Here is a 56,482-nt window from a genome sequence, read left to right as displayed (position 1 = left end):
ACAACATGATGTCGCGCCCATCCGCCGCCGTCAGCGTCAGCGTGCCGCCACTGGCGCTGGCGCTGACGCCACTGCTGCCCGTGGTCGCACTGATGGCGGCCGCCGCACTAGCCGCGCGCGCCGCCGCCGTGGCACCGCCAATCGGCCCCACAGTCACACCGTTGACAGAGAACGCCGCATTCGGCAGCGCGCCCGTCGCCCCCACATCGCCGCTGATGGAGGTGGTGGCCGTGGCGGAGATGCCGGCAATATTGGCGGCATTGACCGCTGCCGCCACCGCATAGGCACTGGCGGCATTCTGGCCCGCCTGCGCGCCCGCCGTGGTGGCGCCCACTGCCGTGTTGTTGACCGCGAGATCGCCATAATTCAGCGCCCCCAGCACCGCCGTGCCGACTGCAGTGGACTGCTGCGGCGCCATGTCCACCAGGCTGTCGGAATAATGCGCCTGGATCACCGCCTGCGGTATCGTCACCTGCAGCACCTGCCCCGCATCCGCGCCCACCTGCAACTGCTGCGAGAAACCGCCGTCCAGCAGCTTCTGGCGGTTGAAGCGCGCGCCATCGACGATGTCCGCGTTGGCCGCCACCAGCGCGTCCACTTCCTGCTGGATGGACTTGCGGTCGATCTTGCTGTTGGTGTCATTGGCCGCCTGCACCGCCAGTTCGCGCATGCGCTGGTAATTGGCGTTGAGCTCTCCCGCCGCGCCATCCGCCACCTGGATAAGCGAAATGCCATCATTGATATTTTGATTCGCACGCCGCAGGCCATTGATCTCCGCCGTCATGCGCGAACTTACCGCCTGCCCCGCCGCGTCATCGCGCGCCGAATTGATGCGCGTGCCGCTCGATATGCGCTGCAGATGGACGGCCAAATCCTCGCTCGAGCGCGTCAGACTGCGCTGAGCATTCAAAGACAGGATATTGGTGGTGATTTGCATGGGCAGCCGTCATCCCAAGCGCGGAATTACGCTTGTCGACCTTATAACGGCTATTCCAGACGGAAACTTGAACTAGCCCGGCAGCATTTCCATACGCTCGCGCACCTGCGCCAGCTGGGCCGGGTCCATGCGGCCGGCGGCATTTTTCAGATAGCGCGCTGCAGCCGCATAGCCCGCACGTTCCGACATCGCCAGCCACAGCCAGGCCTGGCTGGCGTCGGCCGGCACACCCTGGCCGCTCAGGTACATCAGGCCCAGGTTGAACTGCGCGCGCACATGCCCCTGGCTGGCCGCCTGCAGATACCACTGGTGCGCCTGCACATAATCACGCGGCACGCCCAGGCCATTATCGTAGCGCAGCCCCAGCGCGAACTGCGCCTGCGTGTGGCCCTGGTCGGCCGCCTTGCGGTACCAGTGGTTGGCCTGGTTGCAGTCCGGCTGCGGACCGTCATCGTTATCAAACAGCAGGCCAAGCGCATACTGGGCCGCCACATAATCCTGCTCGGCCGCGCGGCGATACCAGCCCATGGCCTTGCGATAATCCTGCGGCACACCGCGTCCCGTTTCATAGCGCAGGCCCAGGTCGAACTGCGCGCGCAGATGGCCCTGGTCAGCCGCCTTGCGGTACCAGAAGATGGCTTCCTGATGATCGACCACCACGCCGTGGCCGGCGTCATACAGCAGGCCCAGATGGTATTGCGCCCCCGGGAAGCCCTGCTCCGCCGCCTTGCGGTACCAGAACTGCGCCTGCTCATAATCCTGCTCGACGCCCTGGCCATGGTCATAGCGCAGGCCCAGATTGTTCTGCGCTGCTGCGTGTCCCTGCTCGGCCGCCTTGCGGTACCAGTCCAGCGCCTTCTGCTCATCGCGCGGCACGCCCTGGCCGTTATCGTAGATCAGGCCCAGGTTGAACTGCGAGCTCGCGTGATCCTGCTCCGCCGCGCGGCGATACCACAGGATGGCCTTCTGCGCATCCTGCGCAATGCCGTCGCCCTTGTCGAAGCGCAGCGCCAGGTTGAACTGCGCCGGCGCATAGCCCTGGTCTGCCGCCTTGCGGTACCACGACATGGCCTGGCCGACATCCTGCGGCACGCCCTGGCCATTGTCGTAGCGCAGGCCGAGGTTGAACTGGGCGCGCGCATAACCCTGCTCCGCTGCCTTGCGGTACCAGAAGATGGCTTGCTTGAAGTCCTGCGGCACACCCTTGCCGGTGTCGTACATCATACCGAGGTTGTTTTGCGCGCCAGCGTCGCCCTGTTCGGCGGCCTTGCTGAACCAGTGCATGGCCTGCTGCGTGTCGTTGGCAACGCCCTGGCCTTTGGCGTACAGCCAGCCCAGGTTGTACTGCGCGGCCGCATAGCCCTGCTCCGCAGCGAGGCGATACCAGGCGGCGGCCTCTTCGAAATTCTGCTCTACGCCCTGGCCCTTCTGGTACATCACGCCCAGGTTGTACTGCGCGTGTTCCAGGCCCGACTGCGCGGCCTGGCGATACCAGACCACGGCCAGCTCATAGCTCTGCGCCACACCCTGCCCGTTGAAATACATAAAGCCCAGACTATGCTGGGCATTGGCCACGCCACGTTCTGCCAGTCCCTTGACGCGCAGGAATTCAGCGGTATAAGTGCTGCCGTTGTTGGCGTCGGCTTCGTTGGGACTGTATTTCGTCATGCTTTCTCATCAGGCTTGAATCGCAATCATCGCCGGTGGGTGTTCAGCGGCACTTGGCACCGCATGCAGCACTGCGACCGATGGCGACGACCGGCGGTTCTGCTCTTGAAGCACATCGATGAAGCTGGCCAGCGAAATCGGGCGATGGTAAAAATAGCCCTGCATCGTGGTGCAGCCGTTGGCTTCCAGGTAGCGCTCCTGTATCTCCGTCTCCACGCCTTCCGCCACCAGGTGCAGGCCCAGGCCGCGCGCGATGGAGATGATCGCCAGGATCACTGGATAGTGGCCGTTCTCGTCGTGGATCTCCTTGACGAAGGACTGGTCGATCTTGATGGTGTGGATCGGGAAGCGGTGCAGATAGGCCAGCGAGGAATAGCCGGTACCGAAATCGTCTATCGCCACCGACACGCCCAGCTGGCACAACTTGTTGAGCTGTTCGATTGCATACTGCGGATTGCGGATGCAGATGTTCTCGGTGATCTCCACTTCAATCTGCGCCGGCGAAATGCCGTAGCGCGTCAGCGCGCCGCGCATCTTCTCGAAGAAGTCGCCGCGGTCCAGATATTGCGGCGACAGGTTCAGCGACAGGCGGATCGCTTCGCCGCCCGCCGCATTCCACTGCAGCAGGTCGCGGCACAGCGCGCCCAGCATCCAGTCGGAGATCGGCAGCATCAGACCATTCTCTTCGGCGAACGGCAGGAACTCGCCGGCCGACAGCAGGCCGCGCTGCGGATGATTCCAGCGCATCAGGCCTTCGGCGCCGATGATGCGGCCCGTGGCCACATCGAGTTGCGGCTGGTAGTACATTTCCAGCTCGTTGAGTTCCAGCGCCTTGCGCAGCGCCTGCTCCAGCGCGATCTTCTGGTGCGACACGTCCAGCATCGAGTTGTGATAGAAGCTGTGGCCATTCTTGCCCAGCGCCTTCACCTGGTACATGGCGATGTCCGCGTGGCGCAGCAGTTCGTCGATGGTCTCGCCGTCACCCGGATAAATCGCAATGCCGATCGAGGCCGAGATATGCACCTCATGGCCATCCAGATCGAACGGACGTTGCAGGCTCTCGAGGAATTTGTCGGCGATGGCTTTCGCGTCCTGGCGGTCGCGCAGCTCCGGCAGCACGATGGTGAATTCATCGCCGCCCTGCCGCGCCAGCGTATCGCCGCGACGCAGGCAGTCCTTGAGGCGCTGCGCGGCCTGCTGCAGCAGTTCGTCGCCCTTGACGTGGCCCAGCGTATCGTTGACCAGTTTGAAGCGGTCCAGGTCCACAAACATCACCGCCAATTCGGTCAGCTTGCGCTTGGCCTGAATCACGGCCAGGCCCAGACGGTCCTTGAACAGCATGCGGTTCGGCAGATCGGTCAGGATATCGTGGTAAGCCTGGTAGGAGATCACCTCTTCCGCGCGCTTGCGGTCGGTGATGTCGCGCGCCACACCGTAGGTGCCGAAGAACTCGCGCGTCTTCACTTCGTGATCCGGGATGTGCATGCCGATCGCGTTGAGCGAAATCGTCATCAGCGTGTTGTTGAAGGTGCGCTCGATGCCGCCGCCGGTATTGCACTTGAGGCGCAGTTCGACGTTGCGCGAGGCGCGTTCATCGACGCGGCGCTCGTTGAACGCGTAGCGCGCGCGCTCCTGGTCTTCGTCATGCACCAGCAGCGAGTAGTGCCGGCCGATCAGCTCTTCACGGGTAAAGCCCAGCAGCTGCTGCACGCGGTCGTTCACGAACGTGAATTTGCCTTCGTGGTTCAGCGTGTAGATGATGTCCGGCGACGAATCCACCAGATAGCGGTACATCTTTTCCGAGTTTTCCAGCTTGGACGCGATGCGCTCATTGTCGATCGCCAGGCGGCGCTTTTGCAGCGCATTCTCGACGGTCTTGAGCAGCTCCTCGCGGCTGTACGGCTTGCGCAGGTAATCGTAGGCGCCGCGCTTGAGCGCACCGATTGCCGCTTCGATACCGACGTCGCCGCTCATCACGATCACATCGCCATCGATCTCGCGGGCGTTGATGTAATCCATGATTTCGTGGCCGCTCATGTCCGGCAGCCGCAGGTCCAGCAGGATCAGATCGAATTTCAGTTTGGTCAGCTGGGCCAGCGCTTCGCTGCCGCAGGTGGCGGTCACCAGATGGTAGTCGCGGTCGCGCAGCAGTTCGTACAACGATGACAGCAGTCGCGGTTCATCGTCTACCAGCAGCAGGCGGGGGCGGTTATCAGAGCTTAAAGGTTCGACGGGGGCGAGGTCGACAGGGTTCAGGTTCATCATGGCCTTAAACGGAATCCATCACCCGGGTTTGCACGCCGGTGATTTGGCTGTTACTGCCCTTGGCGGGCAGCAGGATTTCAAACGTAGTACCCGTTTTGCCGGAACGGCAGGTAATCAGGCCTTGCATTTTCTTGACCAGGCTGTGGACGATGGACAGTCCCAGCCCGTGATTGGCGCCTTCCTTACTGCTGCGGACAGGAGAGAACAGGTTGGCCAGTACGTCGGCCGACAGACCCGGACCGGTGTCGCTGACCACCAGTTCCAGATACAGCTTGCGCTCGCGGTTGACGTGGCCGCGATTCGAAATCTCGATCTTGCCGCCATCGGTCAATGCCTCGATGGCGTTCTTGATCAGGTTGACCAGGATTTGCTTGAGCATGTCGGCATCGCCATCGATTTCGGCCGGCTCCTCCTGCATGCGCACCACGATCTGCACCGAGGCCGGCACGAAGTCGGTGGCGCGGAACAGGCGCAGCACATCGTCGACCACTTTGCCGACGTCGGTGGTGCGCGCGCTTTCGGTCGGTTGCAGGTCGGCCAGGCCGTTAATCAACTGGCCGACGCGGTCGATCTCTTCATTCAGGATCGACATTTCACCGACCACCGGCTCACGCCGCGCCAGCTTGCTGTCGAGGACCGACAGATAATTCTTGATGATGGACAGCGGGTTGTTCACCTCATGCACTACGCGGCGCGAGGCTTCGCGGTATTCCTCCGCCACATGCGCGATCTGGCGCTTGGCGTGGCCGCGTTCACTGATCGCGGTTTCCAGCGACGCTGCGGCCTGGGTGCCAAACGACAGCAGGAAGCGTTCGCGCTTTTGCAGATGCGGCATCTGCCAGGCCGGCGCACCGCCGATCAGCACACCGAGGCAGCGCTGGTTGGCCACCAGCGGCAGGCACACCATGCTGTCGCTGCCGAGGATGCGGAACAGCTGCTCTTCCGAGACGTTGTGCGCGTTGCCTTCGCGGCTCACATAGGCCAGCTTGCGTTCCAGCGTCGACTGCGCCACCGGGCCGCCCTTGTTGAGCGGAATGACGAACTCCGACAGGCGCTGCTGATTGTCGCCCGTGGCCATGCCGTGCAGCGCGTGGCCGGTGGGATTCTCCAGCAGCAGCACGGCGTTTTCAAAATCAAACAGGATGCGCGCCGAACGCGTGATGGCTTCCAGCAGTCCCGCTTCGCCATGCTGGCGCGCGAAGGTCTGGCCCATCTCCGACACCAGCATGATGTTGCGCACTTCTTCCGACAGGCGCTGCTGCACCGGATCGACCACCGGCGGCGCATACGCTGCAGGCGGGACGATGTCGTCGGCGCCGGCGAGGTCGATGCCCAGGTAATTGGCCGACTTCTCCACTTGGCGCGCGGCGTTCTTGATGATGAGTTCCAGCTTGTCGCTATCCAGGTTGCACAGGCGCGCGGATTCGGCGATGGCCTGCTCCTGGTCTTCGTGGCAGCACAGCAGGTGCGCCAGGCGCACCATGCGGATCAGCGGATGGGCCGCTTCCAGACGCGTGATCGGCTCATGGTGATACAGCACGCTGTCGGCCAGGAAGGAATCCAGGTTCCAGCGTTCGATGAGCCAGGCGCCCGCTTCCGAGTGGGTGATTTGCAGCGTGCGCTGCTCGACCGCGCACAGGTCTTCATCATCGCGCGCGGTGAAGTTGAAGGCATATTCTTTGGGCGCCGTCGCCAGCAGGGCCAGGCGGCCGACGTTGTGCAGCAGGCCAGCCAGGTAGGCTTCCTCGACGTGCGGATACTCCATCTGCTTGGCGATGTCGCGCGCGATGACGGCCGTGGTCAGCGAACCTTTCCAGAAGCCGCGCAGGTCGGTGCTGCCGGAATGCGGGAAGCTGTTAAACGTTTGAAAAACTGATTCGCTGATGACCAGCGTCTTGATCATGTCGGTGCCCAGCGACACCAGCGACTGCTCCAGGCCCACGGTGCGCGGATTGCGGTGGTAGGCCGAGCTATTGGCAACGGTGAGGATCTTGCTGGTCATCGCCGCATCCTTGGCGATGAGGGCGGCCAGCTCCGGCATGCCGGCGTCGTCGGCTTGCAGGTGCTCAATCAACTTGATGAGTATCTGCGGCATGGCCGGCAGACGGGCAATCAGCAGCCGATTGCGAATATCATGGTCAGATTGTTGATGCATCGTATCAAGCATTGCCGCCAGTAGACATCGATCAGGGGGCGGAATTCAACGACAAGATTCCACCAACGTTAGATTTTATGCGGTCTCCAAGCCGATTCGAGGCCAGGAAACATTGCCTTAAAAAATTATATTATCATAAAGTCTGATACAAACTTAACAGCGGGAAAAATTTCTTTCTAAACTAAGTGCATTTCCTGCCGTTAATGTTTATCGACCTAATTAGCGCGATAATATGCGCCGGTAATGGCGCGACGTCAACCATAAAGCGAGAGCAGAGGCACTAAAGGCCATCTGTGCTGCGGCTAACCACAGCGCCGAATGTGATAGAACCGGCGCAATCACCCCGGCCACAATCGCCCCCAGCAGCGTCACTGCGAACGACTGGCAGGACGCCACCGTGCCGCGGATGTGCGGGAACAAATCCAGTGCCAGCAAGGTCGCCCCGGGTGCGACCACCGACATGCCGAAGGTGTAAATCAACATCGGCGCCACCGTCCAGGGCAGCGCCGGCGGCAGGAACAGGTGGTAAATCACATTGATGGCGGACGCCGTCAGCAGGAAGCAGAAGCCAATACCGATCTGTCGCGAAAATGTCATTTTCCCGGCAATGCGGTTGGCCGCCAGCGCGCCGAGGAAGATTCCGCCCACCGATGGAATGAACAGCCAGCCGAATTGCGACGCCCCCAGATGCAGCTCCTGCGGCAGGAACACGGGTGCCGCCGAGATGTAGATGAACAGGCCAGCGAAGTTCAGCGCCACCACGCCCGTCTTGAAGTGGAACAGCGGCGAGCGCAGGATCTCGCCATAGTTACGCGCCAGGAAGCGCGGGTTGAACGGATGGCGTTTTTCCGGCGGCAGCGTCTCCGGCAGGCGCCGGTAGCAGAAGATGAACAGCAGCGTGCTGTAGGCCAGCAGCGACAGGAAAATCGCGCGCCAGTCGAACAGCGTGACGATCCAGCCGCCCAGTATCGGCGCCACGGCGGGCGCGATGGAGAAGATCATGGTCACCAGCGACAGCAGGCGCGCGGCTTCGGCGTCGGCATACAGGTCGCGGATGATGGCGCGGCCCACCACCACGCCGGCGCCGGCCGACACGCCCTGCATGATGCGGAACACCCACAGATAGTGGACCGTGTGCGCGGCAGCACAGCCCAGCGTGCCGATGGCGAACATGGCCAGCGAGACCAGGATTACATTGCGGCGGCCGAAGGCGTCCGATATCGCACCGTGCCACAGCACCATGCCAGCAAAGGCCAGCATGTAAAAGGTCAGGCTTTGCTGCACTTCCAGCGGCGTGGCGTGGAGCGTCGCCTGGATATTCGGGAAGGCCGGCAGATAGGCGTCGATCGAGAATGGACCGATCATCGACAGGCCGGCCAGCATGACTGCCAGCGCGGCGGCGGTCAGGGGTTTGCGGTGTGGCGGTTCCGGAGGCGGAACGTCTTCGATGGTGTCCTGGTCGGGCAGATTGGCGGGAGGTGTTGGCAGCATAAATCGTTTTCCTTTCGGCGCATGCTTTCACCCCACACCGCGATGCAAGCACCGGGGCTGACCCCGTACGGTGTCAGACCCTTTTGTGGCCCTGCGGGGTTAAGCGTCTTTTGGCTTGGCGGCTTCACGGCGGTTGAAGCCGGCCACCATATCGAAGCGGAACAAACGGCATTCCAGCGCACCGTTGAAGAACGGGGTCTTGCGCGACTCTTTCAGGCGCAGCAGCTTGGGCACGCCCAGGTCCGCCGTGAACAGATACACCGTCCAGCCGGCAAAGCGCTGCTTCAGCGTCGAGCTCAATTCGGCATAGAAGCTGTTGGCCAGTTCATCCTGCGGCATGGTGCTGTCGCCACGCACGCCGATACGCTCGCCGTACGGTGGATTGGTCAGCAGAATGCCCGGCTGCTCGGTCGGCGCCTGGATCTGCTGCGCCTCGATCTGCTTCAACGGCACATCGAACAGAATGCCCGCGCTGCGCAGATTATGGCGCGCCATCGCCACCATGTCGCCCGAAATATCGGAACCGAAAATGGTCGGCTCGGACGGCAGCGGATTTGGCTTGATGGCTGCCTTCATGTCCTGCCATGGCTGCGGGTCAAAGTCATGGAACTTCTCGAACGCGAAACTGCGGCGCGCACCCGGCGGCACGCCCTGCACCATCTGCGCGGCTTCGCACAGGATGGTGCCGGAGCCGCACATCGGGTCGAACAGCGGCATGCCCGGCTTCCAGCCCGCTACGCGCAGTAGGCCCGCAGCCAGATTCTCGCGCAGCGGCGCATCGCCGATCTCGGTACGCCAGCCGCGCTTGAACAGCGCCTCGCCCGAGGTATCCAGATACACGATGAACTGGTGCGCGTCGACGAAGCCGAAGATACGCATGTCCGGTTCCTTGGTATCCACCGAAGGACGCTTTTTATATTGATCGAGGAAGCGGTCGCAGATCGCGTCCTTGATCTTCAGCGTGGTGAACTCCAGGCTTTTCAGCGGCGACTTCACCGCCGTCAGATCGACGCGGATGGTGTGGTCATAGCCGAACCACTCTTCCCATGGCTGCGCCAGGGTCAGGTCGTAGATATCGTTCTCGTTCTTGTAGCCGCCAGCGGCCATACGCATCAGCACGCGCGACGCAATGCGCGAGTGCAGGTTGATGCGGTAGGAATCCGTGAGGTCGCCGGAAGCGTGCACGCCGCCCGGCACCTCGTTGTGCACCTTCATGGTGGTGCTTTGTTGTGCGATTTCGCGCAGTTCTTCGGCCAGCGCCGATTCCATGCCGCGTGGGCATGGGCAAAAGAAGGATGCCATAGGTGTACCTTTTGTCCGTTAAAAAAATAGCGCGCCGCCCCCGCGAGCGCGGCGCTGCTTACCTGCTTATTGCATTGCTCATTGCCCGCTCCAGGAAGTCCAGACGATCCTGGCCCCAGAAGCTTTCTCCATCCAGCACATACCACGGCGAACCGAATACGCTGAGCGCATTCGCATCCTCCGTGTTGCTGTCGTACTCTGCCTGCACGCCGGCGGTTTCCGCCGCCTGCAGCAGCGCACGGCCATCCAGGTCGCAGCTGCCGGCGATCTGCAGCAGCGTTTCCTCGTCAGCGATATTCTTATCCTCGGCCCACAAGCCGCGCATGATCGCGCCGGCCAGCGCCATGGCCACGTCCGTGCCATGCGCAAAGCGCGCCGCCACAATCAGCTTGTTGGCCAGTTCCGGGGACACCGGGAAAAACTGCGGCTGCGGTTTCAGCGGAATGCCCAGATACTCGGACCAGCGCGCCAACTCCACCAGCCGGTACGCCTGGCGCTGCGGCGCGCGTTTGGCGAGCGGCACGCCGCCCGACACGCCAAACACCTTGCCCAGATCGCAGGGCTTGATGTCAAGCTGCACGCCATGCTTGCCTGCCATGGCCAGCAAACGTTGATGCCCCAGGTAAGCCCAGGGCGAATGGGCGGCGAAAAAATACTGGCAAACTTTGCTCATGCCAATCCGATCAGAAAGGTTTGACTACCACCAGCAGCACAATCGCCAGCATCGCAAACACCGGCAGCTCGTTAAACACGCGGAACCATTTGTGGCTACGCTTGTTTTCACCACGTTCAAATTTTTTCAGGATACCGCCGCAGGCGTGGTGATAACCGATCACCAGCACCACCAATGTCAGCTTGGCGTGCAGCCAGCCCGGCATGTGCGCGCCGTATGCCAGATACACCAGGATCGCGCCAAACACCACGGCAAACACCGACAGCCACATCGAAAACCGGTACAGCTTGCGCGCCATGAGCAGCAGGCGCGCGGTGGTGTTTTTATCGGTCTCCATCGCCAGGTTGACGAAGATGCGCGGCAGGTAGAACACGCCGGCCATCCAGGCGATGACGAAGAAGATGTGCAGTGCTTTGACCCAGAGATACAGCATAACGCTCCTTAGTTTCGTACTTCCCCGTGGCCGAATACCACGTATTTCAACGACGTCAGGCCTTCCAGTCCGACCGGGCCGCGTGCGTGCAGCTTGTCGTTGGAAATGCCGATTTCCGCGCCCAGGCCATATTCAAAACCGTCCGCAAAACGCGTCGAGGCGTTGACCATCACCGATGCCGAATCCACCTCGCGCAAAAAGCGCATCGCGGCCGAGTGGTCCTCGGTGATGATGGACTCCGTGTGCTTGGACGAGTAGGTGTTGATGTGCTCCATCGCCTCGTCCATGTCCGCGACCACCTTGACCGACAGGATCGCCGCCAGGTATTCCGTCGACCAGTCTTCTTCCGTCGCATCGGCCAGATGCGGGTAGCCGGCGGCGGCGAGAATGGCTTTTGCTTCCGCGTCGGCGCGCAGTTCGACCTGCTTGCTTGCGTACAGCGTGGCCAGTTGCGGCAGCACGGCCGGCGCAATCGCGCGCGCTACCAGCAGCGTCTCCATCGTGTTGCAGGTGCCATAGCGGTGGCACTTGGCGTTGAACGCAATGTCCAGCGCCTTTTTCATATCGGCCTTGCTGTCGATGTAGACGTGGCAGATGCCGTCCAGATGCTTAATCATCGGGACTGTCGCCTCTTCCATCAGGCGCGCGATCAGGCCCTTGCCGCCGCGCGGCACGATCACGTCCACATAGTGCGGCATCGTAATCAGTGCGCCAACGGCAGCCCGGTCGGTAGTCTCGACGACCTGCACGCCCTCTTCCGGCAGGCCAGCGCCAGCCAGGCCTTCCTTGACCAGCTTGGCCAGCGCGCGGTTGCAGTGGATCGCTTCCGAGCCGCCGCGCAGGATGGTGGCGTTGCCGCTCTTGATGCACAGCCCCGCCGCGTCCACCGTCACGTTGGGGCGCGACTCGTAAATAATGCCGATCACGCCCAGCGGCACGCGCATCTGGCCAACCTGGATGCCGGTCGGGCGGAATTTCAGGCCGGAGATTTCTCCGATCGGGTCCGGCAATGCGACGATCTGGCGCAGGCCTTCCACCATGGTGGCGATGGCCTTGTCCGACAGCGCCAGCCGGTCCAGCATGGCCGGCGCCAGGCCGTTGGCGGCAGCAGCGTCCATGTCTTGCTGGTTGGCGGCGCGCAGGATGTCGGCGTCGCGTTCGATTGCGTCGGCGATCAGCGTCAGCGCGCGGTTGCGCTGTGCGCTATCGGCACGGGCCATGGCGCGCGAAGCCTTGCGCGCCTGCCGGCCCAGTTGTTCCATATACTGATTGATGTCCATCGTTGTCCCGTTCGAGCGGGTCAGCCGCGGGCGACTTTCAACGCCAATTGCAGCATGGCGTCCCATGCGTCGCCTGCATGCGCTTTCGCGCGCAGACCCTTGATCATCTTGTCCACTTGCGCGGCGTCCTTCATTGCCGCTTCCAGCGTTGGCAGCGAAATGCGGCGCAGCGCCGGGTCCATCATGCGTTCCTTGGGTCCCCAGATGCGGTGCTCCTTGAGCAGCGCACCCAGAGGCCGGCCTTGCGCCATGCCCGACTTGAGCTTGAGCAGCGTGCGGATTTCGTCCGACACCGCCCACAGCACCAGCGGCAGCGCTTCGCCCTCGCCTTTCAGGCCTTCCAGCATGCGTACCAGACGCGCCGGATCACCTGCCAGCATCGCTTCACTGAGCTTGAACACATCGTAGCGCGCTACATTCAGCACCGCGTCGTGCACCTGCTCGTAGGTCAGCTTGCCCGGCTCGTGCAGCAAAGCCAGTTTTTGAATCTCCTGATGGGCCGCAAGCAGATTGCCTTCCACGCGGTCCGCGATGAAATCAATGCTCTGCCGGTCTGCGCTCTGCCCTTGTGCGGCAAGGCGCTGGCCTATCCAATTGGGCAAATGCGCCCGTTCCACCTGCGGGATGTCGATATACACCGCCGCTTGTTGCAGACTGGCGACCCAGGCCGCCTTCTGCGTCTGCCAATCCAGCTTGGGCAGCGTGATCAAAGTCAGGTTGTCCGGACTCAGATCCTTTACATAATTCTGCAGCGCCGCGCCGCCATCCTTGCCCGGCTTGCCGGTCGGGATGCGCAGCTCGATAAGCTTCTTGTCACCAAACAGCGACAGCGCCTGATTGGCCGCCAGCAGTTCGCCCCATTTGAAGCTGCGCTCCACGGTCAGCACATCGCGCTCGGAATAGCCTTGCGCGCGCGCGGTCTTGCGGATTTTGTCCGCGGCTTCCAGCGCCAGCAAATGCTCGTCGCTGGTGATGACATACAGCTGCGACAGCGATTTCGTTAAATGGCCATCCAGCGCTTCCAACCGTAATTGCATCGCGCGCCTTTACTGAATCGGCACGGCCGGCGGAATGGTCGACGGCTGGCCCGAAGGCTGCTTGTCGGCCGGCAGCGGCGCTGGCGGCAGCGACACGCCCGGCGTTTTCACGGCGGCGATACGGCGCATCATCTGCTGCACCAGGTCGGTCTGCATGTCTTTGTACAGCAGCGCTTCTTCCTGTTCCTTGGCCAGCAGCTGGGTTTCGTTAAAGTCGATAGGACGCGTCAGCATCAGCTGCGTCGGTCCCAGCAGCTCAGCGCCCTGCTTGTCCAGCACGCGGAACACAATGTTGTAGGTCAGCAGATACTGACGCACACGGCCATTGCTGTTCAGCGACAGAATGGTCTTGCTCTTGGTCTTCTCCGGATTGGACAAGACCTCGATCACGCCATCCGCATCCTTGGCGGAGCTGACCACGGTGGTGCCGCCGTTGGCGCGGATGTTGCGCTTCAAATCAATCGCCAGCGGCGACGACTCCGGCAGCCCCACATACATGGTCGGGAATGGCAGCGTGTAGTGGCCGCCCTCGCCGCGCAGGTGGAAGCCGCACGCCGACACCGTCAGCGACGCGGCCAGAACTGCCGCGTACAGTGCGCCGCGGCGCAAAAACTTCGAAGTAGTCGCCATGAGGATTCCGATTAAACGACGATGTTGACCAGTTTACCCGGCACCACGATCACCTTCTTCGGCGTGCCCTCGATGAACTTCTGCACGGCTTCATTTGCCAGTGCAGCCGCTTCGATGGCCGCCTTGTCGGCGCTCTTCGGCACCACCACGCTGCCGCGCAGCTTGCCGTTCACCTGAATCATCATCTCGATTTCGGACTGTTCCAGCGCAGCCGGATCAACCTGCGGCCAGGCGGCGTCCAGGATGTCGCCGGCATAGCCCAGCTCTTTCCACAGCACGTGGGTGATGTGCGGTGCGACGGGGTTCAGCAGGCGCAGGAAGATGGCGTAGCCTTCCGAGACCACGGCCGCTTCCACATCCTTGGCCGACTCCAGCGTGTTCAGCATCTTCATGCAGGCCGAGACCACGGTGTTGTACTGGATGCGTTTGACGTCGTAGTCGGCCTGCTGCAGCACCTTGTGCACTTCGCGGCGCAGGGTCTTGCCAGCGTCGGTGGTGGCAGCTGCCGTCAGCGGTGCGCCGGCGGCGGCAATCGTTTCGCGCTGTGCGTAGCCGAACGCCCACACGCGGCGCAGGAAGCGGTTCGCGCCTTCCACGCCGCTGCCCGACCATTCAAGCGTTTGCTCTGGCGGCGAGGCGAACATGGTGAACAGACGCGCGGTGTCGGCGCCGTACTGTTCGATCTGCGCTTGCGGGTCGATCCCGTTGTTCTTCGACTTCGACATCTTCTCGGTGCCGCCGATGTTGACGGCCTGGCCGTCATCCTTCAGCACCGCGCCTTGCGGACGGCCCTTGTCGTCCACCGTCAGATCGACGTCGGCCGGATTGAACCAGGTCTTCTTGCCGGCGGCGTCTTCGCGGTAGTAGGTTTCGTTCAGCACCATGCCCTGGGTCAGCAGGTTGGTGAATGGCTCGTCAAACTTGACCAGGCCGAAGTCGCGCATCACCTTGGTCCAGAAGCGCGCGTACAGCAGGTGCAGCACGGCGTGTTCGATACCGCCGATGTACTGGTCCATCGGCATCCAGTAGTCGTTGCGGCTGTCGACCATCGCATCGTTCGAGTTCGGCGAGGTATAGCGCATGTAGTACCACGACGAATCCACGAAAGTATCCATGGTGTCGGTTTCGCGGCGGGCCGGTTTGCCGCACTGCGGGCAATCGCACTTCAGGAACGCTTCGTACTTGTTCAGCGGGTTGCCGCTGCCATCCGGTACGCAGTCTTCCGGCAGCACCACCGGCAGATCTTTTTCAGGCACCGGCACCGAGCCGCAATCGGCGCAGTTGATCATCGGGATCGGCGTGCCCCAGTAGCGCTGGCGCGAGATGCCCCAGTCGCGCAGGCGGAAGGTGATCTTCTTCTCGCCCAGGCCCTTGGCGGCCATGTCGGCGGCGACAGCATCCACCGCTTCGGCGTAGCGCAGGCCGTCGTATTTGCCGGAGTTGGTGACGATCGAGACTTCCTTGTCGCCATACCATTCCTGCCAGGCGTCGGTCGAATATTCCGGCGCATCCGCCGTGGTGATGACTTGCTTGATTGGCAGATTGTATTTTTTGGCGAAGGCGAAATCGCGCTCGTCGTGCGCCGGCACGCCCATCACGGCGCCGTCGCCGTAGGTCATCAGCACGTAGTTGCCGACCCAGACTTCGACTTGCGCGCCGGTCAGCGGATGGGTGACGAACAGGCCGGTCGGCATGCCCTTCTTTTCCATGGTCGCCATGTCGGCTTCAATCACCGAGCCCAGTTTGCACTCGGCGTTGAAGGCGGCCAGTGCCGGATTGGTTTGCGCGGCCAGCACGGCCAGCGGGTGTTCTGCCGCCACGGCGCAGAAGGTCACGCCCATCACGGTGTCCGGACGGGTGGTGAATACATACATCTTGCCGTCGCCGATCAGCGCGCCGTCGGCGTCCTTGATCTCGTGCGGGAACGCGAAACGCACGCCGGTCGATTTGCCGATCCAGTTCGATTGCATGATGCGCACGCGCTCAGGCCAGCCTGGCAGCTTGCTGTCAACGTGCTCCAGCAGTTCTTCCGCATAGTCGGTGATGCGCGCGTAGTACATCGGAATTTCACGCTTCTCGATGACCGCGCCGGAACGCCAGCCCTTGCCGTCGATGACCTGCTCGTTGGCCAGCACGGTCTGGTCGATCGGGTCCCAGTTCACGGTACCGGTCTTTTTGTAGATGATGCCTTTTTCCAGCATCTTCAGGAACATCCACTGGTTCCACTTGTAGTATTCCGGCTTGCACGCGGTCATTTCGCGCGACCAGTCGATGGCCAGGCCCATCAGCTCCATCTGCGAGCGCATGTGGGCGATGTTGGAATAGGTCCACTGTGCGGGCGGCACGTTGTTGGCCATTGCCGCATTTTCCGCCGGCATGCCAAACGCGTCCCAGCCCATCGGCATCAGCACGTTGTAGCCGTTCATGCGCAGATAGCGGTACATCACGTCGTTGATCGTATAGTTGCGCACGTGGCCCATGTGCAGCTTGCCCGATGGGTAAGGCAGCATGGAGCAGGCGTAGTACTTGCCTTTCGGGAAGCGCGGGTCGTTCTCGACGGCTTTGTAGGCGTCGATCGCCTTCCAGTGGGATTGAGCGGCTTTTTCTACGTCGGCGGGACTATATTTATCTTGCATGATCGGTGACGGCCAATTAGTGAATATGAACCGGACATTATACCGTTTCATTACCCTGCTGAGCGCGCAAGCCCCGAAGATGACCATTCCAGCCGTTTCTATGCGGCGGACGCCATGGCATACTGGTCAGATGCACTATCGCGAATATCCTCCCCACCCGGCGCTGGCCGCCCATGTTGACTGCGTCTGGGCCGCACAGGCGCCCGCGTGGGCGCATACGCACCGCGTGCTGCCCGATAATTGCTTGGATATCCTGTGGCAGGACAGCGGCCAGCCCGGGTTTGCGGTGGGTATGATGCGTTCCGCCATCCTGGTGACCAGCGAGCGGCCGGTACGGACAATGGCGGTGCGCTTCAAGCCGGGCATGGCAGGCCCGTTCCTGGCGATGCCGCTGCACGCGTTGACCGATCAGCGCGCGGAGATCGACTTGCTGTGGGGCCGCAGCGATGCCGGGCGCCTGGGCGACGCGCTCTGGAACAGCGCCGCACCCGAGCGTGCGCGGCTGGCGCTGATTGAACGGGAGTTGCTGCGCCGCCTGCGGCTGGACAGCGCCGCCGGAAACGGCAGCGCTGCGCTGGTCCAGCAGGCGCTGCGGGCGCTGGAAGCCAGCGCTGGTGCGCTACGCGTCGAGCAGCTGGCCGTACAGCTGCAGGTGTCGCGCCAGCATCTGGCGGCACAGTTCCGCACCCATGTCGGGCTGTCGCCCAAGCTATACGCGCGCATCTGCCGCTTCCGGCGCGCGACAGCGGCGCTGGGCGCCAGCGCGGGAACGGACTGGGCCCGGTTGGCACAGGAGTGCGGCTATTTCGACCAGTCGCACCTGATCCACGATTTCCAGGAGTTCGCCGGCAGCGCGCCGGAGCGATTCCATTTTTCCAATTAAGCGTCCGCCTGATGTGCCAAGATGGGGTTTTTACCCCCTCACAGGAGACATCGCATGATCAAAGGCTTACGCACCGCCGCCTATCCAGTCACCGACCTGGCTGCCGCCAAGGCGTGGTACACCCAGGTATTCAATACCCAGCCCTATTTCGACCAGCCCTTTTACGTCGGCTTCAACATCGGCGGCTTTGAGCTGGGCCTGATCCCTGACGGCCAGCCAGCGACAGCGGGTAGCATGGTCTACTGGGGCGTCGATGATATTGAGGCCGAAGTCGCACGCATCACCGCCCTGGGCGCAACGCTGCATCACCCGATCCAGGACGTCGGCGACAGCATTAAAACCGTGGAGCTGGCCGACCCGTTTGGCAACCTGCTGTGCCTGATCGTGAACCCGCATTTCGACCGCAATCAAGTAATTTAGTGTCACCTGCGCACTGTTACTTTTCGTGAGTTTCCACAAAGATTTTGTCTGTAGACTAATTATGGTTTTTTGCTAATCGTGCTTTTTTATTACCTCACGAGCAAAAAACGCTGGTTCCACTTCGACACTACAGAGGAAATCAATGAAAAAGCTTTTCGTATTAGGCGCAGTGCTGGCCGGCTTTGCAGCCAGCCAGGTAGCATCAGCACAAGCCGTGGTCACCCTGGGCCCGAACGTCATGCGCGCTGGCGTACGACTGAATTCGGGCCAGAATATCCAGTCGATCAACAAGAACTACATGCTGGCGATGCAAACGGATGGCAACCTGGTGCTGTACGCACAGCAACCAGGCGGCACCCAGCCGACCGGTTTCTCGACCGGCAAGGGCGGCAATTATGCCGTGCAACAAGACGATGGTAATTTCGTGGTGTATACGGCCAGCAATACCTGGCGCTGGACCTCGGAAACCGGCGGCCGCGCCACTGGTAACTACGTCATGGTGCTGGGTGATGATGGCCGTCTGACCATCCGTGAACCGGTCAACTATAACGTGATCCGTGAATTGCATCTCGACCGCGGCACCGGTGACCGTCAGCCTATGCGTTATGCGGCCCACCGCATCACCGGCGGTTTCGGCTGCGAAGAGTTCTACGTGGTGCAAAGGAACGGCGTGCTGGCGGCAGGTGTTGCAGCCCAGCAAGGCGGCGTGATCGGCAGCTGCGACTCCTACAACAAGCGCTACCTGATGTAATTGCCACCAACTGATGACCGCCGGGAGCGACTAGATGAAATCCACCACAATTGCACTCTCCACCGTAGCGTTGGTCATTGCGGGAGTGCTCGTTTCCCGGCAGGCCATCAGTGACACGCCGGCTGCGCCTAACGAGCCCGGCAAAGACGAGGTCCGTGCCGTGCACCAGTCCGAGCCCGCATCCACGGGCCGCAGCTGGAACGCGGCACTGGGCCTCAACCCCTTCGCCGTCGGCGAACCGGTGAAGGTTGACCAGCAAATCTTGATCCGCGAACGGCTCGAGCGTATGCGCAAAGGCAAATACAATACGCCCGAACCGTACTACCACATGAGCCTGAAGCAGTTGCAGCAGCTGGCCCACAACGGCGACGCTGCGGCAATGGTGCAATTAGGCGAGCAATATAGCAATGAAGCGGCGCAGTTGGTCAACGACGCCAGTTTCGACAGCCGAAAACCACCTGCCGAGGTCTCCAGGCAGTACTTTTACGCCGCGATGCAGGCAGGTTATCTGCATGCCGCCGCCGTCATCGCCGCCAAGGAAATCGACAACAACAATCTGGTGGAGGCCTGGGCATGGGACAAGTTTTCGCAGTTCACCAATGACCCCGACCGTGCGGCGCTCTACCACGCTGACCTGCAGTTCGCCGGCATGTCAGCGGAAGACAAAAAGGCCGCAGAGGCGCGTTACCAGGAAATCGCCAAGGATTTCGGCCTGATCGGACCTGACACCGAATCGCCGGCCGCAACGGCCAATCCCGCCCCATAGCAGCGGCCCGGCCATGGTCTATGGCAAAATGTCGACCTTTATCCAGTAAAAAAGGTCATCCATGTCACGCCGTTCCGCCAATCTGATCAAGTCGCCTGAGCAAATCGCCCAGGCCCGCGTCGCTGCCCAGCTGGCGGCCGACGTCCTGACGATGATCGGCCCGCACATCAAGGCGGGCGTGACCACCGCTTATCTCGACCAACTGTGCAACGACTACATCGTCAACGTGCAGCAGGCGATTCCCGCCAACGTCGGCTACGGCGGCTTTCCGGCCACCGTGTGCAGCTCGGTCAACCATGTAGTCTGCCACGGCATTCCGTCCGCCACCGAGGTACTGAAGAATGGCGACATCATCAACATCGACGTCGCCGTCATCAAGGATGGCTGGCACGGCGACACCAGCCGCATGTACTACGTGGGCGAACCCAGCAAGCCAACCCGCAAGCTGGTGGAAACCACCTATGCGGCCATGTGGGCCGGCATCCGCGCCGTGAAACCGAAGGCCACCCTGGGCGATGTCGGCTTTGCGATCCAGACCGTGGCCGAAAAGGCCGGCTACAGCGTGGTGCTGGATTACTGCGGCCATGGCATCGGCCAGGTGTATCACGAAGATCCGCAGGTGACGCACTACGGCCGTCCAGGCCAGGGCATGGTGCTCAAGCCGGGCATGCTGTTCACCATCGAACCGATGATCAATGCAGGCAAGGCCGCCACCAGGGAATTGAGCGACGGCTGGACCGTCGAGACGCGCGACAAATCGCTGTCGGCGCAGTGGGAACACATGGTCTGCGTGACCGAGACCGGCTTCGAGGTGCTGACGCTGGCGCCGGGCGAGACCGGCGCCAAGGCGCATATTCCGAACGCGCTGCCGGCCGGCGCCGAACCGCCCGCCGCGCCTAGCGCAGCGTCAGTTTGAGGGCGGGCTTTTCGCCGTAGTCCTCGTAGCGTTCGTTGAGGCCAGCCACGCAGTAGGTGATTTCTTCCACAATGTCCGGCACGGCGGCCTGCATGGCCGGCGCGTCCAGGATGACGATTTCCAGCACTTCGTTGGGCTTGAGCCTGAACTTGCTCATGCTGTCGTCGTCGCGCAGATAGCTCAGGCAGTCCACCCAGGCATCCATGGTGTTGCCATAGGTGTCGGGGAAGCCCATGGCGGTCTTGCATGCAGCGTGGAAGCTGTCGAAATCCTTAATCGCCGCGCCGTTCAGTTCTGCGGTTGCCATTTATTTCTTCTCCTTGGGATCGGTGACGAAGCCCAATTTCGTTAGTCCATTGCTCTGCGCCGCCGCCATCACCTGGGCCACCACTTCATAGCGGGTGTCCTTGTCGGCGCGCAGTTGCAGTTCCGGTTGCGGGTCCAGCCTGGACGCCTCCACCAGACGCGCGGTCAGCGCATCCGGCGCCACCAGGTCGTTATTCCAGAATATCTTGCCCTTGCCGTCGATCGACAGCGTGACAGTCGCGGCGGGCGCCGTCGGCGTTGCCGGCGCTTGCGCCTTCGGCAGTTCCAGCTGCACCGAGCCGGTGAACATCGGCGCCGCCAGAATGAAAATCACCAGCAGCACCAGCATCACATCCACCATGGGCGTGACATTGATGTCGGCCATCGGGCCGGGATTGCGGTGATGGTTGAAAGCGCCGAAGGCCATGATCTTACTTCGTCAGATACGCATGCAGGTCGTGGGCAAATGCATCCAGCTCGGCCAGCGTCAGCCGGTTGACGCGGTTGAAACCATTGTAGGCCAGCACCGCAGGAATCGCCACGGTCAGGCCGATGGCGGTCATGACCAGCGCCTCACCCACCGGGCCAGCCACCTTGTCGATCTGCACCGTGCCATGCGAAGACACATTGGCCAGCGCGTGATAAATGCCCCAGACCGTGCCCAGCAGGCCGACAAACGGCGCAGTGGCGCCAATCGACGCCAGCAGCGTCAGGCCCGCCTCCAGGCGGTTGGTGGAGCGCTGGATCGCCGCGCGCAGCACGCGCGTGGCTTGCGCCGAGCGGTCCATCTCGCCCCCCAGAGATGGCCGTGCCGACGCCGTCAGCTGCGCCGCGCCCTGCTGCGCCAGCGGCAGGAAAATCTGTTCGGGATCGGCCAGCGTCAGCGCGGCCACGCCATCCTGCATGCTGGGCGCGTCCCAGAACGCCTGCACCGCAGGCGCGCTGCGGCGGATGCGCCACGAGGAAACCGCCTTGGCCAGGATGAAGAACCAGCTCACCAGCGACATCGCCAGCAGCACCAACGCCACCGCGTGGCTGATGGCGTCCCCCTGCTCCCAGAAGCGGCTCAGGGTGAACTGGCTGGCTGCCGGGTTCATTGGTCTTTCAGGCCCAGCACGTCGTACATATCGTACAGGCCGGCCGGTTTGTCTGCCAGGAAGCGGCAGGCGCGGAGGGCGCCGTGCGCGTAGGTCACGCGGCTGCTGGACTTGTGGCTGATCTCGATGCGCTCGCCGATGCCGGCAAACAGCACGGTGTGGTCGCCAACGATGTCGCCGCCACGGATGGTGGCAAAGCCGATCGACGACGGATCACGTTCGCCGGTCACGCCTTCGCGCGCGAACACGCCATGTTCCTTGAGGTCGCGGCCCAGCGCATCGGCAATCACCTCGCCCATTTTCAGTGCGGTGCCCGATGGCGCATCGACCTTGAAGCGGTGGTGCGCCTCGATGATTTCGATGTCGTAGCCGGTGGACAGCGCCTTGGCGGCCTGCTCCAGCAGCTTCATGGTGACATTGACGCCGACCGAAAAGTTGGGCGAGAACACGATGGCGGTTTTTTGGGCGGCGGCCAGAATGGCGGCCTTGCCCGCCTCGTCAAAACCGGTGGTGCCGATCACCAGCTTGATGCCGTGTTCAGCGCAATACTTCAAATGCTCGAGGGTGGCTTCCGGACGCGTGAAGTCGATCAGGAACTGCGCACCGGCCAGGCCCTGGTCCAATGCCGACGCCACCGGCACGCCGGCCGGCTTGCCCAGGAAAGCCGCCGCATCGGCCTGCTCCGCACCGGCGCGGTCCAGCGCGCCCGACAGACGCGCATCATCGGCGTTCTGCACGGCTTCGATCAGGATACGGCCCATACGGCCGCCGGCGCCTGCGATGGCGATGTTCATTGGGGTCATGCTTGCATCCTTGCTTTTATTTTTTGTCGTTCGTGATCGTCACGCCCACTGGCGAGGCCGCAGCGGGATTGTCGCTGCCGGCCGGCAGCGGCGCGCTAGGCGCCGGCTTGGCCAGGGCCGCTTCGGTCGCGGCTTCCTTCTTGGCGTTCGGCGCCGGGCCGGCGATACGGGCGATGTATTCTTTCTCGGTCGGCAGGTTGCCGCCTTCCCAGCGCTCCACCTTGCCATCCTTGAAGAACACGATCACGCGGCTGGTGGTAATTTCGCCGTTGCCCTTGGCCAGGCGGAACGCGTAATCCCAGCGGTTGCCGTGGAACGGGTCGGTCAGCAGCGCGGTGCCGAAGATGAAACGCACCTGGTCCTGGGTCATGCCCACTTTCAGCTGTGCCAACATTTCTTCCGAAACAAAGTTGCCCTGCTGGATATCCGGACGGTACGGCGAGAAGAACCACATGAAGCGTTGCAGCTTGGTGATGGTGGTGGTCTGGGCGCCTTTGCTGGCGTCCAGCGTTGGCTCACTGTCTTTCACTTCCGTCGATTTCTCGCCCAGCGTGGTTTTGGTCGCGCAGCCGCCCAGCGCCAGCGCGATGCACGCGGTGGCGGCAATAGGAGTGAAACGGTGCAACAAAGACTGCGAAAAAGCCTGGGTGACGCGCATAAATGTCCTCAATCTGGTCGAGCGGAAGTGCTGCAAAACGCTATATCATAAAGCACCCTGTCCGCGACGGGGTAATTCTTTGTAACTGTAAAATTCCTACAAGAAACTTATGCCGGTCCGTAAGCAGGTGCGGCCAGCGTCGGAGTGCGTTAAACTAGCGCCTAGCTAACCGCCAACCACACTATAGAGTTTCCAACATGGGTAATAATCCTACCGATCTGAAGGCCAGCGGCCTCAAAGCCACGCTGCCACGCATTAAAATCCTGGATATTTTCCAGAACAGCGAAGTGCGCCACCTGACCGCCGAGGATGTCTACAAAATCCTGCTGGCGGACAATATGGATGTGGGCCTGGCCACCGTCTACCGCGTGCTGACCCAGTTCGAGCAGGCCGGCCTGCTGAACCGCAACCACTTCGAAACCGGCAAAGCCATCTTTGAGCTGAACGCGGGCTCGCACCATGACCACCTGGTGTGCGTCGATTGCGGCCGCGTGGAAGAGTTTTACGATGAAGCGATTGAAGAGCGCCAGCATGCGATTGCCCAGGAGCGCGGCTTCAAGATCGCCGAACACGCGCTGGCGATTTACGGCAACTGCACCAAGACCGCCTGCCCGCACCGTCCTTGATTCCTGCCCCGCCCGGCAAGGCGGGGCACATTTAATTGTGACTCAGCGCGTTGGACAGCAGCTTGGCCGTAATATCCACAATCGGGATCACGCGCTCGTAGGCCATCCGCGTCGGGCCGATCACGCCCAGCGTGCCGACAATCTTGCCATTGGCCGTGTACGGCGCCGTCACCACACTCATCTCATCCATCGGCACCAGGCTGGATTCGCCGCCGATGTAGATTTGCACGCCGCTGGCCTTGCTCGACACATCGAGCAGCTGCATCAGCCCGGTCTTCTGCTCGAACATATCGAACATCTGGCGCAGTGAACTCATATTCGACGACAAATCGCTGACCGACAGCAGGTTGCGCTCACCCGCGATGACCATATTGTCGCTGTCATCCGTCATCGCCTCGCTGCCCGCTTCCACTGCCACCTGCATCAGGCGGCCCATGTCATCGCGCAGCTGGCGCAGTTCCGTCTGCAGGCGCGCATGCACCTCATCAAAGGCCAGGCCGCCGTAATTCTGGTTGATGTAATTGGCCGACTGCACCAGCTGCGCCGGGCTGTAATCCACATCCGTCAACAGCAGGCGGTTCTGCACATCGCCATTCGGCGCCACGATCACCAGCAGGATGCGCTTCTCGCCCAGGCGCAGGAACTCGATCTGCTGGAACACCGACTCGCGGCGCGGACTCAGCACCACGCCGGCAAACTGCGACAGCGAGGACAGCATCTGCGCCGCATTGGTAATCATCTTCTGCGGCTGCGGCGACTGCAGGCGCAGCTGCGCGCCCACGGCCTGCTCGTCGAGGTGCTGCACGGTCAGCAGGGTATCGACAAAGATACGGTAGCCGCGCGGCGTCGGCACCCGGCCGGCCGAGGTATGCGGGCTGGCTACATAGCCCAGCTCTTCCAGGTCCGCCATGATGTTGCGGATGGTGGCCGGCGACAGCTCCAGCCCCGAGATTTTGGAGAGCGCACGCGAGCCCACCGGCTGGCCGTCCGCGATATAGCGTTCGACCAGGGCCTTGAGCAGGGTTTGTGCGCGGGTATCGAGTTGCATACTAAATATCAGTGATTGCCGGTGAAGATGTTCTGCCTATTATGCACGTCAATGCTGCATCTGCCCACGTATCCAGGCCAGCAGCTCGTCAAACGTGGCGCAAATCGCATCCGGCGTCACGCCCGCGTCCAGATGGGCCGTGCTGCCGTGGCGGTTCATCCAGACCGCGCGCAGGCCGGCGCCCTGGGCGCCCTGCACGTCCAGCCGCAGGTCGTCGCCGACGTAGACGGCATCCTGCGGCGCCACGCCCATGGCCTCGCACGCGGTGCGGAAGATGTCCGGGTCCGGCTTGGCGCGGCCAAACGTGGACGAGGACAGCTGGTATTCAAAATGGTGGTCCATGCCGATCACTTCAAGGTCGGCGTTGCCATTGGTGATCACGCCCAGGCGCAGCATGCCCTGCAGCAGCGGCAATACCGGCAACACATCGTCAAACGGCGTCACGCGGTTGCGCTGCACGGCAAAATGCTGCATCGAGCCTTCGATGTGAACCGGGTCCTCGCCGGCCTCGGCAAAGATCTCGGCCAGCGCTTCGCGGCGCAGCTGGTATAAATCGGCGACCAGCTCGGGCCGGCGCTCCAGCAGCGCCATGCGGCGCACGCGCAGCTCGGCAATGCTGAATGCCTGCGCCACCCTGGGCGCATGCGCGGCCAGCCAGGCGTGCCAGCTGACTTCGGCGGCGGCAATCACCGGGCTGATCGGCCACAGGGTATCGTCCAGATCGAACAGCAAGGCTAAGGGGCGGCGTGAAGTCATGATCGGTCTACAAGGTGGGGAACAAGCATATTGTAAGGGCATGGTAGATTATGCGGATTATTCCGCTGGAGATCCCGTGCTGTTATCTACCTTGAAACGTGGGGCCATCGCCCTGCTGCTGACCGGCTGCGCCGCCACCAATCCGTCGCCACCACCAGATTTCACTTCCTACGTGGTACTGGGCGAATACGGCGCCGCCGTGGCCCGCGTGCTGATCGACGCGCCCGCCTGCCCCGCGATTGTCATCAACCAGCACAGCCAGCCCATGCAGCTGCGCGCGCCGGCCCAGACCATCGCGCTGCGCGCCACGCCCTCGGCGCCGGCCGACTCCAAACCGGCCGAATTTCCGCTGCTGACCTGCGAGACGCCCCTGCCGGCCGGCACCACCAGCGCCAGCGTGCTGGGCCGCGCACTGCCGCTGCCGAAGGCGGAGCCGCAGCGCATCGTGGTTATCGGCGACACCGGCTGCCGCCTGCAAAAAAGCAGCAACAGCTGGCAAGCCTGCAACGACAGCCAGCAATACCCATTTGCCACCACTGCCGCCCAGGCGGCCGCCTGGAAGCCCGACCTGGTGATCCACGTGGGCGACTACCACTACCGCGAAAACGCCTGCCCCGACGGCAACGCTGGCTGCGCCGGCAGCCCGTGGGGCTACGGCTGGGACGCGTGGGACGCCGATTTCTTCGCGCCCGGCGCCAGGCTGCTGGACGCGGCGCCGTGGATCATGGCGCGCGGCAATCACGAAAACTGCCTGCGCGGCGGCCAAGGCTACTGGCGCTTCCTTGATCCGCGCCCGCTGCTCAAGGGCCGCGACTGCAACGCCGCCGCCGACGACGACGTCGGCAACTACAGCGATCCGTATGCGGTGCGGATCGGCCAGGCCACCCAGTTGCTGGTGCTGGACACCGCCAACACCACCTGGAAAGGCCTGAAACCGGGCGACGTCGGCTATGCCAGATACCAGGACCTGTACCGCAAAATGGCCGCGCTGTCGCAGCAGGCGCCAAACAACCTCGCCATCGCCCACCATCCGCTGCTGGGCATGGGCGCCGACCGCAAGGCCGACGGCAGCATCGTGCTGCTGCCGGGCGACGCCGGCCTGCAGGCGGCCATGGGCTCGGTCAATCCGCAATACTTCCCGCCCGCCGTGCAGGCGCTGCTGTCGGGCCACGTCCACCTGTGGCAGCAGGCCAGCTTCTCGAGCGGCCATCCGAGCCAGTTCATTGCCGGGTTTGCCGGCACCTCGGAAGACATCGTGCCGCTGCCGGAACGCTTGCCGCCAGGCGTGACGCCGGCGCCGGGCGCGGTGGTCGAGCACTTCAGTTCCTGGGTGGACGGCTTCGGCTTCATGACCATGGAACGCCGCGGCGCGCAGCAATGGCATGTGGAAGTGCATGATTTGCAAGGCACCATCCGCAACCGCTGCGAGCTCGACGGGCGCCGCTCCCGCTGCGAGGTGGCGCAGGTCAAATAAACCGGGGCGACACACGCTGTTACATCCATTGAGCGTTTCAAGTTACCAAATGCACTAAAATACGGCCCACACGTGTAATATGCTGCCTCCCGTGCGTGCTGCCGGGCCTATTCGTTTTGGAGAGAGTTTTTATGAAAAGTTCGTATCTGCGTGCGGGTCTTGCCCTGCTGTGTGCTGTCATCCTGAGCGCCTGCGGCGGCAACAACGGTAGCCTCGCGCTGTCCGGCTCGGTTAACGGTCTGACCAAGACCGGCCTGGTGCTGATCAATAAAGGCAATGGCGAAAAGCTGCCTATCGAACCCAATACCAGCACGTTCGTGTTCACCAAGCTGCTGGCGACCGACGAGCAGTTCGACGTTGAAATCGATACCCCGCCTGCCGGCGCCAAGTGCACGCTGGCCAACAACGTCAACAAGGCCAACGGCTATAACGTGTATGTGACGGTCACCTGCGTTACCAATCCCTACACCCTTGGCGGCTCGGTCAAAGGCCTGAAAGGCGCGGGCCTGGTGGTGGCCAACGGTTCGGATCTGGTGCGGATCGACCCACCAGCCACCGCTGGCGCGGATGTCAGCTTCGTATTCCCGACCAAAGTGGCGGATGGCTCGCTGTTCGGCGCCTCGGTGCTGACCCAGCCGACCGGCCAGACCTGCGCGGTGGATCCGAGTAACAACCCAGGCACGATGCCAAGCGGCGATGCGCTGGGCCTGATCGTCAGGTGCAATTAAGCTGCGGCACCGTTCAAACACTCTGGAGAATTAGATGAAATTTTCGTATGTATGCACCGCTGCTGCGCTGGCGCTGACTGCTGTTCTGGCCGCTTGCGGCGGCAAAGCGCAATTTACGGTGCAAGGCTCGGCGGTCAACGTCAATAGCACCGGCCTGGTCCTGGCCAACGGCGGTGATACCGTCTCGGTGCCGGTGGCCGCCACCACGTTTGCGTTTCCCAAGCAAATCGACTACGGCACCGACTACAACATCGTGGTACAGAAAAATCCTGACAATATGCAGTGCAGCGTGGCAGGCGGCCAGGGTTCGGCCGGCCACACCGTCACCATCCAGGCGCTGGTGACCTGCGTCCAGAACAGCTACATCCTGAGCGGCCAGATCACCGGCCTGACGCCTGACCCGGTGACCAAGGCGGCACGTACCGTGACGCTGCTGAACGGCTCGACCGGCGGCGCCATCGCCATCAGCAGCGATGCGACCACCAATGGCACCGGCGACTTTGCGTTCGGCATTGCCGTCTACACCGGCCAGGCTTACGGCGTGACCGTGCAGGATCCGAAAAACAATCTGATCTGCACCGTCACCAATGGCACCGGCGTGATGCCAAACAGCCCGGTCAGCAACGTCCTGGTCAACTGCACCCAGGCACCGGCAACCTCCGGCTAAGAGGGATGAGATATATGTTTTCCAAATAATTGATATTTGGAAAATAAAGTAGCAATATATGCTGTAACGCAGCATACTGCACTTGTCTCCTCCACTTCTTGCAAAGGAAATGGATTCAGCCCGCTAGCTTTAGCGGGCTTTTTTTTGTCTTGAGGAAAAGTTACAGCAGGTTGGCCAGCGCCACGTACTGGGCCAGGCCCACGGCTTCCGGACGGTCGGTGGGCGTGATGCCGGCAGCGATGATCTGTTCTTCGGTGAACATGCCGCTCAGGCAGTTACGGATGACTTTACGGCGCTGCGAGAAGGCTTTCTGCACCACGGCTTCCAGCTTGGCCTGGTCGCACGGCAGCGGATTGGCAATCGGGATCATGCGGACGATGGCCGAATCCACCTTGGGCGGCGGATCGAACGCTTCCGGCGGCACCACGAACAGCAGCGACATGTCATAGCGCCATTGCAGCATCACCGACAGGCGGCCATAGACCTTGCTGCCCGGCTCTGCCACCATGCGCTCCACCACCTCTTTTTGCAGCATGAAGTGCTGGTCCTGCACGCGCGTGGCAAACGTCGCCAGGTGGAACAGCAGCGGGCTGGAAATGTTGTATGGCAGGTTGCCGACGATGCGCAGCTTGTCGCCCTCCGGCACCGGGATGGCGCCAAAGTCAAACTTCAGCGCGTCGCCGGAATGCACGGTCAGCCTGTCGCGCGGATAGGCTTTTTCCAGCCGCGCCACCAGGTCGCGGTCCAGCTCCACCACGTGCATGTGCTTCAGCGAGCGCAGCAGCTGGTCGGTCATGGCCGCCAGGCCGGGGCCGATTTCGACCATGGTGTCGCCAGGCTGCGGGTTGATGGATTCGGTAATGCTGCCCAGCACATGCTGGTCATGCAGGAAGTTTTGGCCGAAGCGTTTGCGGGCTACGTGTTGTTTCATTTTTTATTGTCCAAAGAATTATTTGCCATGGCCAGCGCGGCGCTGATGGCCTGCTCCATGCTGCCGCAGTCGGCCTGGCCCAGGCCTTGCGCGGCCAGGTCCAGCGCCGTGCCGTGATCGACCGAGGTGCGGATCAGCGGCAGGCCCAGCGTAATGTTGACGCCATGGCCAAAGGTGGCGTACTTCAACACCGGCAAGCCCTGGTCGTGGTACATGGCCAGCACGCAGTCGGCGCCTTGCAGGTACTTGGGCTGGAACAGCGTGTCGGCCGGATATGGCCCCGCCGCGTCGATGCCGCGCGCCTGCGCCGCCGCGATGGCCGGCGTGATGGTGTCGATCTCTTCGCGCCCCAGATAGCCGCCCTCGCCCGCATGCGGGTTCAGGCCGCACACCAGGATGCGCGGGCGGGCGATGCCGAACTTGTGGCGCAGGTCGGCATCGATGATGTCCAGCACGCGCGCCAGCCCGTCCAGGGTCAGCGCCGCCGATACCTGTTTCAACGGCAGGTGCGTGGTCGCCAACGCCACGCGCAGCGCGTCGCCGGAACCGGCTTGTGGGCCGGCCAGCATCATCACCACCTGCCCGGCGCCGGTCTTTTCCGCGAAGTATTCGGTATGGCCGGAGAACTTGACGCCGGCGTCGTTGATGGTGCTCTTTTGCAGCGGCGCCGTGACCACGGCCTCGAACCAGCCGGCCTGCACGCCTTCAATCGCGGCGTCCAGCGTGGCCAGCACGGCGCGGCCGTTTTCCTTGTCCAGCCGGCCCGGCACCACGTGGGCGTCCAGCGGCACGTCGATCACGCTGATGCGGTCGGCGCCAAAGTGCGGCAGGCCGCCATTGCGCACCGCCATCAGCGACAGCGAGGACAGGCGGATCGCGGGGTCGATCTCGGCGGCCGTCATGGCCAGGAAGGCGGCATCGCCCAGCAGCACGCAATTGACTTCGTGCCGCCGCGCCCAGGCCGCGCGGATCGAGATTTCCGGGCCGATGCCGGCCGGTTCGCCGATGGTGACGGCAATAGCAGGGCGCACTCCCGGGCGCCGTTGAGGTGAAGTGGCGCTCAAGTGTGCTCCCCTTTCTTGTTACTTGTTGGCGGCGTTGGCGGCCTTGTCGTCTTCGTTGCGGTACTCAACGTAGGCGCGGTCGCGGACTTCACGCTGCCAGCTTTCGGTGGCTTCTTCCAGTTTGCGGTCCCGCAGCGCCTGGCGCGCGTTGTTGCGCTCGCGCTCTTTCGAGACGTCGTCGCTCTTACGTTCCAGCACCTGGATCAGGTGCAGGCCGAAGCTGGTTTCCACCGGCTGGCTGATTTCGCCGATTTTCAGGTTGTTCATGGCCGTTTCGAATTCCGGCACGATGTCGCCGGGATAGAGCCAGCCCAGATCGCCGCCCTTGGCCGCCGAACCATCGTTCGAGACCAGGCGCGCCAGGTCTTCAAACTTGGCGGCGTTGTTGTCCAGACGCTCCTTCAGGTCCAGCAGCTTGCGCTTGGCGTCCGCCGCACTCATGGCCGGCGTGACCTTGATCAGGATGTGGCGCGCGTGGGTCTGCTGCACTGCGGCCACGGCTTGCGCCTCGGCCAGGCTGCGGCGGTCCACCGCCTTCAGGATGTGGAACGCGCCGGTGCTCTTGATGATCGGCGTCACCTGGCCCGCTTTCAGCTTGGACAGCGCTTCGGCAAACACCGGCGGCAGACGCTCGGGCTGACGCCAGCCCACCACGCCGCCCTGCAGCGCATCGCTGGCGTCCGAGTAGGTCGCCGCCATCTTGGCGAAGTCGGCGCCGGTGCGCAGCTGGCGCATCACTTCTTCGGCGCGGGCGCGGCGCTGGGCGATCACTTCCGCCGTGGCGTTGTCCGGAATGCGTATCATGATCTGCGAGATATTGACTTCAAACTGCTCGGCGGCAGCGGCTTTTTCAGCCGCCACGAAGCTGTCCACCTCGGCGTCGGAAATCTGGATCTTGGCATCCACCTCATGCTCGCGCAGACGCTGCATGATGATCTCTTCGCGGATCTCTTCGCGGAAGGCCGCATACGGCGTGCCATCCTTTTCCATCTGGTTGCGCAGGTCCTGCACGGTCAGCTTCTGCGCTTCGGCGATACGCTGAATGGCGCGGTCCAGTTGCAGGTCGTCCACGCGCACGCCAAATTCCTTGGCCATCTGCAGCTGCGAACGTTCGACAATCATGCGCTCCAGCAGTTGGCGGCGCAGGTCGGCGGCCGACGGCATCTGCACGTTCTGCGCCTTCATGCGGGCGGTCACGGTCTTGATGCGGTTATCCAGTTCGCGCTGGGTGATGACGTCGTCATTGACCACCACCACGATCGAGTCCACCGAGACATTGCCCGTTTCGCCAGGCGGAATAAAGCCGGCGGTGGCCTCTTTTTTGGCAGCAGGTTTGGCGTCAGCAGCCGGTGCGGCCGCCGTAGCGGCAGGCGCGGTGGGCGCTTCGGCTTTTTTCTTCGACGAGAACAGGCTGCAACCGCTGAGCGCGGCCGTGCACAACAGGACTGCGAGGACTTTCATCTGGTACTTACTGGCATTACGCATGGTAGAACGCTCAAGAGGTGTAAAAAAGTCAAAAAGCGCCGCGACATGTTTTGCGCGGCGGACGCCAAGTGTACATCAGGAGTTAGCGGCCATAGCCCTCATTCAGGCGCTGGTAGCCAGGAATACTGCTCTTCATCGCTTCCAGCGGGCTGCCGACGCCCAGGTGCGACAGGCCGTTCAGCTCCAGCTGGAAGAAGATCTGGGTCGAGGCCTTGGTCGACGTGGTCACGAAGCGCTGCGCGCCGGTACGGAACACCCAGCAGTCGGCGTTGTATTCCAGACCGACCAGGCTTTCCAGGATCTTCTTGTCCTGCATCGAGTAGCTGACCCGGCCCACGCCGTACCAGCGCTGGAAGATCGGCCACTGACTGGAAATTTCGATGTTCTTGAAGCTGCCGCGCAGATAGCGATAGCCCAGGTTGAGCACCTTCTTCTGCCCCGGGATCCATTGCGCGGTATAGCTTTCCGAGACGATGCGGCTGCTGCCCGGGTTGTACTGCACGGCGCTGTCGAAGGCCCAGGTTTCCGAGATACGGCCGGTTGCGGCCAGCAGCATGTCCGAGCGCGAATCGCCGACCGGGGTGGACGAATCGAGCTGCACGCGCTGGTCGCGGAAATAGAAGCGCTGGCCGAACGCCAGGCGCAGCGCCTCGGCGCCATTGGCATCGAGGAAGCGCGAGGTCAGCGCGGCGGTCAGCTGGTTGGCGTCGCCAATCCGGTCCGAACCGACGAAGCGGTTTTCGCTGAAGATCTGCGCGAAGTTGAAGGTGGCGGCGTCGGTGTCGAAGGTCGGGAAGCGGCTCTGGTCGCGGTACGGCGTATTCACATAGAACAGGCGCGGTTCCAGCGTCTGCGTCATGTTCTTGCCGCCAAATTTGACATCGCGCTCAAACACCAGGCCCGAATCCAGCGAGAAGGTCGGCACCGAGCGCGACAGATTGTCGGCCTTCTGGGTGTTGTACGCGTCCAGCTGGTAGCTGGCCATGTTGACCATCACTTTCGGCGTGATGAAGTAGCTCGAGCCGATGATCGGATAGCTCACCTGCGGAATCGCCACCAGGCGCGTGCCATTGATCAGCGTCGGATGATAGAAGCGCGTCAGCTCGGCGTTGAAGGCCCAGTCGAAGCCACCGGCGACGTCGTACTGCGCCGCGTTGAAGTTAATCGCTGGCAGACGGTCATACGGGCGCGTCACGGTCAGCGACCGGTCGATCACCGATTCCGGATCCTGCAGCACCTGGTACTTCTGTACGCGCGCGGTCAGGGTCCAGAAATCGCCAATGTAATCGGTGCGCAATTCGCGCAGCAGCTGACGCTCGGTGGAACCGGAGACGGTCTTCGAAAAGTCATTGGGATAGTTGTTATCCGAAGCGGCGCGGAAGTTCCAGCTATAGGCCCACTGCTTGGTGATGTCCTGGTTGTGGGTCGAGCGCACCATCCAGCGGTCGCTCTTTTCATTCGGATTGGCGGTGGCATACTCGCGGTCATGCGGCATGTACTCGAGGTAGGTCTCGCCCTGGTACAAGCCGCCATTGGTCTCGCCCAGATAGCGGCCCAGGGCGCCGATTTGAATGCCACGGCTGGAAATGATTTTCGGGTACAGCGTCAAATCGCGGTTCGGCGCGATATTGAAGTAGTACGGCACCACCAGTTCGGCGCCGTTCTTGGAACCGAAGCCCGGCGTCGGCGACAGCCAGCCGGAACGGCGCGCGCCCGACAGCGAGAACGACAGCGCCGGCGTGCCCAGAATCGGCACGTCCTTGAAGTAGATCAGCGTCTTGCCGGCCGTGCCGACGTCGCGGCCCGAGTCCAGGTTCAGCGTATCGGAGCGCAGATACCAGTCCGGGTCCGCGCTCTGGCAGGTGCTGTAGGTGCCGTTGATGACCACCGCTTCATCTTCGTTGATGAAGTTGAGGCGCTCGGCCTTGCCCTGCGCGTGGTTGGACTCCAGCTTGTAGGTCGGCTTGAGCATATAGCCCTTGCCGGTATCCATATTCAGCTTGAGCTCATCGCCCGTGAAATAGTCGCCGAAGCGCCAGATTTTCACATTGCCCTGGGCTTCCACCTCGTCCTCGACCTGGCGATAGCAGGCCGTATCGGCCTTGACCCGGGTCTTGTCCTTGATGATTTCCGCATCGCGCTCCAGATTCAGCTCGCGTTCCGGGCGGCCGCTGATGTCTTCGGCCATGACAGTCGTGACAGCGTTCTTGTCTTCCACGCGCGGCGCACGCTGCTTGGGCGGCATCTGGGCGTAGGCAGGCAACGCTGATACAGTGAAGATAGCGGACAGGGCATACGCCAGGCGCTGCGGTTTGGGCATGCGTGTCATGAAAAGAGGGAGCGAAGCACCATGAAAGGCGATTTTTTAATTGGAGGGTAGGAAGACTCCATTACTGGAATCCTCCCCCCTAGGAACCGTGCGTGCGACTTTCACCGCACACGGCTCGAGCTAAATAAAAGTTCCTAAACAGGAACCGGCTTCGTTACTTTCAACCCACGTTGGTGCACCTGCGAGTGGCAATTAGGGTGCAATAATACTCGATTTCCCAAGGCATCGGACCCGCCCACCATACGATATTCTATATGGTGATCGTGCCATCCGGTGTCAAAGTCCATCTCATTACCGCATAACGCGCACTTACCGCGCTGATCCACATAGAGGGTGATCCATTCCTTCCGGTAACGCATGTTTTTTACCATGCGCTCCTTCCGCAATGCCTCGCCATACATTTCCCAAGCCGGATCATAGGGGTTAAACGCCCCTTTGATTTTCGTGTGCCGCTCAATGGCTGTGCTCGCGAGCGAGTACAGGTCCATGATTGCCTTACCGCCTTGCTCTGTTGCAACTTCGCATGCAAACACCCAGTTCCTATTGCCGATTGAGCGCCAATATTTCTTGCGTATCCAATCCGCGCGCTTGGTTGGGTGCCGGCGTTTTGCCCACCGCATAAGTCGCCAGAAAATCAACGACTCCATGCGAGAGAACGCTTGTTTGGCAACTACAGGGGAGTGATATTGCGCCCACCCACGTAGCATCGGATTAAGCAGGCGTATCATGTTCTCCTGCGTTGCACCGAGATTGTCACTAATGGCGGCCCTGAGCTTTTCATAAAATGCTTTCACATTCTTCTTACTCGGCTTGATGAGCAGCGTCCCCGAGTACTTCCGGAAATTCCACCCCAGGAAATCAAACCCGTCGTCGATGTGTACGATTTTGGTTTTGGCTTTTGCTAAGCGTAGCCCCCTCAAGGCAAGGAATTCCTCTACCCAAGGTTGAATCTCGTTCGCCAGCAGCTCTTGTGAAGCCCCGGTGATGACGAAATCATCCGCATATCGTATTACGCCGACTTTGAGTTTCTTGGCTTTAGCCACACCCCATTTCGCATCAAGATGCGCAATGAGGTCAGCCTCAAGACCATTTAATGTCCAATTTGCCAACGCAGGACTGATGATACCTCCCTGCGGCGTTCCGGCTGTGGTTGCTTGCAATTGCTTACCATCCACTACTCCGGATTTCAGCCATTTCTTTAAGATCAACTTATCCATGTGGATGTTGTCAATCATCCAGTCGTGGTTGATGTTATCGAAAAACCCTTCAATGTCCGCGTCTAACACCCACTCGGCCGAGCCCTTGCGGGACAACCTGATGAAGATTTGAGACATTGCGTCGGCGGTTGCACGACTTTTCCTGAACCCGTAAGAATTCTGGTCGCTAACCGTCTCCAAGACCGGATCGAGTGCCAGCAGATGAAGCGCTTGCATGGCCCTGTCTCGCATGGTGGGTATGCCCAAGGGGCGTAACTTCCCATTCGGCTTGGGGATATTGACCCTCCTTAATGGCAGAGGTCGATACCGGGATTTTTCGAGGTTCGCTATTGCCGCATGCTTATGTTGCGGAGTTTCCCAAAGTTGCCGGTCCACTCCTGCGGTGCGCCTTCCTTGATTTTCTGTCACTCGTTTTACGGCCAATGCCTTGGCGCAAAACGAGTGGGTCAGCCACCTTTGCAAAGATTTCACCCTGCGCCAGTTGCCTTCCGACGTTGCCTTCGCTAGACGATGCTGCATGACCCTCACGTTCCTCTGAACTTTGCGCCAATTGATGGCGCTCCATTCGGTCGGTACGCGCGAGGACGCAGAATCGAACTGTTGTTCAATTACTCTCATTGCTGAAACCTCGTAAGTGAAAGCCTTTCCGAGGACGCAACTTTCCCCGAAGGGATCGTGTACATCCCTTCGGGGCGATTGATTGTCTATACAGCCGTTTGACGACTATTTCACCAGATGGAAGTCTGCCCGCTTTCGCGGCGGGACAAATCTTGAATCCCTATCCAAGCCGTTACAGCCTGGCATTCGCTTTTTCCATCCTCCCATACCTGCTCCTCCAACAGCTCCCCTTGCGGTTCGCCTGCCTTGTGGCTCGAAGATGCCGAGCCCAGGGCAGAGAATCAGGCTTACCACGTTCCCTGAGATGCCAACGCAGATCTTGCATTGCGCTTGACTGTTTAGGGTCTGCCTATCCCCCGGTGGTTGTAATGACGACGCATTCCCAGATTCAACAAGAATGTCCTACCACGGCACCGTTTGGTTAAGGCCTTGCAGCAGCTTAGGCCCATCAATATTTACGAGGGTTCAAACGGCAGTTCACATTACATTACCCTTGCAGCACTCACCTAGCCCCTGAACCGCCTTGCTGCTGGCAGTCTCCATCCCGATCATTCGCATGAGCGGGATGCCGTAGCTACACGGGGGTACATTGTCTTCGAAGCTTCACACCCCACCGTTGCCAGTGACGCATGTTCGAATAGGTGACGGGTGGTCGTACGCCCGGTCGTAGCACCTGATATTCAGGGTACGACAAGACATCTCAGAGCTTGCGCCCCGTTCGCAGCAATAATTCCAGCTCGATGACTTCAACGCCATTTCTGGCTTGCCATGATGACTCGCGAACGAGTCATCCAGATTCAACGAAAGTTCTTTTCGTGTCGTCGCAAAATAGCAACACCCATTGGCTTTTTGGGCCAATATTTCGACGTGCAGACGTGTAAGCGACAGGAAAACCTGTGCATAGACGTTGTCGGGCGAAATTGAATGGGTGGGAATTGAAGATAGACTGTAAGGATTCCGATGGACGGAGTTACACAGCCCACGCTAACATCCTTCGAAATTCAAGGACTTAGCGCATTTTTGTGGGTATATTGCTTGAACATGCTACCTCGACGGCAGCTATTTAGCGACTACGTGTCGCACTGAATCCCTTATTATATGGGAATCTTCACCTGACGCCGGTTTCCTCGGCATGCTTCAATGTCTTTATTACAGAATTTAACTTCCGATACACGTCTGGAACTGCTGGTCACGTGGCTGCGTGGCCTGAACGTCGTGGACGTCGACAGTTTGCGCCCCGCCTCGGCGGACGCCAGTTTCCGCCGTTATTTCCGTGTCAATGTTTTGCCGGAACAGCAGGCCGCCCTGGGCCACACCCTGATCGCCATGGACGCGCCGCCCGAGCGCGAAAATGTGCTGGGCTTTGTCAAAGTTGACGAAATGCTCACACATGCCGGCGTCGCCGTGCCGCGCATCATCGCCACCGATTACGAAGCGGGCCTGATGCTGCTGTCGGACCTGGGCAATACCACCTACCTGTCCGTGCTGGACCACGACAACGCCTCGACCATGTACGCCGAAGCGCTGGAAGCGCTGGTCAAGTTCCAGATGACCAGCCAGCCCGGCATCCTGCCGGAATACGACCGCGCCTTCCTGCTGCGCGAAATGAACCTGTTCCCCGAGTGGTACATCGGCCATCACCTGAAAGCCACGCTCACCGACAAGCAGGCCGCCGAGCTGCAAGGCGTGTTCGAGGCCATTTTGGCCAACGTCACGGCGCAGGCGCAGGTGTTCATCCACCGCGATTTCCATTCGCGTAACCTGATGGTGGTCGATGCGAACAATCCGGGCGTGCTGGACTTCCAGGACGCGCTGTGGGGGCCGATGGCCTACGACCTGGCCTCGCTGCTGCGCGACGCCTACGTGTCGTGGGACGAAGAAATGGTGCTGGACTGGGTGATCCGCTACTGGCAGCACGCCAAGTCGGTCGGCCTGCCGGTCAACCAGGACATCGACGCCTTCTACAAGGACTTCGAATACGCGGCGCTGCAGCGCCACCTGAAAATCCTCGGCCTGTTCTGCCGCCTGAACTACCGTGACGGCAAGGCGCAGTACCTGGAAGACCTGCCGACCGTGATGGAATACGTGCGCAAGACCGCCAGCCGCTACAAAGATCTGAAGCCGCTGCTGCGTTTGCTGGATCTGCTGGAAGACAATCAGCCGCAAGTCGGCTACACCTTCTGAGGACCGGCGCATGAAAGCGATGATCTTCGCCGCCGGACGCGGCGAACGTATGCGTCCCCTGACCGACACCACGCCCAAGCCGCTGCTGAAAGTCCGCGGCCGTCCGCTGATCGTCTGGCACATACTGAACCTGGTCAAGGCCGGCATCACGGAAATCGTCATCAATCACGCCCACCTGGGCGAGCAGATTGAGCAGACGCTGGGCGACGGCAGCCAGTTCGGCGCAAAGCTGATGTACTCGCACGAAGAGCAGGCGCTGGAAACCGCCGGCGGCATCGCCAAGGCGCGCGAACTGCTGGGCGATGCGCCGTTTGTGGCGGTGTCGGGCGACATCTACGTGCCCTACTTCGATTTTGAACAGGTCAAGGACGTCCTGCACGACAAGGATATGTGGGGCAATCCTTACGCGGCCGACAAGCGCGACATCTGCTGGCTGTATATGGTGCCGAATCCGGACTGGCATCCCGACGGCGACTTCGGCATGACCATGTACTCGCTGACCAACGAGGGTTCGCCAAAATGGACCTTCGGGAATATCGGCGTGTACCGCATGGAGATGTTCGACCGCATCGCCTCCGGCGACTACGCCAAGCTTGGCCCGCTGATCCGCGAGTACGCGGACAAGAAGCAGGTCGGCGGCGAAGTCTACGAAGGCGTGTGGCACAACGTCGGCACCGTGCAGCAGCTCGACCTGCTGAACGCGCCGCTGGCCACGTTGGCGCCGGCCAGCAAGGGTGTGCAGTAATGGATGCGCTCTCGCCGCCCGAGGCAGCACGCTACGCGTCGCGACGCGCACGCGTGCTGGCGCAGATGCCTGCGGGCGCCGTGGCGGTGCTGGCCACCGCACCGGAAGTCGCGCGCAACAGCGACAGCGATTACCTGTATCGCCACGACAGCTATTTCTACTACCTGACCGGCTTTACCGAACCGGAAGCCACGCTGGTGCTGGTCGCCGCGCAAGGTGACGCGCCCGCGCGCGCGATCCTGTTCTGCCGCCCGAAAAATCTCGACCGCGAAATCTGGGACGGCTACCGCTATGGTCCGGACGGTGCACGCGAGGCCTTCGGCTTCGACGCCGCGCACACCATTGACTCGCTGGACGAAGAAATGGCCACGCTGTTGTCCAACGTGCCAGCGCTGTACTACCCGCTGGGTGGCAAGCTCGATGCACGCGTGGCCGGCTGGCTGTCGGCCGTACGCGCCAAGTCGCGCACCGGCGTCACGCCGCCCGCCGGCACCGTCGATCTGCTGCCGCTGCTGGACGAAATGCGCCTGCTGAAAGACGCAGACGAACAGGCCATCATGCAGCGCGCCGCCAGCATCTCGGCCGCAGCCCACATCCGCGCCATGCGCGCCGCCCGCGCTGGCGTACATGAATACGAACTGGAAGCGGAGCTGCTGTACGAATTCCGCCGCAATGGCGCGCAGGCGCCGGCCTACACCTCCATTGTCGCCACGGGCGCCAATGCCTGCGTGCTGCACTACAGCGCCAATAACGCGCAGACGCGCGACGGCGATCTGGTACTCATCGACGCCGGCTGCGAGCTGGATGGCTATGCCTCCGACATCACGCGCACCTTCCCCGTCAACGGCCGTTTCAGCGCACCGCAAAAGCGCCTGTATGAACTGGTGCTGGCCGCGCAAGCCGCCGCGCTGAACGCCATCGCACCGGGCCTGCCTTACTCCGGCGCGCACGAAGCGGCGGTACAGGTGCTGGCGCAAGGCATGCTGGATCTGGGCCTGCTGAAAGGCACGCTGGATGAGGTCATCGCCAGCAAGACCTACCTGCAGTTCTACATGCACGGCACCGGCCACTGGCTGGGCATGGACGTGCACGATGTCGGCCAGTACCGCGATGTGACGCACGCCGACAAGCCATCGCGCGCGCTGCAGGCGGGCATGGTGGTAACGGTGGAACCCGGCATCTACGTGCGTCCGGCGGAAGGCGTGCCGGAAGAATATTGGAACATCGGCATCCGCATCGAAGACGATGTGCTGGTGACTGCTGACGGCCACACCATCCTGAGCGCCGCCGCGCCCAAGACCGTGGCCGAGATTGAAGAATTAATGCAGCATGACTGAACTTGATTACGACATCGCCATCTGTGGCGCTGGTCCGGCCGGCATGGCGCTGGCGGCACTGCTGGTCAAACGCGGCATGCCCGCACAGCGCATCGCGCTGATCGATGCCAAGACGCTGGACCAGGCCAGCAAGGACCCGCGCTCGCTGGCGCTGTCGTGGGGCAGCCGCCAGATCATGGAAGAAATCGGCGCTTGGCCTGCTGCGGCCACCGCCATCGAACAGATTCACGTCTCGCGCCGTGGCCAGTTTGGCCGCAGCATGATAGACCGCAAAGACTACGACCTGCCCGCGCTGGGCTACGTCACACGCTACGGTGATATCGTCAGCGCACTCGGCGCCGTGTGCGCGCGGGCGGGCATCATCTCGCTGCGCCCTGCCCGCGTACTAACACTGGACGAAGCAGCCGATGGCGTCACGCTGATCCTCGATTCCGAAGGCGCACCGAAAACGCTGCGTGCCGGGATCCTGGTGCAGGCGGAGGGCGGCCTGTTCAACGAACAGCAAACCCGCGCCACACATCGCGACTACGGGCAAACCGCCATCATCGCGCAGGTGCGCAGCAGCACACCGCCGCCACACCGTGCCTACGAACGCTTTACCGAGCAAGGTCCGCTGGCATTGCTGCCGCAGGACGACGAATACTCGCTGGTCTGGTGCGTACGCCCTGAAACCGCCAACACATTGCAAGCGCTGAACGACGCCGACTTCCTGCAGGCACTGGGCGCAGCATTCGGCGAACGCGTGGGCCGTTTCACGCACGCCACGCCGCGTCTGGCCTTCCCGCTTGGATTGAACGCCGACCCACGCAGCACCGCGCGCACCGTCGCCATCGGCAACGCCGCGCAGACGCTGCACCCGGTGGCGGGCCAGGGTTTGAATCTCGGCCTGCGTGACGTGACCGTGCTGGCACGCCTGCTGGCGCAAGGCGCCACACCGGAGATGCTGTCGCAGTTCACCACGCAACGCCAGCGCGACCGCAGCACTACCGTACGCATCACCGACACCATGGCCCGCATCTTCGCCAACGACTCGCCTGCGCAGGCCGTGCTCGGCCTCTCGCTCGCCGCCATCGACATCATCAGCCCCGCCCGCAGCCTGCTGGCTGAACTGATGATGTACGGCCGCCGTTAACGCATGCTTGATGCCTACGAGCGCCTGGGTCTCGCCCCAGGCGCAGAGACCCGCGAGATCCGCAAAGCCTACGCGCGTGAGCTCAAGAAAATCGATCAGGAGCAGGACCCGCAGGGTTTTCAGGAGCTCCGCTGGGCGTATGAGTGTGCACTTGGTGACGGCGCAGTAACGCCGCCATTACCCGCACCACCACCAACCAAGCCGCCTGTACTCGACATCAGCCCTCAGCAACACGCCCAAATGGCCTGGGCGCTGTGCCAGCACCGGATGGCCGACAACGCCGGCCTCACTACGTGGGAGCTGGAATTGCAGTCGGCGCTAGAGGACGACGCTTTCATTAATATTGAAAGCCGCCACTGCTTTGAAGGCTTGGTGGTCGAGATGCTTGCCGACGGATGGCAGCCTGGGAACGAGACGCTGTTTCTTGCGGCAACGCTGGTGTTCAACTGGGAGGCAAGCTCCAACAACCTGGCACTGTTCAGTGACGCCGGTCAGCTGATCAATCTTGCACTCAAAGAGCTGCGTTTGCTGCAAGGACTGCCAGCACAGGAACGCGATCAACTGCGCCTGACGATGATGCGGCTACAAAATAGCCTGCCGCTCACGCCCGACGAATTGGACTATCACAGAATGCCATTGATGCTTCTGCATCAGGCAGCACCGGCCCTGATGCAGATTACGATGGAGACTGAAAGATACGGCTACTGGCTGGCGGAGAGCCTGAACGCCCCTCCGCCATCGCCGCCCGCATCACAATCTGAACCGCGTCGTTCAGTTGCCATGAAATCCCTGATCGTGCTGGCAATGTGGATGGTGTTTGTATTCGGGATAGCCTATTGCTCGCCACATCAACAGGCCCCCGTGATAATTACTCCACCGCCTTGACCATATCCTCGATGACCTTCTTGGCATCGCCGAAGACCATCATGGTGTTGGGCTGGTAGAACAGCTCATTGTCCAGGCCCGCATAGCCGGAAGCCATGGAGCGCTTGTTGACGATGATGCTCTTGGCCTTGTATGCCTCCAGAATCGGCATGCCGGCGATCGGCGATTTCGGATCTTTGGCGGCCGGGTTGACCACGTCGTTGGCGCCCAAAATCAGCACCACGTCGGTCTGGCCGAATTCGCCGTTGATGTCTTCCATCTCGAATACCTGGTCATACGGCACTTCCGCTTCCGCCAGCAGCACGTTCATGTGGCCCGGCATGCGGCCGGCAACCGGGTGGATCGCGTACTTCACCGTCACACCCTTGTGCGTCAGCTTCTCGACCAGCTCTTTCAGCGAGTGCTGCGCGCGCGCCACGGCCAGACCATAGCCCGGCACGATGATGACGCTTTCCGCATTCGCCATGATGAACGAGGCATCATCCGCCGAACCGGATTTGACCGGCCGCTGCTCCTTCGCACCGCCAGCACCCACCTCCGTCGGCGCACCGCCAAAGCCGCCCAGGATCACGTTGAAGAACGAACGGTTCATCGCCTTGCACATGATGTACGACAGGATGGCGCCCGACGATCCCACCAGCGAGCCAGCAATAATCAGCATCGAGTTATTCAGCGAGAAGCCGATACCTGCCGCAGCCCAGCCGGAGTAGGAGTTCAGCATCGACACCACCACCGGCATGTCCGCGCCGCCAATCGGAATGATGATGAGCACACCCAGCACAAACGCAATCGCGGTCATGATCAGGAACGGCGCCCATGCCGGCTGATTACCGTCTGCCACCACAAACGCCAGGCCCAGGCCGACCATCACGATCGCCAGGATCAGATTCAGCATGTGCTGGCCGGCGAAACTCACCGGCGCGCCCTGGAACAGGCGGAACTTGTATTTGCCCGACAGCTTGCCGAACGCAATCACCGAACCGGAGAAGGTAATCGCGCCCACAAAGGTACCGATGAACAGCTCGATGCGGTTACCGGTCGGCAGTGCTTCGCCAATGGCGGCAATGCCAAATGCGTGCGGCTCCGACACCGCCGCCACCGCGATGCACACGGCAGCCAGGCCAATCAGCGAGTGCATCGCCGCCACCAGTTCCGGCATCTTGGTCATCTCGACCTTCTTCGCCAGCACCGCGCCAATGCCGCCGCCAACGATCACGCCCAGCGCCACCAGGCCGAGACCGAGGCCGCTACCCGTACCTGCCGCCGCAGCCGCAGCGGCTTCCGATTGCAGCTTGAGGATCAGTGCAATCGTCGTCACAAACGCAATCGCCATCCCGGTCATGCCGAACGCATTCCCCTGGCGCGCAGTCGCGGGCGACGACAGCCCTTTCAGCGCCTGAATGAAGCACACCGATGCGATCAGGTACAGCATCGTCACCAGATTCATGGAGATGAAATTCATGCTTTATCTCCTTTGGCTTTCGGTTCCTTCTTCTTGAACATCTCCAGCATGCGCTGCGTGACCAGGAAGCCGCCGAACACATTCACTGCGGCCAAGGCTACGGCAACGGTGCCCGCAATCTGTCCGACGATGCCTTCGGTCAGCGACGCCGCCAGCATGGCGCCAACGATGATGATGGCCGATACCGCATTGGTGACCGCCATCAGCGGCGTATGGAGCGCTGGCGTCACGGTCCAGACCACGTGGTAACCGACGTAAATGGCCAGGACAAAAATAATCAAATTGATGATGGTGTGGCTGATTTCCATGAGGTCCCCTTATTTGCGCAGCAGTTCGCCGCCGGTGCACAGCAGCGTGGCCTTGATGATCTCGTCCTCGCGGTCGATCACCAATTTGTCTTCCTTGTCGATGATCAGCTTGAGGAAGTCCAGCACATTGCGCGCGTACAGCGCGGACGCATCGGCCGCTACGTGGGTGGCGAGATCCGGCTCGCCGACGATATGCACGCCATGCTTGACCACCGTCCTGTTCAATTCGGACAAGGGGCAGTTGCCGCCCTGCGACACGGCCAGGTCGACAATCACCGAACCCGGTTTCATGGCCTTCACGGTGTCTTCGGAAATCAGCACCGGCGCCGGACGGCCCGGGATCAATGCCGTGGTGATGATGATGTCGGCCAGCTTGGCCCGTTCATGCACCAGCTCCGCCTGACGGCGCATCCAGTCGGCCGGCATCGGACGCGCGTAGCCGCCCGCGCCCTGCGCGATTTCTTTCTCTTCGTCGGTCAGATACGGCACGTCGATGAACTTGGCGCCCAGCGACTCCACCTGCTCCTTCACCGGCGGGCGCACGTCGGACGCTTCAATCACCGCGCCCAGGCGCTTGGCCGTGGCAATCGCCTGCAAGCCCGCCACGCCCACGCCCATGATGAGCACACGGGCCGCCTTCACCGTACCGGCCGCCGTCATCAGCATCGGCATGAAGCGCTGGTAGGTATTGGCCGCCACCATCACCGCCTTGTAGCCGGCGATGTTGGCCTGCGACGACAGCACGTCCATCGACTGCGCGCGCGTGATGCGCGGCACGGCTTCCAGCGCAAACGCCTGCAGGCCGGCCGAGGCCATGGCGGCATTGTTTTCTGCATCGAATGGATTCAGCATGCCGATCACCACCGTCCCCGGTTTGATCTGGGCACGCTCCTCCGCATTGGGGGCACGAACTTTGAGGATCACATCGGCAGCCCAGACCTCGGCTGCCTGCACAATTTGCGCGCCTGCCGCCACATAGGCTTCGTCTGTGACAGAGGCTGATACACCGGCGCCGGACTGCACCACGACCTGGTGCTTGGCGGCCAGCTTCTTGACGGTCTCCGGTGTGGCTGCCACCCGGGTTTCTCCCGGCCGCGTTTCGGCCGGTATGCTTATTCTCATGGTGCCTCCAAATGATTAATAAACTGACTACAATCTAACATGGATTTCCCCATGATACTTAGGACTTATTTACCAATAAATATCGGTTTCATCACTTCAAGTATTACTATTTGTCATTAATTCGCTGCCAAATCTGTCGCAGCGCAAACCAAATGCCTGGAACAGGCTAAAATATCGGCTCTTTCAAGGATGACTCATGCCGCGTATCTGGAAACCCTCTGTTACTGTTGCCGCCATCGTCGAAAAAGATGGCAAATTCTTGCTTATCGAAGAAGAAACCAGCGATGGCATCCGCATTAATCAGCCCGCCGGACACCTCGACCCATATGAGTCGCTGCAAGAAGCAGTCATCCGTGAAACACTGGAGGAAGCGGCTTACGATTTCACGCCGACCGGCCTGGTCGGCATGTATATGTCGCGCTACACCTCGAACCGCACCGGTGAAGAAGTGACGTATCTGCGCTTCACGTTCTGCGGCTACCCGGGCAAGCAGCATGACCGTCCGCTGGACGAAGGCATTTTGCGCACCATGTGGCTGACGCGCGACGAACTGGCCGCCTGCGCCGACCGTCACCGCAGTCCCATCGTGCTGCAATGCGTAGACGAATACCTGGCGGGCATCCGCGCGCCACTGGAACTGGTACAAACACACGCTTCCGTCTACAAGGAAGCAATCAGCACTGCGAATGGATAGAAGTATGAGCAAGAAACGGGTCGTTATCGGCATGTCGGGCGGGGTGGACTCCTCGGTTTCCGCATGGCTGCTGAAAGAACAGGGTTACGAGGTAATCGGCCTGTTCATGAAGAACTGGGAAGATGATGACGACTCCGAGTACTGCTCCACCCGCCAGGACTGGATCGACGCCGCCTCGGTGGCCGACGTGGTCGGCGTGGATATCGAGGCGGTCAACTTCGCCAGCGAATACAAGGACCGCGTGTTTGCCGACTTCCTGCGCGAATACCAGGCCGGCCGTACGCCGAACCCGGATGTGCTGTGCAACGCCGAAATCAAATTCAAGGCCTTCCTCGACCACGCGATGACGCTGGGCGCGGACCTGATCGCCACCGGCCACTATGCGCGCGTGCGCCAGAACGGCGACCGCCACGAACTGCTGAAGGCAGTCGACCACACCAAGGACCAGAGCTACTTCCTGCACCGCCTGAACCAGGCGCAGTTGTCGAAGACCCTGTTCCCGCTGGGCGAGATTCCAAAAACCGAAGTGCGCAAGATTGCCGAAAAGCTCAAGTTGCCCAATGCGGCCAAGAAGGATTCGACCGGCATCTGCTTCATCGGCGAGCGCCCGTTCCGCGAGTTCCTGAACCGCTACCTGTCATACAAACCAGGTCCGATGAAGACCCCGGACGGCAAGATCGTGGGCGAGCACGTGGGCCTGTCGTTCTATACGCTGGGCCAGCGCAAGGGCATCGGCATCGGCGGCGTGAAGTCGTACCAGAATGCCGACGGTTCCAGCGACGCCTGGTACGTGGCGCGCAAGGACGTGGCCGAAAATACGCTGTGGGTAGTGCAGGGTCACGACCATCCGTGGCTGCTGTCGTCGTCGCTGCGTGCCGACCAGGCCAGCTGGATCGCGGGCGTGGCGCCGGACGCGCGCGCGTTGTCGGCCAAGACCCGCTACCGCCAGGCCGACGTGGCGTGCGAAATCGCGCCGGAAGGCCAGTCCGACTTCGCCTTGAAATTCATGGATGCCCAGTGGGCCGTGACGCCGGGCCAGTCGGCCGTGCTGTACGACGGCGAAGTGTGCCTCGGCGGCGGCATCATCGACAGCTCGACCTTCGCCGGCCAGTAAGCCTTAGCCGGCGGCGGCTTCGCCGTCCTTATCCTCAGCCGCGGGCTGCGCCTCCGTGCCGGCCGCATCCGCTTGTGCCTTGGCCAGCGCCGCACGCTGGCGCTTGACCATCGCAATTACCACATTGCGTATTGTATTGAGCACCGTATCGGCCTTGAACGGCTTGACGATGAAGCCACTAATGCCCATCGCATGCGCGGACTGAATGGTGGCCGCATCGAGCTCGCTGGACATCATGAAGATCAGCGTCTTGGGCCACTTGGTACGGATTTCGCGGACCTCTTCCGGGCTGTCTTCCACCAGTTCCTTGGCGATGCAGACAATCTGCGGATTGTATTTGATCAGCAGCGTAAGGCCGGCAGCGCAGGTGTGGGACTGGCCCACCACGTCGTAACCGCCGTCCAGCAGCACGGTGTTGAGCAGGCCACGGGCGATGGCGCTGGAGTCGATAATGACTGCTTTTAACATCATGCAAACCTTGTTATTAGTGAGACCAAGCCAGCATATTCCAGCTGACACCGACCCGCACATCTGTTTTTAATGCGACCAGTTGTCGAGAAAGATACAACATTTCGCGTTCTTTTCGTAGAGTTTCGCCGAGCGTATCCTTCAGAATGCCCGCGCCAGCCATGATTGCATCCAGATTGCCGTAAGTACGCAACAGTTTGGCGGCGGTCTTGACGCCGACCTTGGATACGCCGGGAATGGAATCGGTGACATCGCCCATCAGCGCCAGCAGGTCGGGCAGCTGGTCCGGCGGTACCCCCCACTTCTTTTCCACCCAGGCGTGATCGTGCCATTCGCTCTTGAAGTGGTCCCACACGCGGGCGCCCTGGGCGATCAGGCAGTGCAGGTCCTTGTCGGTGGTGGCGACGGTGGCTTCGCCGCGGCCTTCCGCCAGCCAGCGCAGCACCACGGTGCCGATCACATCATCCGCCTCCACCTCGGGCACGGACACCACGTGCATGCCGAAGCCGTGCAGCTTCTCATAAAACGCCGGCAGCGCATCGCGCAGCGGCGACGGCATCGGCGCGCGCCCTTCGCGGTAGCCGCCAAACAGATCGTGACGCCAGGTGTGGCCGCCGAAATCAAACGCCGGCAGCACGTGCGTGGGTTCGTGGTCATTGACCAGCGTGCGAAACGACGACAGCGCGTGACGCAAGGCGATGTCGGCCTTTTCAGGGCTATCAGGTTCGGGGCTGGCTTCGTAGACGCGGCGCACAATATTGAGGCCGTCGATGGCAAGGAGTCTACCCATGTTCAACTTCATCCGGGCTTGTACAAGCCGCCATTCTACCTGACGGCGTTGAGGCAGCGGCATGCGCCGCCTCAATGCGGCTTATTTCAGCAGCTCGTACGGGCCGCCGCGTTCGAGCGCGCGCTGGAACGCGGGACGGCTGTGGATGCGTTTGAGGAAGGCGGCCAGGTTCGGGCGCGATTCGTTGAGGCCGCCACGGGCCGAGGCGGCTTCCAGCGGGAAGCTCATTTGAATATCGGCCGCGCTGAATTCGCTGCCGGCAAACCAGGGCGTCTTGCCCAGCTCCGCTTCCAGATAATCCAGGTGCGTTTCGATCTGCGGCAGGATGTAGCTGCCCTTGACCTTCTGCGCGATGCCGCGCGCGATCGGCTTGACGAAGAATGGCGCCGGGCTGGTTTCAACCCGGTCGAAGATCAGCTTCATCAGCAGCGGCGCCATGGCCGAGCCTTCGGCATAGTGCAGGAAGTAGGTCCAGCGGCGGCGCTCTTCCGTGCCGGCCGGCGGCACCAGGCGGCCATTGCCATAGGTCTCGATCAGATACTCGACGATGGCGCCCGACTCGGCCACCACCACACCACCATCCGTGATCACCGGCGACTTGCCCAGTGGGTGAATCGCCTTCAGCTCAGGCGGCGCCAGCATGGTCTTGCGGTCGCGCTGGTAGCGCACGATTTCATATTCCAGTCCCAGCTCTTCCAGCAGCCAGAGCACCCGCTGCGAACGCGAATTATTGAGATGGTGGACAACGATCATGGTGGATATCCCGAAAAATAGAACGGCCGTGCGCCGCAACTCCGCTAGCTTAACACTGTTGTCCGCGCCCCGCGCCTCGGCGGATATGGATTCCATTAGGAAACAGCAGTACACTCGGTCATCTTAGAGCCGCCGCCGGAGAGTTCATGAATCTGCTGTCACCACGCTACCTCGCCTTCAATGCTTCTGTCATTACCCTGCTGGCCTCGCTGGCCTTGCACGCGCCGTGGGAGATTGCTGCGGTCGCCGCTGCACTGACCATCGTCGGCATCACCGACCTGCTGCAAACCAAGCGCGCGCTGCGCCGCAACTACCCCATCCTCGCCCACTTCCGCTTCTTCTTTGAATCGATACGCCCCGAGATCCGCCAGTACTTCCTGGAAGACGACACGGTGGCCGAGCCGTTCTCGCGCAACCAGCGCAGCATCGTCTACCAGCGCGCCAAGCAGGACAGCGACAAGCGCCCGTTCGGCACCCAGATGGATGTCTACGCGCCCGGCTATGAATGGATCAACCACTCGATCGCCCCCGCGCCCGAGCAGGACCACGACTTCCGCATCGAGATCGGCAACCATGCGGACTGCCGCCGCGCGCAGCCCTATTCGGCCAGCGTGTTCAACATCTCGGCAATGAGCTTTGGCGCGCTGTCGGCCAACGCCATCATGGCCCTGAACGGCGGCGCCAAAACGGGCGGCTTCATGCACGACACCGGCGAAGGCTCGATCAGCCCGCACCACCGCAAGAACGGCGGCGACCTGATCTGGGAAATCGGCTCCGGCTACTTCGGCTGCCGCAATCCGGACGGCAGCTTCTCGGAAGAGAACTTCGTCGCCAATGCCACCTCGCCGCAGGTGAAGATGATCGAACTGAAGATGTCGCAGGGCGCCAAACCCGGCCACGGTGGCGTCCTGCCGGCAGCCAAGATCACGCCCGAGATTGCGCTGACGCGCGGCGTGCCGATGGGCGTGGACTGTGTGTCGCCCTCGCGCCATTCCGCATTCAGCACGCCGATTGAAATGCTGGAGTTCATCGACCGCCTGCGCAATCTGAGCGGCGGCAAGCCGACCGGCTTCAAGCTGGCCATCGGCCATCCGTGGGAATTCTTTGGCATCGTCAAAGCCATGCTGGCGACCGGCATCGTGCCCGACTTTATCGTGGTGGATGGCGGCGAAGGCGGCACCGGCGCGGCGCCGGTGGAGTTCACCGACCACGTCGGCACGCCGCTGCAGGAAGCGCTGCTGCTGGTGCATAACACGCTGGTCGGCGCCAACCTGCGCGACAAGATCAAGATCGGCGCCTCGGGCAAAATCATCACCGCGTTTGACATCGCGCGCACGCTGGCGCTGGGCGCGGACTGGTGCAATTCGGCGCGCGGCTTCATGTTCGCGCTGGGCTGCATCCAGTCGCAGAGCTGCCATACCGACCGTTGCCCGACCGGCGTCGCCACCCAGGACCCGGCACGCCAGCGCGCGCTGGTGGTGCCGGACAAAATCCAGCGTGTCGCCAACTTCCACGAAAACACCATGAAGGCCCTGGCGCAGCTGATCGCCGCTGCCGGCCTGACGCACCCGTCGCAACTGCGGCCGCGCCATCTGGTCCGGCGCCTCTCGCACAACCAGGTCAAGCTGGCATCGGCACTGCTGCCGTATCTGGAACCGGGCGAACTGCTGGACCCCAGCCAGCTTGACCGCCTGCCGCCAGTCTTCGGCCAGTACTGGCCGATGGCGCAAGCGGAATCGTTCGACCCCTACTGCGGTTGATCAGCGCTGCACGTGCAGCTTGATCACGCGGTGTTGCGGGGTGGAGGTGTTGGATTTGGTGGGCGTGGTGTCGCACGAGCCGCAGCTGGAGCAGCCGCCGCCGTCATCGCCGCAACCGCCGCCGCCCTGCGTCTTGAAAAACCTGGCCAGCTTGACTTCATCGAAGCCGCGCTTGCCCAGCGTGTAGACGATACGGCGGCGCAGCGACACCGGCAGGTACTTGGTGCTGAAGTGCACCAGCGCCGCTGCCACGATCAACGCAACAATAATCTCTTGCCACATATTAGCCTCCCAAAAGGGCCAGCGAAATCCGGTAAGTCAGGAACGAAGCAGCGTAGGCCAGCGCGAACATATAGCCCGCCATCAGCAGGGCATAGCGCGTGCTGCCGGTCTCGCGGCGCACCACCGACAGGGTCGACATGCACTGCGGTGCAAACACATACCAGGCCAGCAGCGACAGCGCAGTCGGCAGCGCCCACGAAGCGGCGATGATCGGCTCCAGCGACTGCGCCAGTTCTTCGCCGGTCTGCGACAGCGCATACACGGTACCCAGCGCACCCACTGCTACTTCACGCGCGGCCAGGCCCGGCACCAGCGCAATGCAGATCTGCCAGTTGAAACCGATCGGCGCGAAGATGTATTCCAGGCCGCGGCCCAGGATGCCGGCCAGGCTGTAATAGATCGGCGGATGCGTCGCGCCTTCCGGTGCGCCCGGGAAGGAGCTCAGGAACCACAGCAGCACCATCAGCGTCAGGATCACGGTACCCACGCGGGTCAGGAAGATCTTGGCGCGCTCCCACAGGCCCAGCGCCAGGTTCTGCAGGTGCGGCCAGTGGTAGGCCGGCAGCTCCAGCATCAGCGGCTGCTGCTGGTTGGCGCCCAGTGCGCGCTTGAAGAAGTACGCCACGCCCATGGCCGAGAAGATGCCGGCAAAGTACAACGTGAACAGCACCAGGCCTTGCAAGCTCAGGAAGCCATACACTTCGCGCTCAGGAATGAAGGCGGCGATGATCAGCGCATATACGGGCAGGCGCGCCGAGCAGGTCATCAGCGGTGCGATCATGATGGTGACCAGGCGATCACGTGGATTTTGAATCGTCCGCGCTGCCATCACGCCTGGAATCGCGCAGGCAAAGCTGGACAGCAGCGGGATGAAAGCGCGGCCCGACAAGCCCACGCCGCCCATCAGGCGGTCCAGCAGGAAGGCCGCGCGCGGCAGGTAGCCGCAGTCTTCCAGCACCAGGATGAAGAAGAACAGGATCAGTATCTGCGGCAGGAACACCAGCACGCTGCCGGTGCCGCTCAGGATACCGTCCACCAGCAGGCCGCGCAGGATACCGTCCGGCATTGCATCACGGACCATGCCGCCCAGTTGATCGACGCTGTTTTTAATCAGGTCCATGGCCGGCGCGGCCCAGGTGAACACGGCCTGGAACACCAGGAACATCAGCACTGCCAGAATGATCGGGCCGAGCACCGGATGCAGCACCACGTTGTCGATTTTCTCGGACAGCGCATCATCGGTGTGCGCCGGCGCGCTGACCACCAGGTCCAGGATGCGGCGCACTTCGCGCTGCGTCTGTTCCACGCTGACCGTATCAATCGCCGACAGCGGATTCGGTTTGCCCGGTGCGACCGGCCACATCGCATCCAGCGCGCGCAGCAGCGACTTTTCGCCGCCCGCCTGCACCGCCACGGTTTCCACCACCGGCATGCCGAGTTCCTGCGACAGGCGGTCGGCGTCGATGGTGATGCCGCGCTTCTTGGCGACGTCCACCATGTTCAAGGCCAAAATCATCGGCAGGCCCAGACGTTTAATCTCCAGCACCAGGCGCAGGTTCAGGCGCAGATTGGTGGCATTGACCACGCACACCACCACGTCGGGCGCGGCTTCATTGGCGCGCAGGCCGGCCACCACGTCGCGCGTGATTTCCTCGTCCGGCGTATGGGCCGACAAACTATAAGCACCCGGCAAGTCCAGCACGCGGAAGCCATGGCCGCCAGTGGTGGTGAACGAACCTTCTTTACGCTCGATGGTTACACCGGCGTAGTTCGCCACTTTCTGGCGCGCGCCGGTCAGGCGGTTGAACAGCGCGGTCTTGCCGCAGTTGGGATTGCCCAGCAAGGCCATGATCGGCGCCTTGGACGCCACCGGCGCTTGCGGCGCCACGTTTTCTACTGCACCCATGATTTATTCCGGTTGAATCGAAACCAGCGCAGCTTCAAAGCGGCGCAACGCAAAAGTGGAATTGCCGACCTTGATCGCCAGCGGCTCACCGCCCGGCATGCCGCGCTTGAGCATGCGGATTTTCTCGCCCGGCACAAAGCCCAGCTCCATCAGCCGGCGCGCCAGGCTGGCGCCGCCCTCATCAGCGGTGCCTGGGGAAACGTGCACCACGGTGGCGGTCGAGCCTACCTTCATGGCATCCAGAGTAATCAGGGGAACAGCGTGCGTCATGAGCAAAATCCGGTCGAAGGACGCCGCTGGCAAGGATGGCTGCGGCGCGCGGCGAGCTGTAACAGCGTGTGCTCGTCGGAAATAAGATACTAGCATTATAAACGGTAATGCGAATGACTTCTATTTAGCTTGCATACTGCTGAAGTTTACGGCAGTATACGTTTAATGATAATGATTCGCATTAAGTTGCTAGCAATCATGTCAGGAAGAACTTAAACCAGACTTATTCAGCCAAGCCAGAAGGTGCATCAATGATTGTTTGTGTGTGCAACAACATCTCCGATCGCGAAATCCGTCAAGCCATGGAATTGGGTATTACGTCGATGGAAGAGCTGCGTGGCGCCCTGGGCGTTGCGACCTGCTGTGGTCAGTGCTTTTCCTGCGCCGAAGAACTCCTTAACGACCATCTGGCCGCGCAAGCCGCTGCCGAACTCAAAGAGACGGTGCTGAAACGCCCGGCCTTCACCAACTAATATGAATACAATGACCTACAGCCGGACGGCGTCGCCGCTGTCCGGAGAAGAGACCGGCTTGGCGCTGGAATTGAAACGCCGCAGCCGCAAGCTGGCGCCGATGACGGCAATTGTTGTAGGTCACTTTGTATTGTTCTACCTGGCGTATTCCGGCATGCTGCGCACCGTTACGCACGCGATCCTGCCGCAGGTGGTGAATGTCACGTTTGTGGCTGCCCCGGAGCCGCTCAAAGCGCCGCCACCGCCGAAACTGGTGCCGCTGGTGCAGCCGAAGCAGACCTTCGTGCCGCCACTGCCGCAGCTGAATATCGTGCAGACCGAACCAACCATCACAATGCCGCCGCCACAGCCGCGCCCTAGCGAACCGGCGCCGGCCAATGCAGTGCCAAGCGCGCAAGTGGCGCCACCAGCGCCGCCGCAACCGGCAGCGCCGAAAATGGTATCGGGTGTGGAATATATCCGCGTACCGCAGCCGGTCTACCCAAGCATCTCGCGCCGCATGGGCGAAACGGGCACCGTCACGCTGCGCGTGCTGATCGGTGAAAAAGGCACAGCGGAACAAGTCACCGTGCACAAGTCGTCCGGTTCGAACAACCTGGATGAAGCTGGCCGCCAGGCTGTGCTGCGCGCCCTGTACAAACCGCACATCGAGGACGGCAAGGCCATCCCCGTGTATGCGCTGGTGCCGATCAACTTCCAGCTCGGCTAATCTGCCTTACAGATCCAGCCTGCCCTCGATGGAGTCATCGAGGGTTTTGCCGATTACGGCGCCAATCAGCATCTTGACGCTGGCCACCGCCTTGCCGTGCTTGGTATCCCAGTAGTAGCCGTAAGTCGGCGCAAACTTGATCACCGTGATGCGCGGATCATCTTCGCCGCCGGTGAACCAGGTCTTCATCGTAAAACTCCACAGCTCCTTGATTTTCGCCGGATCGCGCGACACCGTAGCAATCCCCTCCAGGTGCATGAACTCGGAATGCGCCGAGCCCTGGAAATACAGCGTGGCCGACGGATCGGCCGCCAGCTCCTGATTTTTCAGGCTGTCGCTCGCGCTGATAAACCACAGATTCCCCAGTTCATCGACTTGCAGCGCCGTCATCGGGCGCGCATCGCCCGGCCCGCCAGCGGCATCGCTGGTGCAGAAAAAGCAGCCTGACGTGCTGTCGACAAATTCGCGGATCTTGCGCACGGCGTCTTCGCCGATTAAATCCTGGTGGTTCGGTTCTGCTTGATTGGCATTGATGGAATCCATGGCGAGCTCCTTTAGTTGAGCGCCCATGGTAGCGGCGTCGCCGGCTGCACACCGTGGGTTGCCTCACACTGGCACACTGGCCATACACGAATGCTAATAGTTTTCATTTGCGCCAATGCTCTCAATAACCGAAGTTAGGCACCATATCGGCGAAATTATCAGGAATTCGCTACACGCCGACGGGCTATTCGTGGCACAATGGCGCCATTCGTAACCATTTCAGAAAGACACCCATGAAGGGCGACCAAGAAGTTATTCGCTTGCTCAATGCGCAGCTGACCAACGAGCTGACCGCAATCAACCAGTACTTCCTGCATGCACGCATGTACAAGCACTGGGGTCTGGAAAAGATCGGCAAGAAGGAATACGAAGAATCGATCGGCGAAATGAAGCACGCCGACAAACTGATCGACCGCATCCTGATGCTGGACGGCCTGCCTAACCTGCAAGCCATGCACAAAATCATGATCGGCGAGAACACCGAAGAAATGATCAACTGCGACCTGAAACTGGAAAAAGGCGCACAGATCACCGTCAAGGAAGGCATCGCTGCCGCAGAAAAAGCTGCTGACTATGTGTCGCGCGACTTGCTGCTGATGATCCTGGAAGACACCGAAGAGCACATCGACTGGCTGGAAACCCAGCTGGACCTGATCGGCAAGATCGGCATTCAGAACTACCTGCAGAGCCAGATGAACGAGGAATAAAAAAACGCCCTTCGGGGCGTTTTTTTATTGGGGCACGGTGTCCTTGAACGACGGGCGTTCGGACAGCTTGTCATACAGCCTGGCCAGATTGGCGTAGTCGTCGCGCCAGCTGATTTCCGGGAAGCGGAACGACAGCCAGCCCAGCGTGCAGCCCACCGCCACATCAGCCAGCGAGTAATGAATACCGGCGCAATACGCCTGGTCGCCCAGCTTGTCCGACAGCGACTTCAGGCCCAGATCGACCTTGCGCAGCTGGCGCGCCATCCACTCTTCACTCTGCAATTCCTTGGGACGCATGGTGCGCTCCAGGCGCACACTGACTGCCGCGTCCAGCATGCCATCGGCCAGCGCTTCCCAGCACTTGACGTCAGCACGGTCGCGGCCGTTTGGCGGCAGCAGCTTGCAGACCGGCGTCAGCGTATCGAGGTATTCCACCATGACGCGCGAATCAATCATCACCGTGCCATCTTCCATGACCAGGCTGGGCACTTTGCCCAGCGGGTTCAGCTGGCTGATGGTGCTGTCCGCGGCCCACACATTTTCCAGTTCAAACTGGTAATCGAGCTTTTTTTCCGCCAGCACCACACGTACCTTGCGGACATAGGGACTGGCGAGGGAACCGATAAGTTTCATAGACGCTTAGAGAGGAAGAACAGGCCCCAGTATAACATCGGCGGGTTGGCGGCCAGCCAATGGTAAAATCACGGTCTGCTCTTTCAACTTCGCTCTTTCCATCATGACCACTACTCCTTACTCCACGCTGTCGGCGCTGTCGCCACTGGACGGCC

56 protein-coding genes (2 of these 56 only partly in view) are annotated in these 56,482 nt (G+C 61.7%); 21 read left to right on the top strand and 35 right to left on the bottom strand.

The window, feature by feature from the left end; all coding sequences use genetic code 11:
* The 12 genes from BUA36_RS14460 to leuS form a co-directional block, all read right to left on the bottom strand.
* Positions 1-937: the 5' portion of a flagellin N-terminal helical domain-containing protein gene (locus tag BUA36_RS14460; RefSeq protein WP_072785686.1), read on the bottom strand. The gene continues 521 nt to the left of window position 1, outside the view; only the first 937 of its 1,458 coding nucleotides appear in the window; it begins with the start codon at positions 935-937; the stop codon falls past the left edge of the window.
* A gap of 72 nt (positions 938-1,009) precedes the next feature.
* Positions 1,010-2,605, bottom strand: coding sequence for an SEL1-like repeat protein (locus tag BUA36_RS14455; RefSeq protein ID WP_072785684.1), 1,596 nt, complete (start codon positions 2,603-2,605; stop codon positions 1,010-1,012).
* A gap of 9 nt (positions 2,606-2,614) precedes the next feature.
* Entirely contained in the window at positions 2,615-4,867 is a 2,253-nt protein-coding gene (locus BUA36_RS14450; protein WP_072786175.1) for a putative bifunctional diguanylate cyclase/phosphodiesterase, read from the bottom strand.
* 7 nt (positions 4,868-4,874) lie between these two features.
* Positions 4,875-7,025, bottom strand: coding sequence for an HDOD domain-containing protein (locus BUA36_RS14445; protein ID WP_167544295.1), 2,151 nt, complete (start codon positions 7,023-7,025; stop codon positions 4,875-4,877).
* 219 nt (positions 7,026-7,244) lie between these two features.
* On the bottom strand, positions 7,245-8,516 hold the full coding sequence (locus tag BUA36_RS14440; RefSeq protein WP_072785682.1) for a multidrug effflux MFS transporter: 1,272 nt from the start codon (positions 8,514-8,516) through the stop codon (positions 7,245-7,247).
* Between the two features lie 99 nt (positions 8,517-8,615).
* Positions 8,616-9,818: a THUMP domain-containing class I SAM-dependent RNA methyltransferase gene (locus tag BUA36_RS14435; protein ID WP_371851452.1), complete on the bottom strand. Its 1,203-nt coding sequence runs from the start codon at positions 9,816-9,818 to the stop codon at positions 8,616-8,618.
* A 58-nt stretch (positions 9,819-9,876) separates the two neighbouring features.
* Positions 9,877-10,491 carry a 2-hydroxychromene-2-carboxylate isomerase gene (locus BUA36_RS14430; protein WP_072785677.1) on the bottom strand — a complete coding sequence of 205 codons (615 nt, stop codon included), beginning with the start codon at positions 10,489-10,491 and terminating at the stop codon, positions 9,877-9,879.
* Positions 10,492-10,501: 10 nt separating this feature from the next.
* Positions 10,502-10,924: a CopD family protein gene (locus BUA36_RS14425; protein ID WP_072785675.1), complete on the bottom strand. Its 423-nt coding sequence runs from the start codon at positions 10,922-10,924 to the stop codon at positions 10,502-10,504.
* An 8-nt stretch (positions 10,925-10,932) separates the two neighbouring features.
* Positions 10,933-12,204 carry a glutamate-5-semialdehyde dehydrogenase gene (locus BUA36_RS14420; protein ID WP_072785673.1) on the bottom strand — a complete coding sequence of 424 codons (1,272 nt, stop codon included), beginning with the start codon at positions 12,202-12,204 and terminating at the stop codon, positions 10,933-10,935.
* Positions 12,205-12,224: 20 nt separating this feature from the next.
* Positions 12,225-13,241 (bottom strand): DNA polymerase III subunit delta, encoded by a 1,017-nt coding sequence (gene holA, locus BUA36_RS14415; protein WP_072785670.1) that lies wholly within the window; start codon positions 13,239-13,241, stop codon positions 12,225-12,227.
* A 9-nt stretch (positions 13,242-13,250) separates the two neighbouring features.
* Positions 13,251-13,871 carry an LPS-assembly lipoprotein LptE gene (locus BUA36_RS14410; protein WP_072785667.1) on the bottom strand — a complete coding sequence of 207 codons (621 nt, stop codon included), beginning with the start codon at positions 13,869-13,871 and terminating at the stop codon, positions 13,251-13,253.
* Between the two features lie 11 nt (positions 13,872-13,882).
* Positions 13,883-16,507, bottom strand: a complete 2,625-nt coding sequence (gene leuS / locus BUA36_RS14405) for a leucine--tRNA ligase (protein WP_072785666.1) — start codon at positions 16,505-16,507, stop codon at positions 13,883-13,885.
* Between the two features lie 25 nt (positions 16,508-16,532).
* Between leuS and BUA36_RS14400 the strand changes: the two genes are divergently transcribed.
* From BUA36_RS14400 to map, 5 genes are all read left to right on the top strand, one after another.
* The gene (locus tag BUA36_RS14400; RefSeq protein ID WP_229255712.1) at positions 16,533-17,390 is read left to right on the top strand and encodes a helix-turn-helix domain-containing protein; all 858 of its coding nucleotides are present in this window, start codon (positions 16,533-16,535) and stop codon (positions 17,388-17,390) included.
* Between the two features lie 54 nt (positions 17,391-17,444).
* Entirely contained in the window at positions 17,445-17,810 is a 366-nt protein-coding gene (locus BUA36_RS14395) for a VOC family protein (RefSeq protein WP_072785662.1), read from the top strand.
* A 142-nt stretch (positions 17,811-17,952) separates the two neighbouring features.
* Positions 17,953-18,561: a hypothetical protein gene (locus BUA36_RS14390; RefSeq protein WP_072785660.1), complete on the top strand. Its 609-nt coding sequence runs from the start codon at positions 17,953-17,955 to the stop codon at positions 18,559-18,561.
* A 34-nt stretch (positions 18,562-18,595) separates the two neighbouring features.
* Positions 18,596-19,327 carry a hypothetical protein gene (locus tag BUA36_RS14385; RefSeq protein ID WP_139260563.1) on the top strand — a complete coding sequence of 244 codons (732 nt, stop codon included), beginning with the start codon at positions 18,596-18,598 and terminating at the stop codon, positions 19,325-19,327.
* 61 nt (positions 19,328-19,388) lie between these two features.
* Complete coding sequence (gene map / locus BUA36_RS14380; RefSeq protein ID WP_072785655.1) at positions 19,389-20,243, top strand: type I methionyl aminopeptidase; 855 nt, start codon at positions 19,389-19,391, stop codon at positions 20,241-20,243.
* Here the strand turns inward: map and BUA36_RS14375 are convergent.
* From BUA36_RS14375 to BUA36_RS14355, 5 genes are read right to left on the bottom strand one after another with little or no spacing between them, the layout of a single operon-like run.
* On the bottom strand, positions 20,224-20,550 hold the full coding sequence (locus BUA36_RS14375; RefSeq protein WP_072785653.1) for a barstar family protein: 327 nt from the start codon (positions 20,548-20,550) through the stop codon (positions 20,224-20,226). The two genes, map and BUA36_RS14375, sit on opposite strands and share 20 nt — an antisense overlap.
* On the bottom strand, positions 20,551-20,976 hold the full coding sequence (locus tag BUA36_RS14370) for an ExbD/TolR family protein (RefSeq protein ID WP_072785651.1): 426 nt from the start codon (positions 20,974-20,976) through the stop codon (positions 20,551-20,553). It lies immediately after the preceding gene.
* Between the two features lie 4 nt (positions 20,977-20,980).
* Positions 20,981-21,646: a MotA/TolQ/ExbB proton channel family protein gene (locus tag BUA36_RS14365; RefSeq protein WP_072785649.1), complete on the bottom strand. Its 666-nt coding sequence runs from the start codon at positions 21,644-21,646 to the stop codon at positions 20,981-20,983.
* Positions 21,643-22,449 (bottom strand): 4-hydroxy-tetrahydrodipicolinate reductase, encoded by an 807-nt coding sequence (gene dapB / locus BUA36_RS14360; protein ID WP_072785647.1) that lies wholly within the window; start codon positions 22,447-22,449, stop codon positions 21,643-21,645. The genes BUA36_RS14365 and dapB overlap by 4 nt, the downstream gene beginning before the upstream one ends.
* Positions 22,450-22,465: 16 nt before the next feature.
* Positions 22,466-23,107, bottom strand: coding sequence for an outer membrane protein assembly factor BamE (locus BUA36_RS14355; protein ID WP_072785645.1), 642 nt, complete (start codon positions 23,105-23,107; stop codon positions 22,466-22,468).
* A 197-nt stretch (positions 23,108-23,304) separates the two neighbouring features.
* Here BUA36_RS14355 and fur point away from each other — a divergent pair, with 197 nt between their 5' ends.
* Entirely contained in the window at positions 23,305-23,733 is a 429-nt protein-coding gene (gene fur / locus BUA36_RS14350) for a ferric iron uptake transcriptional regulator (protein WP_072785643.1), read from the top strand.
* Between the two features lie 31 nt (positions 23,734-23,764).
* On the opposite strand, the gene hrcA is transcribed toward fur, so the two are convergent.
* Complete coding sequence (gene hrcA, locus BUA36_RS14345; protein ID WP_072785641.1) at positions 23,765-24,781, bottom strand: heat-inducible transcriptional repressor HrcA; 1,017 nt, start codon at positions 24,779-24,781, stop codon at positions 23,765-23,767.
* 48 nt (positions 24,782-24,829) lie between these two features.
* The gene (locus BUA36_RS14340) at positions 24,830-25,537 is read right to left on the bottom strand and encodes an HAD family hydrolase (RefSeq protein ID WP_072785639.1); all 708 of its coding nucleotides are present in this window, start codon (positions 25,535-25,537) and stop codon (positions 24,830-24,832) included.
* 76 nt (positions 25,538-25,613) lie between these two features.
* Here BUA36_RS14340 and BUA36_RS14335 point away from each other — a divergent pair, with 76 nt between their 5' ends.
* From BUA36_RS14335 to BUA36_RS14325, 3 genes are all read left to right on the top strand, one after another.
* The gene (locus BUA36_RS14335) at positions 25,614-27,011 is read left to right on the top strand and encodes a metallophosphoesterase family protein (RefSeq protein ID WP_072785637.1); all 1,398 of its coding nucleotides are present in this window, start codon (positions 25,614-25,616) and stop codon (positions 27,009-27,011) included.
* Between the two features lie 131 nt (positions 27,012-27,142).
* The gene (locus BUA36_RS14330) at positions 27,143-27,739 is read left to right on the top strand and encodes a DUF3237 domain-containing protein (RefSeq protein WP_072785635.1); all 597 of its coding nucleotides are present in this window, start codon (positions 27,143-27,145) and stop codon (positions 27,737-27,739) included.
* Between the two features lie 34 nt (positions 27,740-27,773).
* Positions 27,774-28,406, top strand: coding sequence for a hypothetical protein (locus tag BUA36_RS14325; protein ID WP_072785632.1), 633 nt, complete (start codon positions 27,774-27,776; stop codon positions 28,404-28,406).
* 160 nt (positions 28,407-28,566) lie between these two features.
* Here the strand turns inward: BUA36_RS14325 and rsmA are convergent, their stop codons facing one another.
* The 5 genes from rsmA to ltrA form a co-directional block, all read right to left on the bottom strand.
* Entirely contained in the window at positions 28,567-29,337 is a 771-nt protein-coding gene (gene rsmA / locus BUA36_RS14320; protein ID WP_072785630.1) for a 16S rRNA (adenine(1518)-N(6)/adenine(1519)-N(6))-dimethyltransferase RsmA, read from the bottom strand.
* On the bottom strand, positions 29,334-30,368 hold the full coding sequence (gene pdxA, locus BUA36_RS14315; RefSeq protein ID WP_229255711.1) for a 4-hydroxythreonine-4-phosphate dehydrogenase PdxA: 1,035 nt from the start codon (positions 30,366-30,368) through the stop codon (positions 29,334-29,336). The genes rsmA and pdxA overlap by 4 nt, the downstream gene beginning before the upstream one ends.
* Before the next feature lie 51 nt (positions 30,369-30,419).
* Entirely contained in the window at positions 30,420-31,886 is a 1,467-nt protein-coding gene (locus tag BUA36_RS14310) for a peptidylprolyl isomerase (RefSeq protein WP_072785627.1), read from the bottom strand.
* 82 nt (positions 31,887-31,968) lie between these two features.
* The gene (locus tag BUA36_RS14305; RefSeq protein WP_371851451.1) at positions 31,969-34,206 is read right to left on the bottom strand and encodes an LPS-assembly protein LptD; all 2,238 of its coding nucleotides are present in this window, start codon (positions 34,204-34,206) and stop codon (positions 31,969-31,971) included.
* A gap of 143 nt (positions 34,207-34,349) precedes the next feature.
* A complete protein-coding gene (gene ltrA / locus BUA36_RS14300; RefSeq protein ID WP_072785623.1) occupies positions 34,350-36,050 on the bottom strand; it encodes a group II intron reverse transcriptase/maturase in 1,701 nt (566 codons plus the stop codon).
* 1,140 nt (positions 36,051-37,190) lie between these two features.
* On the opposite strand from ltrA, the gene BUA36_RS14295 reads away from it, so the two are divergent.
* From BUA36_RS14295 to BUA36_RS14275, 5 genes are read left to right on the top strand one after another with little or no spacing between them, the layout of a single operon-like run.
* Positions 37,191-38,234, top strand: coding sequence for an aminoglycoside phosphotransferase family protein (locus BUA36_RS14295; RefSeq protein ID WP_072785621.1), 1,044 nt, complete (start codon positions 37,191-37,193; stop codon positions 38,232-38,234).
* 10 nt (positions 38,235-38,244) lie between these two features.
* On the top strand, positions 38,245-38,979 hold the full coding sequence (gene murU, locus BUA36_RS14290) for an N-acetylmuramate alpha-1-phosphate uridylyltransferase MurU (protein ID WP_072785619.1): 735 nt from the start codon (positions 38,245-38,247) through the stop codon (positions 38,977-38,979).
* On the top strand, positions 38,979-40,316 hold the full coding sequence (pepP, locus tag BUA36_RS14285; protein ID WP_072785617.1) for a Xaa-Pro aminopeptidase: 1,338 nt from the start codon (positions 38,979-38,981) through the stop codon (positions 40,314-40,316). The genes murU and pepP overlap by 1 nt, the downstream gene beginning before the upstream one ends.
* Positions 40,309-41,448: a UbiH/UbiF/VisC/COQ6 family ubiquinone biosynthesis hydroxylase gene (locus BUA36_RS14280; protein ID WP_072785615.1), complete on the top strand. Its 1,140-nt coding sequence runs from the start codon at positions 40,309-40,311 to the stop codon at positions 41,446-41,448. Before pepP ends, BUA36_RS14280 begins: the two co-directional genes overlap by 8 nt.
* A 3-nt stretch (positions 41,449-41,451) precedes the next feature.
* Positions 41,452-42,333 (top strand): J domain-containing protein, encoded by an 882-nt coding sequence (locus tag BUA36_RS14275; protein ID WP_072785613.1) that lies wholly within the window; start codon positions 41,452-41,454, stop codon positions 42,331-42,333.
* On the opposite strand, the gene BUA36_RS14270 is transcribed toward BUA36_RS14275, so the two are convergent.
* The 3 genes from BUA36_RS14270 to BUA36_RS14260 are packed head-to-tail and all read right to left on the bottom strand — an operon-like array spanning position 42,317 to position 45,225.
* Positions 42,317-43,795 carry an NAD(P)(+) transhydrogenase (Re/Si-specific) subunit beta gene (locus tag BUA36_RS14270; RefSeq protein WP_072785611.1) on the bottom strand — a complete coding sequence of 493 codons (1,479 nt, stop codon included), beginning with the start codon at positions 43,793-43,795 and terminating at the stop codon, positions 42,317-42,319. The two genes, BUA36_RS14275 and BUA36_RS14270, sit on opposite strands and share 17 nt — an antisense overlap.
* A complete protein-coding gene (locus tag BUA36_RS14265) occupies positions 43,792-44,103 on the bottom strand; it encodes an NAD(P) transhydrogenase subunit alpha part 2 (protein WP_072785609.1) in 312 nt (103 codons plus the stop codon). The genes BUA36_RS14270 and BUA36_RS14265 overlap by 4 nt, the downstream gene beginning before the upstream one ends.
* A gap of 9 nt (positions 44,104-44,112) precedes the next feature.
* Positions 44,113-45,225 carry a Re/Si-specific NAD(P)(+) transhydrogenase subunit alpha gene (locus BUA36_RS14260; RefSeq protein ID WP_072785608.1) on the bottom strand — a complete coding sequence of 371 codons (1,113 nt, stop codon included), beginning with the start codon at positions 45,223-45,225 and terminating at the stop codon, positions 44,113-44,115.
* Between the two features lie 196 nt (positions 45,226-45,421).
* Here BUA36_RS14260 and BUA36_RS14255 point away from each other — a divergent pair, with 196 nt between their 5' ends.
* Positions 45,422-45,919, top strand: a complete 498-nt coding sequence (locus BUA36_RS14255) for an NUDIX hydrolase (RefSeq protein WP_072785607.1) — start codon at positions 45,422-45,424, stop codon at positions 45,917-45,919.
* 4 nt (positions 45,920-45,923) lie between these two features.
* Positions 45,924-47,033, top strand: coding sequence for a tRNA 2-thiouridine(34) synthase MnmA (mnmA, locus tag BUA36_RS14250; RefSeq protein ID WP_072785605.1), 1,110 nt, complete (start codon positions 45,924-45,926; stop codon positions 47,031-47,033).
* A gap of 3 nt (positions 47,034-47,036) precedes the next feature.
* Here mnmA and BUA36_RS14245 read toward each other — a convergent pair whose 3' ends face one another.
* The 3 genes from BUA36_RS14245 to BUA36_RS14235 all read right to left on the bottom strand — a co-directional run bounded on the left by BUA36_RS14245 (position 47,037) and on the right by BUA36_RS14235 (position 49,044).
* Positions 47,037-47,504 carry a response regulator gene (locus BUA36_RS14245; RefSeq protein WP_307188233.1) on the bottom strand — a complete coding sequence of 156 codons (468 nt, stop codon included), beginning with the start codon at positions 47,502-47,504 and terminating at the stop codon, positions 47,037-47,039.
* A gap of 13 nt (positions 47,505-47,517) precedes the next feature.
* Positions 47,518-48,291 (bottom strand): 5'-3' exonuclease, encoded by a 774-nt coding sequence (locus BUA36_RS14240; RefSeq protein WP_072786172.1) that lies wholly within the window; start codon positions 48,289-48,291, stop codon positions 47,518-47,520.
* A gap of 81 nt (positions 48,292-48,372) precedes the next feature.
* Positions 48,373-49,044: a glutathione S-transferase gene (locus BUA36_RS14235; RefSeq protein WP_072785604.1), complete on the bottom strand. Its 672-nt coding sequence runs from the start codon at positions 49,042-49,044 to the stop codon at positions 48,373-48,375.
* 146 nt (positions 49,045-49,190) lie between these two features.
* Here BUA36_RS14235 and BUA36_RS14230 point away from each other — a divergent pair, with 146 nt between their 5' ends.
* Positions 49,191-50,804, top strand: coding sequence for an FMN-binding glutamate synthase family protein (locus BUA36_RS14230; protein ID WP_084560163.1), 1,614 nt, complete (start codon positions 49,191-49,193; stop codon positions 50,802-50,804).
* Here the strand turns inward: BUA36_RS14230 and BUA36_RS14225 are convergent, their stop codons facing one another.
* The 3 genes from BUA36_RS14225 to BUA36_RS14215 are packed head-to-tail and all read right to left on the bottom strand — an operon-like array spanning position 50,805 to position 53,262.
* Complete coding sequence (locus BUA36_RS14225) at positions 50,805-51,086, bottom strand: DUF6587 family protein (protein ID WP_072785603.1); 282 nt, start codon at positions 51,084-51,086, stop codon at positions 50,805-50,807.
* 1 nt (position 51,087) lies between these two features.
* Positions 51,088-52,992 (bottom strand): ferrous iron transporter B, encoded by a 1,905-nt coding sequence (gene feoB / locus BUA36_RS14220; protein ID WP_072785602.1) that lies wholly within the window; start codon positions 52,990-52,992, stop codon positions 51,088-51,090.
* A gap of 3 nt (positions 52,993-52,995) precedes the next feature.
* Positions 52,996-53,262: a FeoA family protein gene (locus BUA36_RS14215; protein ID WP_084560162.1), complete on the bottom strand. Its 267-nt coding sequence runs from the start codon at positions 53,260-53,262 to the stop codon at positions 52,996-52,998.
* A 251-nt stretch (positions 53,263-53,513) separates the two neighbouring features.
* Between BUA36_RS14215 and BUA36_RS14210 the strand changes: the two genes are divergently transcribed.
* Together BUA36_RS14210 and BUA36_RS14205 are read left to right on the top strand one after the other, a co-directional pair.
* A complete protein-coding gene (locus tag BUA36_RS14210) occupies positions 53,514-53,735 on the top strand; it encodes a (2Fe-2S)-binding protein (RefSeq protein ID WP_072785600.1) in 222 nt (73 codons plus the stop codon).
* Between the two features lies 1 nt (position 53,736).
* Positions 53,737-54,444 (top strand): energy transducer TonB, encoded by a 708-nt coding sequence (locus BUA36_RS14205; protein WP_072785599.1) that lies wholly within the window; start codon positions 53,737-53,739, stop codon positions 54,442-54,444.
* Positions 54,445-54,450: 6 nt separating this feature from the next.
* On the opposite strand, the gene BUA36_RS14200 is transcribed toward BUA36_RS14205, so the two are convergent.
* Entirely contained in the window at positions 54,451-54,987 is a 537-nt protein-coding gene (locus tag BUA36_RS14200) for a pyridoxamine 5'-phosphate oxidase family protein (RefSeq protein ID WP_072785598.1), read from the bottom strand.
* 233 nt (positions 54,988-55,220) lie between these two features.
* Between BUA36_RS14200 and bfr the strand changes: the two genes are divergently transcribed.
* Positions 55,221-55,694: a bacterioferritin gene (bfr, locus tag BUA36_RS14195; RefSeq protein ID WP_072785597.1), complete on the top strand. Its 474-nt coding sequence runs from the start codon at positions 55,221-55,223 to the stop codon at positions 55,692-55,694.
* A gap of 24 nt (positions 55,695-55,718) precedes the next feature.
* Here the strand turns inward: bfr and BUA36_RS14190 are convergent, their stop codons facing one another.
* A complete protein-coding gene (locus BUA36_RS14190; RefSeq protein ID WP_072785596.1) occupies positions 55,719-56,327 on the bottom strand; it encodes a glutathione S-transferase family protein in 609 nt (202 codons plus the stop codon).
* Between the two features lie 103 nt (positions 56,328-56,430).
* On the opposite strand from BUA36_RS14190, the gene purB reads away from it, so the two are divergent.
* Positions 56,431-56,482: the beginning of an adenylosuccinate lyase gene (gene purB, locus BUA36_RS14185; RefSeq protein ID WP_072785593.1), read on the top strand. The gene runs 1,325 nt beyond the window's last position; the window shows 52 of its 1,377 coding nt (coding positions 1-52); the start codon lies at positions 56,431-56,433; its stop codon lies off the right edge, out of view.

Source organism: Duganella sacchari (assembly GCF_900143065.1).
In the GTDB taxonomy this organism is placed as follows: Bacteria; Pseudomonadota; Gammaproteobacteria; order Burkholderiales; family Burkholderiaceae_D; genus Rugamonas; species Rugamonas sacchari.
This window is presented reverse-complemented; position numbering and strand designations above follow the sequence as displayed.

Coding starts and splice junctions, on each gene's coding strand:
- BUA36_RS14275 (WP_072785613.1), top strand. CDS start 41,452: ATGCTTGATGCCTACGAGCGCCTGGGTCTCGCCCCAGGCGCAGAGACC.
- BUA36_RS14450 (WP_072786175.1), bottom strand. CDS start 4,867: ATGAACCTGAACCCTGTCGACCTCGCCCCCGTCGAACCTTTAAGCTCT.
- BUA36_RS14400 (WP_229255712.1), top strand. CDS start 16,533: ATGAACCGGACATTATACCGTTTCATTACCCTGCTGAGCGCGCAAGCC.
- BUA36_RS14190 (WP_072785596.1), bottom strand. CDS start 56,327: ATGAAACTTATCGGTTCCCTCGCCAGTCCCTATGTCCGCAAGGTACGT.
- BUA36_RS14270 (WP_072785611.1), bottom strand. CDS start 43,795: ATGAATTTCATCTCCATGAATCTGGTGACGATGCTGTACCTGATCGCA.
- BUA36_RS14295 (WP_072785621.1), top strand. CDS start 37,191: ATGTCTTTATTACAGAATTTAACTTCCGATACACGTCTGGAACTGCTG.
- BUA36_RS14245 (WP_307188233.1), bottom strand. CDS start 47,504: ATGATGTTAAAAGCAGTCATTATCGACTCCAGCGCCATCGCCCGTGGC.
- BUA36_RS14310 (WP_072785627.1), bottom strand. CDS start 31,886: ATGCGTAATGCCAGTAAGTACCAGATGAAAGTCCTCGCAGTCCTGTTG.
- fur (WP_072785643.1), top strand. CDS start 23,305: ATGGGTAATAATCCTACCGATCTGAAGGCCAGCGGCCTCAAAGCCACG.
- rsmA (WP_072785630.1), bottom strand. CDS start 29,337: ATGAAACAACACGTAGCCCGCAAACGCTTCGGCCAAAACTTCCTGCAT.
- BUA36_RS14390 (WP_072785660.1), top strand. CDS start 17,953: ATGAAAAAGCTTTTCGTATTAGGCGCAGTGCTGGCCGGCTTTGCAGCC.
- BUA36_RS14255 (WP_072785607.1), top strand. CDS start 45,422: ATGCCGCGTATCTGGAAACCCTCTGTTACTGTTGCCGCCATCGTCGAA.
- map (WP_072785655.1), top strand. CDS start 19,389: ATGTCACGCCGTTCCGCCAATCTGATCAAGTCGCCTGAGCAAATCGCC.
- BUA36_RS14325 (WP_072785632.1), top strand. CDS start 27,774: ATGAAATTTTCGTATGTATGCACCGCTGCTGCGCTGGCGCTGACTGCT.
- BUA36_RS14425 (WP_072785675.1), bottom strand. CDS start 10,924: ATGCTGTATCTCTGGGTCAAAGCACTGCACATCTTCTTCGTCATCGCC.
- BUA36_RS14395 (WP_072785662.1), top strand. CDS start 17,445: ATGATCAAAGGCTTACGCACCGCCGCCTATCCAGTCACCGACCTGGCT.
- BUA36_RS14445 (WP_167544295.1), bottom strand. CDS start 7,025: ATGCATCAACAATCTGACCATGATATTCGCAATCGGCTGCTGATTGCC.
- BUA36_RS14200 (WP_072785598.1), bottom strand. CDS start 54,987: ATGGATTCCATCAATGCCAATCAAGCAGAACCGAACCACCAGGATTTA.
- pepP (WP_072785617.1), top strand. CDS start 38,979: ATGGATGCGCTCTCGCCGCCCGAGGCAGCACGCTACGCGTCGCGACGC.
- BUA36_RS14265 (WP_072785609.1), bottom strand. CDS start 44,103: ATGGAAATCAGCCACACCATCATCAATTTGATTATTTTTGTCCTGGCC.
- BUA36_RS14385 (WP_139260563.1), top strand. CDS start 18,596: ATGAAATCCACCACAATTGCACTCTCCACCGTAGCGTTGGTCATTGCG.
- BUA36_RS14355 (WP_072785645.1), bottom strand. CDS start 23,107: ATGCGCGTCACCCAGGCTTTTTCGCAGTCTTTGTTGCACCGTTTCACT.
- BUA36_RS14375 (WP_072785653.1), bottom strand. CDS start 20,550: ATGGCAACCGCAGAACTGAACGGCGCGGCGATTAAGGATTTCGACAGC.
- BUA36_RS14305 (WP_371851451.1), bottom strand. CDS start 34,206: ATGCCCAAACCGCAGCGCCTGGCGTATGCCCTGTCCGCTATCTTCACT.
- BUA36_RS14370 (WP_072785651.1), bottom strand. CDS start 20,976: ATGGCCTTCGGCGCTTTCAACCATCACCGCAATCCCGGCCCGATGGCC.
- mnmA (WP_072785605.1), top strand. CDS start 45,924: ATGAGCAAGAAACGGGTCGTTATCGGCATGTCGGGCGGGGTGGACTCC.
- leuS (WP_072785666.1), bottom strand. CDS start 16,507: ATGCAAGATAAATATAGTCCCGCCGACGTAGAAAAAGCCGCTCAATCC.
- BUA36_RS14235 (WP_072785604.1), bottom strand. CDS start 49,044: ATGATCGTTGTCCACCATCTCAATAATTCGCGTTCGCAGCGGGTGCTC.
- feoB (WP_072785602.1), bottom strand. CDS start 52,992: ATGGGTGCAGTAGAAAACGTGGCGCCGCAAGCGCCGGTGGCGTCCAAG.
- dapB (WP_072785647.1), bottom strand. CDS start 22,449: ATGACCCCAATGAACATCGCCATCGCAGGCGCCGGCGGCCGTATGGGC.
- BUA36_RS14280 (WP_072785615.1), top strand. CDS start 40,309: ATGACTGAACTTGATTACGACATCGCCATCTGTGGCGCTGGTCCGGCC.
- bfr (WP_072785597.1), top strand. CDS start 55,221: ATGAAGGGCGACCAAGAAGTTATTCGCTTGCTCAATGCGCAGCTGACC.
- BUA36_RS14430 (WP_072785677.1), bottom strand. CDS start 10,491: ATGAGCAAAGTTTGCCAGTATTTTTTCGCCGCCCATTCGCCCTGGGCT.
- BUA36_RS14210 (WP_072785600.1), top strand. CDS start 53,514: ATGATTGTTTGTGTGTGCAACAACATCTCCGATCGCGAAATCCGTCAA.
- BUA36_RS14340 (WP_072785639.1), bottom strand. CDS start 25,537: ATGACTTCACGCCGCCCCTTAGCCTTGCTGTTCGATCTGGACGATACC.
- BUA36_RS14230 (WP_084560163.1), top strand. CDS start 49,191: ATGAATCTGCTGTCACCACGCTACCTCGCCTTCAATGCTTCTGTCATT.
- BUA36_RS14215 (WP_084560162.1), bottom strand. CDS start 53,262: ATGACGCACGCTGTTCCCCTGATTACTCTGGATGCCATGAAGGTAGGC.
- BUA36_RS14240 (WP_072786172.1), bottom strand. CDS start 48,291: ATGGGTAGACTCCTTGCCATCGACGGCCTCAATATTGTGCGCCGCGTC.
- ltrA (WP_072785623.1), bottom strand. CDS start 36,050: ATGAGAGTAATTGAACAACAGTTCGATTCTGCGTCCTCGCGCGTACCG.
- BUA36_RS14365 (WP_072785649.1), bottom strand. CDS start 21,646: ATGAACCCGGCAGCCAGCCAGTTCACCCTGAGCCGCTTCTGGGAGCAG.
- BUA36_RS14330 (WP_072785635.1), top strand. CDS start 27,143: ATGAAAAGTTCGTATCTGCGTGCGGGTCTTGCCCTGCTGTGTGCTGTC.
- BUA36_RS14260 (WP_072785608.1), bottom strand. CDS start 45,225: ATGAGAATAAGCATACCGGCCGAAACGCGGCCGGGAGAAACCCGGGTG.
- BUA36_RS14435 (WP_371851452.1), bottom strand. CDS start 9,818: ATGGCATCCTTCTTTTGCCCATGCCCACGCGGCATGGAATCGGCGCTG.
- BUA36_RS14455 (WP_072785684.1), bottom strand. CDS start 2,605: ATGACGAAATACAGTCCCAACGAAGCCGACGCCAACAACGGCAGCACT.
- murU (WP_072785619.1), top strand. CDS start 38,245: ATGAAAGCGATGATCTTCGCCGCCGGACGCGGCGAACGTATGCGTCCC.
- BUA36_RS14420 (WP_072785673.1), bottom strand. CDS start 12,204: ATGGACATCAATCAGTATATGGAACAACTGGGCCGGCAGGCGCGCAAG.
- BUA36_RS14225 (WP_072785603.1), bottom strand. CDS start 51,086: ATGTGGCAAGAGATTATTGTTGCGTTGATCGTGGCAGCGGCGCTGGTG.
- BUA36_RS14440 (WP_072785682.1), bottom strand. CDS start 8,516: ATGCTGCCAACACCTCCCGCCAATCTGCCCGACCAGGACACCATCGAA.
- hrcA (WP_072785641.1), bottom strand. CDS start 24,781: ATGCAACTCGATACCCGCGCACAAACCCTGCTCAAGGCCCTGGTCGAA.
- holA (WP_072785670.1), bottom strand. CDS start 13,241: ATGCAATTACGGTTGGAAGCGCTGGATGGCCATTTAACGAAATCGCTG.
- BUA36_RS14205 (WP_072785599.1), top strand. CDS start 53,737: ATGAATACAATGACCTACAGCCGGACGGCGTCGCCGCTGTCCGGAGAA.
- BUA36_RS14410 (WP_072785667.1), bottom strand. CDS start 13,871: ATGGCGACTACTTCGAAGTTTTTGCGCCGCGGCGCACTGTACGCGGCA.